The sequence below is a fragment of the Bradyrhizobium daqingense genome (genome assembly GCF_021044685.1).
In the GTDB taxonomy this organism is placed as follows: domain Bacteria; phylum Pseudomonadota; class Alphaproteobacteria; order Rhizobiales; family Xanthobacteraceae; genus Bradyrhizobium; species Bradyrhizobium daqingense.
This window is the reverse complement of the sequence record NZ_CP088014.1, coordinates 1,022,912-1,079,175: the sequence shown is the minus strand read 5'-3', so window position 1 is coordinate 1,079,175 and position 56,264 is coordinate 1,022,912. Positions and strand designations below refer to the sequence as shown.

Genomic DNA, 56,264 nt, shown 5'->3' with positions numbered 1-56,264 from the left:
CCGCGACGCTTCACGCGTGAGCCGGCGTAATACAACCTCCGGTTCCCATCACAAGCGACTTCCTTCCGAGCGGGAAAGTCAGCTAAGCTCCGGTCAGGGACCGGAGCCGTGCAGGGCGCGCAACGCAATTCGCTAAAATTGTTGCAGTGGATGATGGCGGCATCCCTGGCGCTTCCGATTGCGCTGTTCGCTATCGCCTCCGCGATCTCCTACACCTCGACCAAGGATACCGCCGACCGCGAGATCGAGCGAACGCTGGACGTCGCGCATGAGCATGCGCTCAAGGTGTTCGAGACCATCGACCGCAGCCTTGCCGAGCTGGGCGAGGTCGTGCGCGGCCTTCCCGACGACACCATCCGCGCGCGCGAGTCGGCATTGCACCGCCGCCTGAAGCGGCTGGCCGATTCGCTGCCGCAGCTCAAATCGGCCTGGATCTTCGATGCGGATGGGAAGGCGCTGGTCAACAGCCTCGCCTCGCCGCCGCCGGCGCTCGGCTTTGCGGACCGCGACTATTTCTACGCCCATGTCGACCAGAGCATCGGCACCCACATCGGCACGGCCCTGACGCCGCGCCCGCCCTATCAGGGCGCCCGCTTCTTCGGGATGAGCCGCCGCCGCGAGTCCGACGACGGCAATTTCATCGGCGTGATCCAGGCCTCGGTCCTGCCGGAATATTTCGAGAGCTTCTATGCCAGGATCGGCTCCGATCCCGGCAGCTTCTTCGCGATGGGGCGCACGGATGGCGCCGTGCTCGCGCATTTCCCGCGGCTCGACCGCGACTTCCGGCTCGATCCGGGCGGCCCGGTCGGCCAGAAGATCGCGTCGAGCCCCGAGCATGGCCTGATCACCGTGGCCTGGCCGTCGGACGGAATCGAGCGCCGCATCGGCTACCGGCGCATCGCCGAATATCCCATCTATGTCAGCGCCGGGTTCGAGACCTCCGCGATCCAGGCACGATGGTTCGCGACCATCGGCCAGCATCTGGTGTTCGGCATTCCCGCCACCGCGCTGTTGTTCCTGCTGCTCGCCTTCGCATTCCGCCGCACCCAGCATCTTCAGGCCGAGGCTGCCGCACGGCGCGAAGCCGAGGATGCGCTCAAGCACAGCCAGCGCCTGGAGGCGCTCGGGCAGCTCACCGGCGGCGTCGCGCACGACTTCAACAATCTGCTCACCGTGATCCGCGCCTCGGTCGACCTGCTCAACCGGCCGCAACTGACGGAGGAGCGGCGGCAGCGCTACATCACCGCCATCGCGGATTCGGTCGCGCGCGCGGCCAAGCTGACCTCCCAGCTGCTCGCCTTTGCGCGGCGCCAGACCCTGAAGCCGGAGGTGTTCGACGTCGGCCAGCGAGTGCAGTCGCTCCACGACATGCTTGCGACGCTGCTCGGCCCCGCCATCGAGATCGCGATGCGGCTGCCGGCGGAGCCCTGTCTCGTCAATGCCGATGCCGGCCAGTTCGAGACGGCGCTGATCAACATGGCGACCAATGCGCGCGATGCCATGCAGGGCAAGGGCAGGATCACCTTCGCGGTCGAGGCTACGACGGCCATTCCGGCCACGGCGGCTCCTGCCACCGGCAACCATGGCTTCGTCCGCATCACGGTCAGCGATACCGGAATAGGCATTCCGGCCGCGCGCCTCGGGCGCATCTTCGAGCCGTTCTTCACCACCAAGCAGGTCGGTCACGGCACCGGTCTCGGCCTGTCCCAGGTGTTCGGCTTCGCCCGGCAATCCGGCGGCGAGGTGACGGTGACGAGCGAGGTCGGGCACGGCAGCACCTTCTCGCTCTATCTGCCGCGCGTACCGCCGGACCTCTTGCCCCAGCGGCACGCGCCGAACACCGCACCGGCGGTGGCCGGCAGCGGCATGTCGGTGCTGGTGGTCGAGGACAATATCGAGCTCGCCAATTTTGCCGCCGACGGCCTCACCGAACTCGGCTACAGCATCACCCTGGTCGACAATGCCACCGATGCGCTCGCCGAGCTCGTGGTGGACGCGGATCGTTTCGACGTCGTGTTCTCGGACGTGGTGATGCCGGGCATGACCGGACTCGATCTGGCAAAGGCGATCCGCGAGCGCGGCATCGGCGTGCCAGTCGTGCTGACCACGGGTTACAGCCAGGCCCTGTCACAGGAGGGCGCGGCCGGCTTCGATCTCGTGCAGAAACCCTATTCGATCGAGGAATTGTCGCGAGTCCTGCACCGGGCCGCGCGGCTGCGGCGGGTGCGCGACGGCGCCGCCGAGTGACTGCGCCTGGAACCAAAGGGAACCGTTTGATTTCCTTTGCGTTGTCCGGCTATGGACAAGCCGGCCACCAAGCGCAAACAGGGCAAGAAGCCGCCCATTAGCGAGATCAAGGGCGAGAACGGCGATGAAGTGGAACCGCCGCCGCCGGCGCTCGTCGAACCCGATCCCGAACTGTCGCCCGAGGAAGCCGAGCAGGTCCGCAAGGATTATCTGCTGACGCGGTTCTGGATCAGCGCGCGCGGCTTCTGGGGACGCCATGGCGATCGCCTGGCCTGGCCGTTCTCGGTCGGCCTCGGCGTGCTGATCGTCCTCACCGTCGGCTTCCAATACGGCATCAATATCTGGAATCGCGCGATCTTCGACGCCATCGAGAAGCGCGATGCGGCCAGCGTCTTCCATCTCACGGCGGTGTTCTTCCCGCTCGCGATCGGCAGCATCGTGCTCGCCGTGGCGCAGGTGTTCGCGCGCATGAGCATCCAGCGGCGCTGGCGCGCCTGGCTGACGAGCAGCGTGCTGACGCGCTGGCTCGCCAACGGGCGCTACTACCAGCTCAATCTCGTCGGCGGCGACCACAAGAATCCGGAATACCGGATCGCCGAGGATTTGCGCATCGCGACCGATTCACCGGTCGATTTCCTCGCCGGCGTGACCTCTGCGCTGCTGTCGGCCGTGACCTTCATCGTCGTGCTCTGGACCATCGGCGGCGCGCTCACCGTCACGCTCGGCGGTTCGAGCATCACCATTCCCGGCTTCCTGGTGATCGCCGCGATCGTCTACGCCGCGATCGCATCCGGCTCGATCGTCGTGATCGGCCGCCGCTTCGTGCAGGTGTCCGAGGCCAAGAACCAGGCCGAGGCCGATTTCCGCTACACGCTGACGCGCGTGCGCGAAAACGGCGAGAGCATCGCGCTCCTCGGCGGCGAAGAAGAAGAGCGCGGCGGCATCGACCGCAATTTCACTGGCGTGCTCAAGCAATGGGCACGACTCGCGGGCCAACACATGCGCACCACGCTGGTCTCGCAGGGCTCCAGCCTCGTGGCGCCCGTGGTGCCTCTCCTGCTCTGCGCGCCAAAATTCCTCGAGGGCAGCATGACGCTGGGCCAGGTGATGCAGGCAGCCTCTGCCTTCACCATCGTGCAGAGTGCATTCGGCTGGCTGGTGGACAATTATCCGCGGCTCGCCGACTGGAACGCCTGCGCGCGCCGCATCGCCTCGCTGATGATGTCGCTCGATGGCCTCGAACGCGCAGAACAGGGTGACGGCCTCGGCCGCATCAAGCGCGGCGAGACCAGCAACGATGCCATGCTGGAATTGAACGATCTCTCGGTCACGCTCGACGATGGCACAGCCGTGGTCGGCGAGACCGAAGTGGTGATCGAACCGGGCGAGCGGCTCCTGGTCGCCGGCGAATCCGGCACCGGCAAGAGCACGCTCGTGCGCGCCATCGCGGGGCTCTGGCCCTGGGGCGGCGGCAGCGTGAATTTCCATCCCGACCGTCGGCTGTTCATGCTGCCGCAACGGCCTTACGTGCCCTCGGGATCCCTGCGCCGTGCGGTGGCGTATCCGGGCGCGGCCGAGGACTGGACGATTGAGGAGATCAGCGAGGCCCTGCACGAGGTCGGCCTCGATCATCTCAAGGAGAAGATCGAAGAGGAAGCGCCGTGGGACCAGACGCTATCTGGCGGCGAGAAGCAGCGCCTCGCCTTCGCCCGGCTGCTGCTGCACAAACCCGACATCGTCGTGCTCGACGAGGCCACCTCCGCGCTCGACGAGAAGAGCCAGGACAAGATGATGAAGACGGTCACCGATGCACTGCCCAAGGCGACCATCGTCAGCGTCGCGCATCGCGCCGAGCTGGAGGCCTTTCACAGCCGCAAGATCGTGCTGGAGCGCCGCAAGGGCGGCGCCAAGCTCGTCAGCGACATCGACCTGATCCCACGCAAGGGCAGGCGCAAGCTGCTCGGGCGATTCCTGCGCCAGCGCAAGGCGCCGAAAAAGGCGGCGTAGCACTCTCTCTGTCGTCCCGGACACGCGCGCCACAAGCGCGCGCGCAAATGCGGGACCATAACCCCCAGGGTGAACTTTTGCGAAGACTCGGAGTGGGCATCTCGCGCCTCACTTCCCCCCTTTGGTTATGGGTCCCGGGCTCGCTTCGCGCCCCGGAACGACACCGAAATTGTGGCTCTCATCAAAACCGGCTATGCATGCGCCGCCTGCAATGAGGACTGCCTGCTTGACGCCCGACAACGCTCCTTCGTCCGCGCCGTTCGGCGCGTTTGCGCCGAATGCCGCGCAGGCCGCGATCATCAGCCTCGCGACACGATCGGGGCTGAAGCGCGGCGCGTTCCGTCCCTGGATGTCGCGGCTGGTCAATTTGCTGCGCAGCGGCCCGGTCGACGTGCAATACCAGGGTGCCTCGTTTCGTCTCTATCACCAGGGTAGCGCCACCGAGCGCGGCGCGCTGTTCAATCCCGACTACAATCTCGACGAACTCGACTTCCTGCGCCAGCACACCCCGATGGGCGGCACATTCGTCGATGTCGGCGCCAATGTCGGCACCTTCGCGCTGGTGATGGCGCGGCAGGTCGGCGCCAACGGCAAGGTCGTCGCGATCGAACCGCATCCCCTGACATTTGCACGGCTGGCGTTCAATCACGCCGCCTCGCATGCGACGCAGGTACACCTGGTGCAGGCTGCTGCGGGCGACAACGACGGCGAGCTGATGATCGAGACCGGCGGCGGTAATCTCGGCGCCACGCATGTCGTCACCGGCCCCGCCAGCACCGACGCGATCAAGGTGCCGTCGCTGCGCCTGACGCGCATTCTCGACGAGGCAGGCGTCACACAGGTCGATTCGCTCAAGATCGACGTCGAGGGTTTTGAGGACCGCGTGCTGATCGGTTTCTTCCGCGACGCGCCACCATCGCTGTGGCCGCGCGCGGTCGTCATCGAGCACCTGTCACAAAACGAATGGCAGCAGGACTGTATTGCCGACATGGTCGCGCGCGGCTTTGCCATCCTGCGCAAGACACGGAGCAATACGTTCCTGTCGCGCTGACAGGAGCGAACAACGGAGGTAGCGATGATCGACCATCTGGGCTTCTCGGTCTCTGACTATGAGCGCGCCAAGGCGTTCTACAGCAAGGCGCTGGCGCCGCTCGGCTACGTCCTGATCATGGAAGTGACGGCGGAGCAGACCGGGCACGCCGCGGCTGCAGGCTTTGGCGCCGACGGCAAGCCGGATTTCTGGATCGGCGGCGAAGGTGCGATGAACAAGCCTGTGCACATCGCCATTCGCGCCGAAGACCGCGCCACGGTGGACGCGTTCTACAAGGCGGCGATCGCGGCGGGTGGGCGCGACAACGGCCCGCCCGGCATCCGCCCGCATTACCATGCGAACTATTACGGCGCGTTCGTGCTCGATCCCGATGGCCACAACATCGAGGCCGTCTGTCATACACCGGGATAAGCCGGATTCCGCCGCGGCAAGGAGGAACATCGGCTCGGCAGCATCGTTGTTGTCCTTCGGACAACAGATCGCGAAAGTGCCGATGCCGATCGAGCCACCCGAGATTCCGCCGGCGACACCGGGGACTCCCACCGAGCCCCCGCCGGGAATTCCGCCTGGCAACCCGCAGCCTGACATCGCCCCGCCAGTGCGCGAGCCCGACGCGCCGGCGCCGCCGGACGAATTGCCGCCACACGTCCCCGAAGAGATTCCACGACGCGGACCAAACGGACCGCTCACGCCTAATCCTGCGACGGATGCACGTCGCGGCATCACACATGAGGCGAGCGAACACATGTGAGGCGATTGCAACCTGCGTCTGAATGCGCAATGAACGTCGTCATAGTGAGGTGATTTGCGTGCAGAAATAAATCGGGCCGCGACCTCTTCGCCCGCCACAATGCGGCCTAACGCGTAGCTGTTCATCCCAACACTTCGTCAAAGAACCTTCCGGGGAAGTTCACCATCATGACCAACCTTCGTCTCGTGCTGCTTGCAACGACGGCTCTGACCGCGATGCAATTCGCAAGCTCCGCATCGCATGCGCAAAGTGCGCCGCCGCTCGTTGTCGCCCAGGCCCAGCCAGAGGCTGACCAAAAAGCGAAGCAGCCGCCGAAGGGACCAGCGGCAGCTCCGCCCGCGGCACCGGCACGCCCCGCCGCACCTCCACCCGCTGCGCCTCCGCCGGCTGCCGCGCCGCCGCGCCCGGCTGCGCCGCCGCCACCCCCGCCCGCAGCTCGTCCGGCTCCGCCGCCACCGCCGCCTCCACCTGCGGCCCGTCCGGCTCCGCCGCCGCCGCCACCTCCGCCGGCTGCTGCTCCGAAGCAGCCTGCGCCACCCCCGGCCGCGGCCCCGCAGCAGCATTCTCCACCCGCCGCACGCCCGGCTCCCACACCTCCGCCACCGCCTCCCGCCGCGGCTCCGCAGCAGCGCACGCCTCCCACGCCGCCCCCTGCCGCGCACCCGACCCCGACGCCACCTCCGCCTCCGCCGCCTCCCGCAGCGGGTCCTGCAGGACGGCCGACGCCTGCGCCGACGGCGACACCCCCTGCTCCGACAGCCGCGCCACCGGCCCGTCCAGGTGCACCTGCGCCGGCGACCACGCCTGCACCCGCAACGTCTCCCGCACCGACCGCGACCCCGGCTCCCGGCAGCACGCCCCCCGCGCCACCGCCGGGTCGTCCGGGCGCACCTCCGCCCGGCGTGCGTCCCGGCACGCCTCCGGCTGCGGGATCGCCGACGCCGGCTCCCGGCGCACCGCCCGCTCCGACGGCCACCCCGGCGCCCGGCAGCACCCCGACTCCGCCAGCCGGACGTCCCGGCGCAGCACCGGCACCGGGCGTAGCCCCGACGGCGACGCCGACCCCCGGCCAGCAGGGCGGCACGCCACCGGCGGGTGCACCCGCAGCCGGAGCTCCGGCCACGGCTCCGCAGGCCGGCGCCCCGCCCCGCCCGCCGGCACCTCCCGCTGGCGTCGCAGCGCCCTCGGTAGTCCCCGGTTCAGCGGCGGCAGCTCCGCCACCAGACAGGGCACAATACAGGCCGCCGACCGTCGCGCCGGCCTTCCGGGCCGCGCCGACGATCGCAACGCCTCTGCCGCCACCGCCGCGTCCGCAGCAGCGTGACCTGACGCCGCTCGCAGTCGGCGCAGGCGTAGTGGCCGGTGCCGTGATCGGCGCGACCATCGCCGACCTCCACAGCCAGCGACGCGAGACCATCGAAGGCGGCCGCACCATCTACACCGAGCCGGACCGCATCATCGTCCGCGATCCGGGCGGGCAGGCCTATGTCCGCGGCAACGATCTCTACCGCTTCCGCTACGGCGCCCGCGACATCCGCACCGACACCGTTGGCGGCGAAACCCGCACGGTCGTGATTCGTCCAGACGGCAGCGAGATCATCACCGTCGTCGGCACCGATGGCCGGCTGATGCGGCGCATCCGCAGGGATCCCCGCGGGCGTGAAGTTATCATCATCGACAACAGCTACCGCGATCCGCGCGCGGTCGGCGGCTTCTATGTCGACGTCCCGCCGCCGGTGGTCAGCATCCCCTACGATCGCTACATCGTCGACGCCCAGGACGCGTCGCCGCAGGTGATCTACGAGACGATGCGCGCCCCGCCGGTGCAGCGGATCGATCGGCGCTACTCGCTCGACGAGATCCGCTACAGCCCCAATGTTCGCATGCAGATGCCGAGCATCGACGTCAACACGATCAACTTCGAAACGGGATCGTGGACCATTCCGCCGGATCAGGCGGCGCGGCTTCAGGTGATCGCCGACGGTATCAACCAGGCGATTCAGGCCAACCCGCAGGAGGTGTTCCTGATCGAGGGTCACACCGATGCGGTCGGCAACGAGGTCGACAATCTGTCATTGTCCGATCGCCGCGCGCAGGCCGCAGCTGAATTGCTGACCCAGCAGTTCAACGTGCCCGCGGAGAACCTGACCTCGCAGGGCTATGGCGAGCAGTACCTGAAGGAGCAGACTCAAGGACCGAGCCTGTTCAACCGGCGCGTCACCGTCCGTCGCATCACGCCGCTGCTCAACGGCGACCAGGCCAGCGCGGCACCGCCTCCGCCGCGCCAGTAAAACCCTTCGCAAAAGGAAATGGCCGGGAGCAATCCCGGCCATTTTTTGTTTGGTGTCTCGCCATTACTGCGCGGCGGCAAGTCCGAGCGCATCGGCGATGACGCGAAACACTTCGGTATTGTCCATCGACCCCTGCACGCGCTCGCTGCCCGGTCCGGTCGCGGTCAGGATGACGTCCTCGCCGGAATGCACGCTGGCGCCAATCATCGCCGACAGATTGCCCGGCCGCAGCACCGCGCCCGGCACATCCTTGTACTTGTCGTTGGCCTTGAAGGTTCCGTCGTCGCCGGCCTTGACGGTCGGCTCATTGGGATTGTCGAGCTTCGGACGAAACGTCTCGTAGTGATCCGGCAGGCTGGCCGAGAAGATGGCGAGCCGCCGGCTGACATCGACCCGTGACGGATAGCCTTCCGCATCCGCCGCCGGGTAGTTGGGAAATCCGGCCTTGTCGTACACGCCGACGCGCTCGCGCAAGGGAACGTTGGGCGCCGTGCCCATGTCATCATTCACCGTGCCGACGAGACTGTTGGGATGATTGTGGTCCGCCGCCACGAGGATGAGGGTATCTTCACCACGCGCCCGCGCCCATTCACGCGTCTGGCGCACCGCGTTGTCGAGCATGATCGTGTCGTAGACGGCGCGCTCCATGTCGAGCAAATGCGCATATTTGTCGATCATGCCGGACTCGACCATCAGGAAGAAGCCGTTCTCGTTCTTCGCGAGAATGCTCAGCGCGGCCTGCACCTGCTCGGTCAAATCGGGCTGCTCGGGGAATTTCTTGACGCCGCCGCCCTTGAGGAATTTGCGATCCAGCACGCCGTCCATGTTGCCGGTGGCGAACAGGCCGAGCAGCTTGCTGGTCTCCGGCTTTGCGGCAGACACGCTGAGCTCACCCGCAGTGGTCGCCACCTGATAGCCGGCGTCACGAAACTTCGCGACGTAGTCGGTCTCGTCCTTGCGCTTCGAGCCGGCGGCCGACTTCGGCAGAAAGTTCGCGCTGCCTCCGCCCATCAGCACATCCGGCTTCGCCGCGAACAACTGCTCGACGATCTCGTCATAGGCGGCGCGCCGGCGGGTGTGCGCGACCATCGCGGCGGGCGTCGCGTCTTCGACCTCGGTATTGGTGACGATGCCGATCGCCATGCCGAGCCGGCGCTTGGCAAGGCTCGTGATGGTTTCGACCTTGGGATCGTCGAACGCGCTCAAAGAGCGATCCGCGTAGACGCCGAGGGCGTTGACGGCGCTCTTGTGCCCGGTCGCATAGGCGCTCGCGGAGTTCGCGGAATCCGTGATGATCGAGTCCGAGCCGGCGGTTGCCACCAGCGCCATATGAGGCATGTCGTCGATCGCGAGCTTGCCGCGGCTCTTGCCCTCCGCGATGCCCTTGGACAGGATTCGCGCGGCGATCCGATGCGCCGGCGACATGCCGTCGCCGATGAACAGAATGACGTTCTTCGCCTTGCGCGGGCCGGTGTCGTAGACGGTCCATGTGACACTGCGCTGGCGCGTGCCGTCGCTCACCTCCACGGCGACGCTGCCGGGCTTGGTCAGCGTGACATCGCGCAGGATCAGGGCCGACTGATCCTTGCCGTCCTCGCGCTCGATGAAGGTCCCGGAACGGCCGAACGCGCCGGCATAATCCGCGCCGTTGACCGTCACCTTCAGCTTGGCGGGATCGACCAGCCCGGGGAGCTCGACCTTGAAGTCGAATTGGGCGCCGGCCAGGATCTCGGCGCGATCAATCGGATAGATCGTCTGTGCCGACAGAGACGATGTCCAACAGAGGACGACGAGAGAGGCGAGGGCCGAATTCTTGATCATGGGCGGTGCTCCGCAATCCAGTTCCGATAGGAACAGAAAGCGTAGCGATCGAGAATGACACCGTCATCACATATGGCGCGAGACAAATGGGCAACGGGTCGAAGGCCGGGGGCGATACCGGCCCTCTCAACTGCATCACGTGGTCAGCGCCTCTGGCGACAGGCAGGCCTCGCAAACGGCGGCAACATGCCGGTGATCGGTGCCGCAACAGCCGCCGAGAATCCGCATGCCGGGGAAGGCGCGCCTGAGCGAAAGGTATCGGCGGCCGAGATCGACGGGATCACCACTGTCGAGCGTCTCCGACTCATCCAGCTCGGCATGGCTTTTGGTCGACGCATTGGCTCTGACGCCATGAATGCGCTGGACCCACGCCTCGCCCCCCGCGAGCGCGCTCTCGAAATGGGTCGGGTGCGCGCAGTTGATCAGGAAATATTCGCAAGCCCGCTCCGTCACTTTGTCGACAGTTTCAATCGCTTCGCGCAGGGACTCCCCCCTGACCAGGCGACCATCCGTCTCGACGGTGAAGGAGATAGCAACGGGAATGTCCTGCCGCCTGGCCGCGCGCACGACGCCGACGGCTTCGTTGATGCTGTTCAGCGTGAACGCGGTCACCATGTCGGCGCCTGCCTCGGCGAAGGCCGCGATCTGGGCCGAGTGGTAGGCTTCCGCCTCCGCCGCGTCCATGTTGCCGGCCTTGTAGCCGTCGCCGCGCGGGCCGATCGCGCCGTTGATCACGCAAGGTGAGCCGGGTGCCTCCCATTCGCCGCGCAATTCCTCCAGAAATCGGATGGAGCGCATGTTGACGGCCTTGAGCCCGGCCGCATCGTAGCCGAGCTTGGCAGCCCAATCAGGGTTGGCGCGCCAGGTCGGGCTGTCGAGCACGAAGCCGAGTCCATGCTGCCGCGCGATGTGGAGATAGGCTTCGTAGTAACGTTTCAGATGCGCGCGACCATCCGCGCTGTCGAGCAGCACGAAAGCCGCGAAATGAGGCAGCTCCAGCCCTTCGTGAAAGATCAGGGTGGTTTCCATGCCGCCATCGGTCAGAAAGATCCCACCGCGGTGCTGCGGCAGGTCGCATCTGTATCTTGCCATTGATCGCTCCATCATTTGCACGGCCGCTCTCATCGTGAGTCGCGTCATGCCGGCCCTCGGTCTCGGGCCGTTGGTGGCGCACAATGTCGCGCTGCTCGCGCAGGCTATCCGCCGCGCGAGACTATCGATCCCGGCAATTCGGTTCCTAGCCCGATCGGGCTGCAATCAACCCTTGTCGCTTTCGAGCTGAAAGATCTGCGAGCCTTCGCTGCCCGAGAGCAGGCCGGTGTCGCTGTAGAGCTTCAGCTTGGTGCGGGTGTCGGCGATGTCGAGGTTGCGCATGGTGAGCTGGCCGATGCGGTCGGCCGGCGTGAACGCGGCATCCTCGACCTTCTCCATGCTGAGCCGCTCCGGCGCATAGGTCAGGTTGGGACTTTCCGTGTTCAGGATCGAATAGTCGTTGCCGCGGCGCAGCTCCAGCGTGACTTCGCCGGTGACGGCACGCGCGACCCAGCGCTGCGCAGTCTCGCGCAGCATCAGGGCCTGCGAGTCGAACCAGCGGCCCTGATAGAGCAGGCGGCCGAGGCGCATGCCGCTGATGCGGTACTGCTCGATGGTGTCCTCGTTATGGATGCCGGTGACGAGGCGCTCATAGGCGATGTGCAGCAGCGCCATGCCGGGCGCTTCATAGATGCCGCGGCTCTTGGCCTCGATGATGCGGTTCTCGATCTGGTCGCTCATGCCGAGGCCGTGGCGGCCGCCGATCGCATTCGCCTCGAGGAACAGCGCGACGGGATCAGAGAAGGTCTGGCCGTTGAGCGCGACCGGCTGGCCCTCCTCGAAACGCACCACGACCTTCTCGGCCTTGACGTTGCAGTCGTCGCGCCAGAACGGCACGCCCATGATCGGGTTGACGATCTTGATGCCGCTGTCGAGGCTCTCGAGATCCTTGGCCTCATGCGTCGCGCCGAGCAGATTGCTGTCGGTCGAATACGCCTTCTCGGCGCTCATCTTGTAGGCAAAGCCCTGCGCGGTCATGAACGCCGACATCTCGGCCCGGCCGCCGAGCTCGTCGATGAACTGCTGGTCGAGCCAGGGCTTGTAAATCTTCAGGCCGGGATTGGTGAGCAGGCCGTAGCGGTAGAAGCGCTCGATGTCGTTGCCCTTGAAGGTCGAGCCGTCGCCCCAGATGTTGACGCCGTCTTCCTTCATTGCGGCGACCAGCATCGTGCCGGTGACGGCGCGGCCGAGCGGAGTGGTGTTGAAATAAGTGATGCCGCCGGTCGAGATGTGGAAGGCGCCAGATTGGATCGCGGCAATGCCCTCGTGGACGAGCTGCGTGCGGCAATCGACCAGCCGCGCCTTCTCGGCGCCGAACTCCGTCGCCTTGCGCGGGATCTCGTTGTAGTCGGCTTCATCCGGCTGGCCGAGATTGGCGGTGTAGGCGTAGCAGCGCGCGCCCTTCTGCTTCATCCAGAGCAGCGCCGCTGAGGTGTCGAGGCCGCCGGAAAAAGCGATACCGACTTTCTCACCCTTGGGCAGGCTTTTCAGGATCGTGGTCATGGCGCTTCCAATCGGGTCTCAAGGGCTGGTCTAGGGGCGGGTTTGACCGCGCGAATATCAAATTTCGCAGGACTCGGCACCCATTTAATGGGCTCAAACCGAGGTCTCGGGGGCGGGCTTGCGGCCGAACAGGCGCTGGCGGAGCCGGTAGCCGGGCATGGCCAGACGGGTCAGGGCTGCATCGACCGCCTCGTCCGAAAACCGCGTCCGCGGCCAGCGGTAGATCAGGGCAAAGGCGAACCAGATCACGACGAAGCTGACGAGGCCGGCAATCGCCACATCAGTGAAGAAATGTCCGCCGAAGGCCATGCGCAGGCCGCTGGTGAGGGCGCCGAACACCACGGCGCCGGCATAAGCGAGCGGCCGCCATGCCGGCGGAGCCAGCGCGGCCGGCGCCAGCGTCCAGAACGCAGTCGCGCCCTCGCCCGAGAAGAACGAGCAGTTGCGCGCGCAGTCCCCGCGCGGGTCCCACCAGGGCACGAACTGCTGCTCGCCGGCAAACTGCGTCACCACCACCGGACGCGGACGTCCCCAATAGGTCTTGAAGGTCAGGTTGGTGAGGATGCCGGCCGACATGATGATCGTGACCAGCAGGAACACCATGGCACGACCCGACACCAGCAGCGGCCGGTCCGGGCGGATCAACTTGACCACGAGCGCGACCAGCGACGGCAACACGAATGCCCAGGCGATCCACATCGCCGCATCCCGCGCGAAACTGGCCCAGCCGTTCAGCTTGAGCGGAAAGGTGTTGGTCGCGGGATCGAAGAACAGCGCGGCGAGCTTGAGATCGAGCTCGGGATAAAGGCCGAAAACGACGCCGATCAAAAGCCACAGCGTCAGGGCGATGAAGAGTCCAGTGCGGTTCATGGCGCGCGGTTTAGCGGAGCGGAGCGCAGATGAAAACCCTCACCGCGCATCCGGCCGGGACTGCGACGGCAATGGCGGCGGCGGTCTCCGCGCGGGTGGCGGCTCGCGCCAGGCACCGGCGTTGCGGCCGGCGATCAGCCAGTAGACCACGCCGGCGGCGATGCCCGCGCCCGTCATGATCTCCAGATGCCGCCGCACGATGCCCTCGAACTGGAACGTGTCGGGGTGGAAGGGCACGAGACCGAGATAGCAGGCGAGCCCGACGAGGCCGCCGCCGACGGCATAAGCGAGCACGCTGCGGATGTAGAGCGCCTCGGTGATCGCGACGATCACCGCCGCCGGCACCAAGGCAAAGCCCGAGACGAAGATGAAACCGAAGCCGAGCAGGATCTCGATCGTGCCCTGATCGACGGGCCCCGCACCGAGATCGGCGAACTCCGGAAACAGTAGCGCGACCACGACGATCATGCCGCCGACGAAGCAGGCGGCGAGGAAGCCGATGAAGATGACGACGAGGCGGCCGATCAGGAACATCACGCCATCCTCATCGTCATTGCGAGCGCAGCGAAGCAATCCAGAGATGCGTCAGCGGAGGCAGTCTGGATTGCTTCGTCGCTACGCTCCTCGCAATGACGAGGATGCGAGAGCGTGGGCATAACAGACTAATCCGTCATCGCCATGGCGCGCAGCGCCTGGCGCTCGCGGGCGGAGAGCTTCTCGGTCTCCGACTTGAGCTGGCCGCAGGCGGCGAGGATGTCGCGGCCGCGCGGGGTGCGCACCGGCGAGGAATAGCCGGCATTGAAGATGTATTCGGAGAATTTCTCGATCTGGTCCCAGTCCGAGCATTCATAGGCGGTGCCGGGCCAGGGATTGAACGGGATCAGATTGATCTTGGCCGGAATGCCCTTGAGCATCTTCACCAGCAGCTTCGCGTCATCGAGCGAATCGTTGACGCCCTTGAGCATCACATATTCGAAGGTGATGCGGCGCGCATTCGAGGCGCCGGGATAGTCGCGGCAGGCCTGCAGCAGCTCCTTGATCGGATATTTGCGGTTGAGCGGCACCAGCTCGTTGCGCAGCTCGTCGCGCACCGCATGCAGCGAGATCGCGAGCATGACGCCGATCTCCTCGCCCGCACGCACGATGTTGGGCACCACGCCCGAGGTCGAGAGCGTGATGCGGCGGCGGGAGATGCCGATGCCCTCGTTGTCGCCGACGATCAGCAGCGCATCGCGCACCGCGTCGAAATTGTAGAGCGGCTCGCCCATGCCCATCATCACGATGTTGGTGACGCGGCGCGTGCCATCCTCGCGATCGGCCCAATCATTGAGGCGATCCCGCGCGACCATCACCTGTCCCACGATCTCGCCGGCGGTGAGATTGCGCACCAGGCGCTGCGTGCCGGTGTGGCAGAACGAACAGTTCAGCGTGCAGCCGACTTGCGAGGAGACGCAGAGCGTGCCGCGATCGGTCTCGGGGATGTAGACGCACTCGACTTCATGGGCGCGCTCGACATTGTCGCCGCTCGGCAGACGCAGCAGCCATTTGCGGGTGCCGTCGTTGGAAATCTGCTCGGCCACGACCTCGGGACGGTCGACGGTGAAGTACTGCGCGAGCTCGGCCCGAATGCCCTTCGAGATCGAGGTCATGTCGTCGAAACTCTGGACGCCGCGGAAATAGAGCCAGTGCCACAGCTGCTGCACGCGCATCTTGCGCTGCGCCGGCGCCACCCCGATCTCGCCGAGACGGTCGGCAAGCTCGGTGCGCGACAGGCCGATCAACGACGGCCTGGCCGGCGGCACATAGGTTTCGAGTGGAGTCTTCTCCACCAATGTTGCGTTGTGCGGCTCGGCAGTCGGTTGCATTGAATGGACCTGGGATTACTGCTGTTTGAATTCGTCATGCCCGGGCTTGACCCGGGCATCCACGTCTTTCGTCAATCGTGGTTGCGCGTGGATGGCCAGGTCAAGCCCGGCCATGACGGCCGAAATTGTGGAACCGGCCCTATATAGCAATCGGGACCGCCGATTGCGACCGTAGCCGTGGCTTAGTCTTACCGCCGGCAGCCTTACCGCCTGCAGTCCTGCGCGATCCGGTCGAGCGCCTGGGCTAGGCCCTTCAGCGAGAAGGTGTCGGTCGTCTCGGTGCCCTTGGCCGAGACGCCCTTGACCACGAGATCGGCGGACTTGCGCATGGCCTCGACCATCCGCTCCTCCTCGGCCGCGTTCTTGATCCACAGGCCGTCGCCCTGCGTATACATTGCGAAAGCAGCGCCGCCGACCTCGGCCGTGGATTCCGAGCCCGGTTTCAGCGCGTAGCCGATCATGACCGAGACTTCGTTGTTGACCTTCTCCGCCGGCCGGGTCGACACGAAGGCATAGGCGGGGTCACGCGGCCGGTTCGGCGGGTTTGTCTTGGAGGACGAGGGCTTGGCCAGGGCGAAGCAGACCTTCTTGCCGTTGGGCGTCGCCGAATAGGCGCCCCAGGTGCCGAATTGGCCGATCAAAGTCGGCTCCGCGCCACCCGCAACCGCAGGAGGCGGGGTCGCTGGTTTGCTCTCGGGCTTTGCAGTCGTCTTCGCCGTCGTGGGGGCCGCCGCCGGGGCAGCCGATTTCGGCGCAGCCTCTTTAGGTGCAGCTTTCGGCGCCGGTTGCGCCGTCTGCGCCCGCGCGGAGTCGGTGACCCCACCGGCCATCACGCCAGTCATCAAAGCTAAAATCAGCACCCGCCACATGGCTGGAGTGGTTCCCTCAATATTGTGACTGGAAGATGGCCCGGCCGTGCTTTGTCCCCCGGCAGGGATAGCCGGGAAAGTCCAATTTGGGAAGGCAGTTAGCAGGATGACAACAGCTAGCTTTTGCCCCGCGCGGCGCGCTGCTCGGCCCATTGCGCCTCGCTCCAGCCGAGTAGGTCCTCGGCGCCGGAACTGCGCAAATGTGCGCCACCGTCGATCACCACCATCTCGCCATTGATGTAGCCGGCGCGGTCCGAGACCAGGAAGCTGGCGAGGTCGGCAAGCTCGCCGTGTTCGCCGACGCGGCCCAGCGGATTGCGCGCGGCCCAGCTGTCGTCACGGCCCTCGGGACGGAGCTGGCCCGACGCCCCGGCGGTCGGGAACGGGCCCGGCGCGATCGCGACGGTGCGGATGCCTTTCGGCCCCCATTCCACCGCCAGGCTCTTGGTCATCGCCAGCACCGCCGACTTCGCCATCGCCGACGGCACGGTGAAGGCGCGGCCGGTGATGGTCGAGGTCGAGAGGATCGAGAGCACGACGCCGCCATGCTTGCCCTCGATCCAGCGCTTGCCGGCGGCCAGCGTGCAATACATCGCGCCATGCAGCGTCGGCGCGAGGATCGCGTCCGCGGCGCGGAACGACAGGTGCTCGCTCTGCGCGATGAAGGTCGCGGCGGCATTGTTGACGAGAATATCGAGCGGCGCTTCGCGCCAGATCGCGTCCATCATGCTATCGACGGCGGCGCCGTCGCGAATGTCGCAGGCGATGGTCGTGACCTTGCCGCCGGTCTCTTCGCGCATCTGCGCGGCCGCCGTCTCGAGCCGGTCGCGCTTGCGGCCGCAGATGACCAGCTCCGCGCCGAGCGCGAGGAAACGACGTCCCATCGCAGCGCCAAGGCCCGAGCCGCCGCCGGTCACGAGGATACGCTTGTTCTCGAGCAGGCCTGTTTCAAACATCGTTTGAATCCTCGTCGTTCCACACTCCCGTCATTGCGAGCGCAGCGAAGCAATTCAATTTATTTCCGCGGCACGGGTTCTGGATTGCTTCGCTGCGCTCGCAATGACGTGAGGATAGAACTGCTCATCGCTTTGAGCAAAGAAACCGGATTGTCGGGCCGACCTAAATCCGGCAAAACCGGACCAGCTATAATTCCACTCGAAACGCCTCAAGGTGCCGCCATGAAAGCCATCCTCTGCTCGCAATATTGCCAGCCCGACGATCTCGTTCTGGCTGACGTGCCGGATCCGGTGGCGGGCCCCGGCGAAGCCGTGATCGCGATCAAGGCGGCGGCGCTGAACTTCTTCGACATCCTGATGATCCAGGGCAAGTACCAGATCAAGCCGCCGTTCCCGTTCTCGCCGGCCGCCGAGGTCGCCGGCGTGATCGAGAGCATCGGCGCGGGCGTCACCGACCTGAAGGTCGGTGATCGCGTGGTGGCGTCATGCGGCCACAACGGCGCGCGCGAGAAGATCGCGCTGCCGGCGGCATCGATCGTGAAGATTCCGGACAATCTCGATTACGACCGCGCGGCCGGCATCATCATCATCTACGGCACGGCGCTGCATGCGCTGGAGGATCGCGCCAGCCCGAAGCCGGGCGAGACGCTCGCGGTGCTGGGCGCGGCCGGAGGCACCGGCCTTGCGGCCTGCGAGCTCGGCAAGCTGATGCGGTTGAAGGTGATCGCCTGCGCCTCCTCCGACGAGAAGCTCGAATTCGCCAAGGCGCACGGCGCCGAGCTGACGCTGAACTACGCCAAGGAAGATCTGAAGGAGGGTTTGCGCAAGCTCACCGGCGGCAAGGGTGTCGACATCATTTTCGATCCGGTGGGAGGTGCTTATGCCGAGCAGGCGCTGCGTTCGATCGCCTGGGAAGGACGCTTCCTCGTGATCGGCTTTGCCGCCGGCGACATTCCGAAGATGCCGCTGAACCTCGCGCTGCTGAAGGGCTGCGACATCCGCGGCGTGTTCTGGGGCGCCTGGACGCGGCAGAATCCGGAGAAGAACCGCGCCAATCTCGAGAAGCTCGTGAAGTGGACCGCGCAAGGCAAAATCTCATCGCATGTCGATCGCACCTTCCCGCTGGCTCAGACCGCCGACGCCTTGAAGGTGCTGGCCGGACGTCAGGCGATGGGCAAGGTGATCCTGCATCCGTGAGGATGGGGCAGCCGCAGGCAGCCGCTTCAACACACTCAACCGTCATCGCCCGGCTTCGACCGGGCGATCCAGTACTCCAGGAACTGCAGTGATTGGACCGAGAGGCCGCGGCGTACTGGATTCCCCGCCTTCGTGGGGAATGACAGCGCGCTTGTGGTAAGCCCTTCTAGGTTTTGGCTTCTCCGTCCGCCTCATCCAGCCCGCGCTTCAGCGCGGCACGGGCGGCATCGCGATGCTCGGTCGTGATGTGGCCGGCGACCATGCGGATCGCGGTGGCGAGCACGGCGGCATCATCGGCGAAGCCGAGCATCGGCATCACGTCGGCGACGAAGTCGAACGGCAGGACGAAATAGGCGATCGCGCCGAGCAGCGAAGCCTGAACGTGGCGCGGCGTCTGGCGATCGAAGGCGCAGTAATAGGCGGCGAGCAGGTCTTCCGCGAACGGCAATTGCGCAGCGACGCGCTTCAGCTTGCGCCAGAAGCGGCGGCGAACGCCTTCACGGTCCTCTGCGAGCCGATCGGCCGGCTCGAAACCGACGCTGTGTTCGGCAGCCATCCTCAAGAACTCCCCGTTCAGCCGGAACGGCGCTTTGCCGCTTCACCTGCTGATCACAAGATGGGGATCAGGCCGGGTGCCGCAAGACGCCAAGCTGACGTCATCCGGCGATCGCGTTCATCGCCTTGGCGAGCTCGATGTCGAGCGCGGTGACGCCGCCGGCGTCATGGGTCGACAGCACGACCTCGACCGTCTTGTAGACGTTGCGCCATTCGGGATGGTGATCCATCTTCTCGGCGATCAGCGCCGTGCGGGTCATGAAGCCGAAGGCCTGGTTGAAATCCTTGAAAACGAAGGTCTTCCCGATGGCGTCACGGCCGGGAATCTCGCCCCATCCGGGTATGGCGCCCAGCGCCTGCTTGCGCGCCTCCGCTGTCAGCCGCTCTGCCATCATTGCCTCCGTCTTCAGGGGAACTTTACCCTAACACCGTCTGGGTGCCTGGGTTCATACGGGATTTGCCCCATCGCTAACCATGACGCAGATGTAACCCCGCCGGACAAGAAATTTGCTACAATTGCCGGCGTAAATCGCCGGCCAAGATGAAACTGAGCCCTAAGCGCCTGTTTGGGAGATCGATGACCGGGGGATCGAACCTGGCCGAAACGCCCTCTCCGCCTTCGCCGCGCTCCGCGGCGCGGAAGACGGCGCTCGTGACTCTCGCGCTGGTGCTTGCCATCGTCGGGGCGCTTGTCGGCGGCTACTATTTCGCGATGCGACCGGTGACGCTGAAGATCGCGGTCGGTCCCGCCAACAGCGATGACGTCAAGGTGGTGCAGGCGCTGACGCAGGGTTTCGCGCAGCACAAGAGCTATGTGCGGCTGCGCCCGATCCAGACCGATGGCGCCACCGCCAGCGCCAATGCGCTTGCGGAGGGCAAGGTCGACCTCGCGATCGTGCGCGGCGACCTCGACGTGCCCAAGAACGCACAGGCGGTCGCAACGCTGCGCAAGAACGTCGTGGCGCTGTGGTCCGTCCAGGCCAAGGGCAAGAAGAAGGGCGCGAAGATCACCAAGATCTCGCAGCTCGGCGGCCATCGCATCGGCGTCGTGGGCCGCACCCAGGCCAACGTCAATTTGCTCAAGGTGATCCTCCACCAATATGGCGTCGACCCCGCCAAGGTCGAGATCGTGCAGTTCCCGGTCAACGAGGTTGCCGAGGCGATCAAGGCGCAGAAGACCGACGTCTACCTCGCGGCCGGTCCCGTCAACAGCAAGATCACGGCGGACGCGATCACAGCGTCGGTCAAGGAGGGGGGCACACCGACCTTCCTCGCCATCGATTCCGCCGACGCGATCGCGCAGAACCATCCGGTCTATGAAGCGGCCGAGATCCCCGCAGGCACTTACGGCGGCTCGCCCGATCGACCCGAGGACGAGGTCAAAACCATCAGTTTCGCGCACCACATCGTGGCGCGCAAAGGCGTGTCCGACACCACCATCGCGGCGTTCACCCGCCAGCTCTTCTCGGTGCGGCAGCAATTGGTGACGGAATTCCCACTGGCAGCGAAGATCGAAACGCCCGACACCGACAAGGATGCGGTTATTCCCGTGCATCCCGGCGCCGCCGCCTTCGTCGATGGCGAGGAGAAGACCTTCCTCGACAAATACAGCGATTACATCTGGTGGAGCCTGATGGCGCTCTCGGCCATGGGCTCGGTCGGCGCCTGGTTCGCCGGCTATCTGAAGAAGGACGAGCGCGACAACAACAACCACCAGCGCGAACGCCTGCTCGACATGATCGCCGCGGCTCGCAAATGCGAGACCACCGAAGAGCTCGACCAGATGCAGACCGAGGCCGACGAGATCCTGCGCGACACCCTGCGCTGCTTCGATCACGGCGCGATCGAGGAAGCCGCGCTCACCGCCTTCAACATCGCGCTCGACCAATTCCATGCCGCCGTCGCCGACCGCAAAGCGGTGCTGTTCAGCCTGCCGCCGAACCTGCAACGCGCAGGCGCGCAGTTCAGGGCCGCCGGCAACGCCTGACGGCTTGCAGGCGTAATCGCTGCGTCACATTGTCTCAATATAGCGTCTGGCTTGCCGCCTCAACGGCCATGCCAAGCGATACGAGACGGTCCCTCATGAACATCAAATTCTCCCGCCGCCGCTTCCTCACCAGCAGTGCCGGCGCGCTCGGCACGATCGCGATGCCCTCTCTCTCGCGCGCCGCGGACCGGCCAGTTGTCACCCACGGCGTGCAATCGGGCGACGTCACCGCCAGCGGCGGCGTGGTGTGGGCGCGCACCGACCGGCCGGCGCAGATGCTGGTCGAGGTCGCGACGACTGATACGTTCAGGAATGCCCGCGCATTGCCGCCGATCGCGGCGCTGCCCGAGAGCGACTTCACCGCGAAGATGCTGGTTGAACATCTGCCCGCCGGCCAGGACATCTTTTACCGCGTTCGCTTCCGCGATCTCGCGCACAGCGCGGTCGAAGGCGAAGCGGTGACCGGCCGCTTCCGCACGGCACCGGCCGATCGCCGCGACATCAGCTTCGTCTGGGGCGGCGACGTCGCCGGCCAGGGCTGGGGCATCAACCCCGATGACGGCGGCATGGTCACCTTCGCCACGATGCGCAAGCATCGTCCGGATTTCTTCCTGCATTCCGGCGACACCATCTATGCCGACGGTCCGATCCAGTCCGAGGTGAGGCTTGCCGACGGCAAGACCTGGAAGAACCTCACCATTCCCGAGAAGGCCAAGGTCGCGGAGACGCTGGACGAGTACCGCGCCGCGCACAAATACAATCTGACCGACGACAACCTCCGCGCCTTCAATGCCGAGGTGCCGATCTTCGTGCAGTGGGACGACCACGAGGTGACCAACAATTGGTCGCTCTCCAAGGAGCTGCCGGCGGCCTACAAGGAGCGCAACATCGCGCTGCTCGCTGCGCGAGGGGCCCGCGCTTTCCACGAGATGTACCCGATGCGCGAGAGCATCAACGAGCCCGGCCGGGTCTATCGCCATATCCCCTATGGCCCGCATCTCGACGTGTTCGTGCTCGACGAGCGCAGCTACCGCGGCGCGAACGGCCCCAATCTGGAGGCGGAATACGGCCCGGCCAGTTACTTCCTCGGACCCGACCAGATCGCCTGGCTGAAGCGCGGTCTGCTCAACTCGCGCGCGACCTGGAAGGTGCTCGCCTCCGACATGCCGCTCAGCCTCGTCGTCCCGGACACGTCGAAGGACGGCTCGGAAGCATTCGCGCAAGGCGACGGCCCGGTGCGCGGCCGCGAGTTCGAGATCGCGGACATCCTGCGCTTCATCAAGATGGCGCCGATCAGCAATACCGTGTGGCTGACGGCGGACGTGCACTACGCCGCCGCGCACTACTACGATCCCAACAAGGCGCAGTTCCAGGAGTTCGAGCCGTTCTGGGAGTTCGTCTCGGGGCCACTGCACGCGGGCACCTTCGGCCCGAATGCGCTCGACAACACGTTCGGCCCGGAGGTGCGCTTCATCAAGGCACCGGGCAAGGACAGCCAGAACCTGCCACCGTCGGCCGGCATGCAGTTTTTCGGCCACGTCAAGATCGACGGCGCCTCCGGGCAGATGACGGTGACCCTGCGCGACCGCGCCGACGTCGCATTGTGGTCGACCACGCTCGACCCGAAATTGGCCTGACGCTCAGGCGCGGTGCGCTCGCAGCAGGGCTTCCAGCGCCTCGCTCGAGCACGGCTTTTGCAGTCGCGGCCGCGCCGCGAATTCGGGCGGAATCCCGGTCTCGGCGCCATAGCCGGTGACGAAGACGAACGGAATGTTCAGCGCGACCAGTCGCTCGGCGACCGCAAAGCTCTTCTCGCGGATCAGCTCAACGTCAAGCAGCGCGAAATGGGGGGCACGCTTCTCGATTGCGTCCAGCGCCTGCGTCACCGACCCGGCGGTGCGCACATGTGTCGCGCCAAAGCCAAGCAGACGGTCCTCGAAATCGATTGCAATGATTGGATCGTCCTCCACGACCAGGACGTCGGCAGGACAGGGCGAGTCGTCGGGAAGTGCGGGTGCCATGGTCGCATCCTGAAGCGAGAGATTTTCTGATCAGGACAGCCACGACACGACGCCTGCGCCCAGCGCGTCGGAGGGTTCCCGGAACGAAACCCACCACATCACAGTTCTTCAGTCTGTTCAGTTGTGCACACAGGAAACGGGCGGAACTCGGTATTGTGGGAGGCGGACAGGGGTTTCACGATGGATGCGCGTATCGGCAGTACGAACGAGGTCGAGAGCCGACCGGCCAACAATCTGTTACGGCGCCTGCGCGCGGCAGACTACGCACTGCTCGCATCGCACGTCTCCTTCGAGGACTGCGCGGCCGGCCAGCTGCTGTACAATCCCGGCGACGACGTCCAGGTCGTCCACTTCCCCTGTGGCCCCTCGCTCGCGACTTTTCTCGTCCCCAACGAGGACGGCCGCGATGTCGAGACCATTCTGGTCGGCCGTGAAGGCGCGGTGGGTGGCATCGTCAGCGAGGGATTTTTGCCGGCCTATACCCGCATCTGCGTGAAGTTCGGCGGGCCGTTTGCGCGCATTCACGTCGGCAAGCTGGAAGCAGCCAAGGCGCGCTCGCCGTCGTTGCGCAACATCTTCGCCCGCTATGCCGACTGCATGCTGGCGCAGATCTTCCAGTCGACCGCCTGCAACGCCATCCACTCGATCGAACAGCGCACGGCCAAATGGATCCTGGCCGCGATGGAGCGGACCGGCGACGAGCACAGCGTGCCGCTGACACATGAGCAGCTTGCAACGCTGCTCGGGGTGGGCCGCAGCTATGCGAGCCGCGTGCTGCAGTCGTTCAAGGCCGAAGGCGTGCTCGACACCCGGCGCGGCTCGATCCTGGTCCGTAGCCGCGATGGCCTGCGCATGCGCGCCTGCCTCTGCAACGACGCCGTGAAGATGCATTTCGAGGAGGTGCTGCGCGGGGTCTATCCCACTGAGGAGCGGGAGGCGGGATAGCGGGCCGTCCACTCGTCCGCCGTGAAGAGGAGGCGGGCGCACTATCCCGCGCAGCCCCAACCTGCGCTACTATGCCCGCATGGGCGGGGCTTTCCTTCACACCATCTTCGACATCGCGGCGTGGCTGGTGGCGGCCGCTGCCGTCTATTGGCTGTCGCGGCGCCGCCTGGCGTTTCCGGCGCAAGCCTTCGAAATGCCCTACATCGCCGCGTTGGTGTTCGGCGCAGGCCTCGGCGCCTATGGGTTCGGCTCAGCCAATCTATGGCTGTCGGGCCAGAGCGGCATTGCACGGTCGGTTGAGGGCGCGCTCGCGGGCGGCATCGTGGCGATCGAGCTCTACAAATGGTCGGCGGGTATAACCGTACGAACCGGTGCCCGCTTTGCACTACCGCTGGCGCTCGGCATCGCGATCGGCCGGCTCGGCTGCTACTTCGCGGGCCTCGACGACTTCACCTACGGTACGCCGACCACGCTGCCCTGGGCCCATGATTTCGGCGATGGCGTCCTTCGTCATCCCGTGCAGCTCTACGAGAGCGCGGCCATGGCCCTGTTCGCGACCTTCTATGTCGCGACGGTCTTGAACCGGAACGGATTTGTGGTCACCAATGGTTTCTACCTCGTCCTTGTCTATTATGGAGCGCAGCGCTTCCTGTGGGAATTCCTCAAGCCCTATGGCACGCTGATCGGCCCGTTCACGCTGTTTCACCTGCTGTCGCTGTCCATCCTGCTCTACGCCGTCGTCATACTGGCGACGGCGCCCAAAGCGAGATCCCTGCATGAACGCGCCGCTGCGTAAGTCGCGTCCCTATATCTTCTGGGGGCAGACCCAGTCTCTCTGCGAGAACTGCCTGACGCTGGTGCCGACCAAGATCCAGATTCTCGGTAACGAGGTCTGGTACGAAAAGCGCTGCAAGCAGCACGGCGTGCAGTCGACGCTGGTGTCGACGGACGCCGCCTATTGGCGCCTGTGCAAGGATTTCATCAAGCCCGGCGACCGCCCGCTGCAATTCCAGCAACGCACGGAATTCGGCTGCCCCTATGATTGCGGCCTCTGCGCCGACCACGAGCAGCACTCCTGCCTGGCGCTGATCGAGATCACCGAGCACTGCAATCTCACCTGCCCGGTCTGCTTCGCCGAATCCTCGCCCGCCCGAACCCGCTTCACACCGCTCGCGAAGGTCGAGCGTATGCTGGACGCGCTGGTCGCCAGCGAAGGCGAGCCCGACCTCGTGCAGATCTCAGGCGGCGAGCCGACGCTGCACCCGGATTTCTTCGAGATATTGGACGCCGTGCGCGCACGGCCGATACGTCACGTCATGATCAACACCAACGGCCTGCGCATCGCCCGCGAGAAGGATTTCGTGGCGCGGCTCGCCGAGAACAGGCGCGGGCTGGAGGTCTATCTGCAGTTCGATTCGCTGCAGCGCGACGCCCTGATCAATCTGCGCGGCGCGGATTTGCGCAAGATCCGCCAGCAGGCGCTGGAGAATCTCGAGCATTTTGGCGTGTCGACCACGCTGGTGGCGACCATCAAGCGCGGCGTCAACGATGCCGAGATCGGCGACATCGTCCGCCATGCATTGACATGGAAATGCGTGCGCGGCGTCACGCTGCAGCCGGTGCAGGACGCCGGCCGCAACGAGAATTTCGACAAGAACACCGACCGCATCATGCTATCGGAGATCCGTCAGCGCGTCGTCGAGACCGGCGTGTTCGGCGACAAGGACATGATCCCGCTGCCCTGCAATCCCGAGAGCATCTCGATCGGCTACGGCCTGCGCAACGGCGAGAAGGTGCTGCCGCTGACCTCGCTGATACCGCAGGAGCAGCTGGTGGCGGTGATGCCCAACACGATCAGCCCGGAAAAATATCCGGTGCTGCGGGAAAAATTCGTCGATCTGTTCTCGCTGTCGTCGGGGCCATTGAACACCAGCGAACGGGTCTGCGAATTGCTGTGCTGCCTGCCGAGCTTTCAGGTGCCGGACGGGCTCTCGTACGAGAATGTCTTCCGCGTCACCATCGTGCAATTCCTCGACCGCTTCAATTTCTGCGTCGGCAACGTCAAGCGCAGCTGCATCCATTTCGTGACGGAGCAGGGCGCGATCATTCCGTTCGACACCTACAATCTGTTCTACCGCAACGGCAAGATCGACGGCATCCGCGCGGCGCTGACCGCGCAGGCGAGCGAAGGAGTCCTGCAGGGATGAGCATCAGCGACACACCGCCGCCGGCGCCCCCGGTACCGCCGCCCTCGCCGCCGATGCAAAAGCGGCACGGCTGCCTGACGGCACTCATGGTGGTTTTTGGGATCATCATGCTGCTGCCCGGCTTCTGTGCGCTGCTTTTCGGCGGAATGTCGGTGGTCGACGGTGGGCAGATCCCATCCGACATCGCGTCGCTGATTTTTCTGGGGCTGGTCATCGGCATCGGCGGGGTCGCCCTGATCTGGGCGGCGATCAGGGGGCGGAAGGCTCCTCCCCATCCCCGGACCGGGCCGTAAGCACCGGAGATTCCCGGACAAAATTCAGTCAACCAACCGCCAAAGAACACATTGTTTTTTGGCGGTTTTTGCATATATTGCGCCGCAACGCGCAGGGTGCCCGGTCGATATGGCCGGGCTTCCCTTTTGGGCGGCGAGCGCCCGTTTCCAGTCTTCCAGCGTTGTTTCGAGAAGAGGTCCCGGTCCGACCGGCGAGATCGCGCTTAACCCATTGTTCGAACGCAAAGAAGCCCACTCATGAACCTCCGTAACGTCGCCATCATCGCCCACGTCGACCACGGCAAGACGACCCTGGTCGACAAGCTCCTCCAGCAGTCCGGCACGTTCCGCGAGAACCAGAAGGTGACCGATCGCGCCATGGACTCCAACGATCTGGAGCGCGAGCGCGGCATCACCATCCTGGCCAAGGCGGCCTCGGTGCAGTGGAAGGACATCCGCATCAACATCGTCGACACCCCCGGCCACGCCGATTTCGGCGGCGAGGTCGAGCGCATCCTGAACATGGTGGACGGCGCCCTGGTGCTGGTCGATGCCGCCGAAGGCCCGCTGCCGCAGACGAAATTCGTGGTTTCCAAGGCGCTCAAGGTCGGCCTCAAGCCGATCGTCGTCATCAACAAGGTCGACCGGCCCGACGCGCGCCCGACCGAAGTCATCAACGAGGTCTTCGACCTGTTCGCGGCGCTGGATGCCAGCGAGGAGCAGCTCGACTTCCCGATCCTCTACGGGTCGGCCAAGCAGGGTTGGATGGCGGATAGCCCGGAGGGCCCGCAGGACAAGGGCATGGAGCCGCTGTTCGACCTGATCGTGCGCCACGTCGCGGCGCCGAAGGTCGAGGAAGGCCCGTTCCGCATGATCGGCACCATCCTCGAGGCCAACCCCTATCTCGGCCGCATCATCACCGGCCGCATCTCCTCCGGCACGCTGAAGCCGAACCAGCAGGTCAAGGTGCTCAACGCCGACGGCAAGCAGGTCGAGTCTGGACGCATCACCAAGATCCTGGCGTTCCGCGGCCTCGAGCGCACCCCGCTCGATGAAGCCGAAGCCGGCGACATCGTCGCGATCGCGGGCCTCACCAAGGGCACCGTCGCCGACACCTTCTGCGATCCGACCGTCGAGGTACCGCTGCCGGCACAGCCGATCGACCCGCCGACCGTGTCGATGTCGTTCATCGTCAACAACTCCCCGCTCGCCGGCACCGAAGGCGACAAGGTGACGAGCCGCATGATCCGCGATCGTCTCTTGCGCGAAGCCGAGGGCAATGTCGCGCTGCGCGTCGTCGAAGCCGCCGACAAGGACGCGATGGAAGTCTCGGGCCGCGGCGAATTGCAGCTCGCGATCCTGATCGAGACCATGCGCCGCGAGGGCTTCGAGCTCTCGGTCTCGCGCCCGCGCGTCGTCTATCAGAAGGACGAAGCGACCGGCGCCACCATGGAGCCGATCGAGGAAGTCGTCATCGACGTCGACGAGGAGCATTCCGGCGTCGTCGTGCAGAAGATGAGCGAGCGCAAGTCCGAGCTGATCGAAATGAAGCCGTCCGGCGGCAACCGTCAGCGCCTGGTGTTCTACGCGCCGACCCGCGGCCTGATCGGCTACCAGGGCGAACTGCTCACCGACACCCGCGGCACCGCGATCATGAACCGCCTGTTCCACGGCTATGCCCCGTACAAGGGCGAAATCCAGGGCCGCCGCAACGGCGTCCTGATCTCCAACGACCAGGGCGAAGCGGTGGCCTACGCCATGTTCAAACTGGAGGATCGCGGCCCGATGATGATCGAGCCGGGCTGGAAGGTCTATCGCGGCATGATCGTCGGCGAGCACACCCGCGATAACGATCTCGAAATCAACGTCCTCAAGGGCAAGCAGCTCACCAACATCCGCACGACCTCGAAGGACGAAGCCGTGCGCCTGACCCCGCCGATCCGCATGACGCTGGAAAAGGCGCTGGCCTATATCGAGGACGACGAGCTCGTCGAGGTCACCCCGAAGTCGATCCGCCTGCGCAAGAAGCACCTCGACCCGAACGAGCGCAAGCGCGCGGAAAAGGCCAAGGAAGCGGTGGCGTAAGAGCGCCATTCCAGCTGTCATTCCCCGCGAAAGCGGGGAATCCAGTACGCCGCGGCCGTTCGATTCGATCACGGCTTTCTCTGGAATACTGGATCACCCGCTTTCGCGGGTGATGACAGCTCGTTTGTGGTGGCCGCCCAGCCAACGTGCTAGAGCCAATCGATGCCTACCCTTCCCGCCTCCGTCGACATCGCGATCATCGGCGCCGGTGCCGCCGGGCTCGGCGCCGCGAACGCGCTGGCGGGGTCCGGCCGATCCGCGATTGTGCTGGAGGCGCGCAACCGGCTCGGCGGCCGCGCCTGGACCGTGCAGGCCTCGCCTGAGGTGACCTTCGACGTCGGCTGCGGCTGGCTGCATTCGGCGGACCAGAACTCCTTCGTCGCGATCGCACGTCAGCTCGGTTTCGAGCTCAACACGAATCTGCCGCCGTGGCGCGAGCGGGCCTTCGGCAATGCGTTTCCGCAGGCCGAGCGCGACGATTTCATGCGCGCGATGGACGCGTTCTACGAGCGCCTCTGGCAGGCCGCGCTGAAGGGCAAGGACGAACCTGCGAGCCTGAGCCTCGAGCCCGGCAATCGCTGGAATCCGATGATCGATGCGATCTCAACCTACATCAACGGCTGCGAACTGAAGGACATGTCGACGCTGGACTGGGACGCCTATGAGGACAGCGACCTCAACTGGCGCGTCCGGCGCGGCTATGGCGCGCTGATTGCCGCCTATGGCGCCGCTTGCCCGGTGGCGCTGAGCTGCAACGTCACGCTGATCGATCATTCCGGCAAGCGCCTGCGCATCGAGACCTCGCAGGGCACGCTCACCGCGGACAAGGCGATCGTCACCGTCCCGACCAATCTGATCGCCGATGAGGCGATCCGCTTTTCACCGCCCTTGCCGGCCAAGGTCGATGCCGCCTCCGGCCTGCCGCTCGGTGTCGACGACAAGGTGACGCTCGCGCTCAGCGATGCCGAGGCCTTCCCGAAGGAAGCAAACCTGCGCGGCGCCACCATGCGCACCGACATGGGCACCTATCATATCCGCCCGTTCGGCCAGCCCTGCATCGAAGGCTTCTTCGGCGGCAGCTTTGCCCGCGCGCTGGAAGACGGCGGCGAAGGCGCCATCGCCGCGCAGAGCATCGACGAGATCGCTGGCTTTCTCGGCAACGATATCAGGCGAAAGCTGACGCCGCTGTACGAATCGCGCTGGGCGCATGATCCGTTCGCGCGCGGCTCCTATTCGCACGCGCTGCCGGGGCACGCGGGGGACCGTGCGGCGCTGGCCGCGCCGGTGGATGGACGGCTGTTCTTCGCGGGTGAGGCGACGTCGCCGAGCTTCTTCTCTACCGCACACGGCGCGCGCGACAGCGGGGAGCGGGCGGCGAAGGAAGTGCTGGCGGCGATCGGCAGGCAATAACCGCAAGCTCCGTCATTGCGAGCGGAGCGAAGCAATCCAGAATCTCTCCGCAGGGGCGATCTGGATTGCTTCGTCGCTTCGCTCCTCGCAATGACGAGAATACTACTCGATCACCCGCGCCCGCAAATCGGCATCGGGCACGAAACACGCATCGTACTTCCCAAAAATGCGATAGCGATTGCGCGCGACGAGGCTGTACACGGCGTCCCGCATCGGCTTCGGCACGGCGAACAAGACGCGGACCCAGCCCCAGCGCGGGAGTTGAGACAGTACCGTCAGCGCGGCGTCCGATTTCATGAACATCTCGCCGCCATGGACCACAGCGTTGGTGTCGGGGTCATCGGGGTCGATGCCGAATGTGCGTGCGAGCCGCGCTCCGTAATCCGACTGAATCGGCGTGAAACGAAACCGCCCCGCCTTATCGCGCTTGGCAACGAAACGCACCCAGCGCGAACAGAAGATGCAGACGCCATCGAACAGTATCACGTCATCTTCGGGCCACGTGCTCATCAGCGATTATCCAGCATCAGAAGCGCCACCAGCATCAGCACGATGGCCGGCCCTGTTTTCACCAGTGCACCAAGCGGTTCAATCCAGAGATCGGGGGTGAGGATCGCAGCACCGAACATATACCCAAGCGAAGCCAGAATGCCCGCAACGAGTCCGAACGCGGCGGTCCGGCGGAAAGCGATCAATCCGCCGATGCTCATATCCAACAAACTGGTGCCAACGGTGATGGGGTCGACCAGCGCAGGCGGAAAATTGTGCGCGGTCAGGATGCCGGCGGCGGCGCGGTAGGACACGAACAATGCGATGAAGCCGGAGACCAGCCAGAAGGCGACAAGGCTTGCGAAGATCAGCGGCTTGGCCAGGAACAGCCGCGCGAACCATTTGTCCTGGATGGCGGCGGGATGACGCCCGATCGTCTCGGTCAACAACTTCGGCACGATGCCGGTCGCTGCGATCCACGCCGAGGGATTACCGTGCACGCCACGTCGCAGCTCGGCAATGGCGGTGGAACGCATCGGCGGTATCCAACCGAGGTGGCAAGCCAAATCACCGATTCTCGCGCCGAGATCGAGCAGGAAGGACGGCATCGCGAGGCGCCGCCAGCCCTCGGTGCCCAACGCAAGGCGAAACTGCTTGACGACGCCGGCCATGGTAACCGGCTCCGAGAGCATCAGGTCCCAGCTCACGGCTTTCACCGCGACGTCCGCTGTATCGCGCGCGGCGAGCCAGGCGATGGTGGCCGAGATATCCCCGACCGCGACCGGCTGGAACGGCGTTGCCATCTCCGCCGCCGGCAGATCGATCGGGAGAGCGGCCAGCGCGCGCAGCATGGCGCTGCCGCCATAGGCCGATGGCGCGACCACGAGGCCGGGCCGCAGGATGGCGTGGGGAATGCCGGAGGCCGCGATCAGACGCTCGGCCTCGCGCTTGGTCGTGGCGAAGGCGGTGCGGTCGGCCTCTGCAATTCCCGGGATGGAGATGTGCACCAGGCGGATGGCACGACCGCTATCGCCGATCGCCTCCACGAGACGCGCGACGAAATCGCGATGCACGGCATTGGTGTCGCTGCCGGGGCCATCCTGGAGCACGCCGAGGCAGTTCACCACGACGTCGACGGCGTGCTCGCTGAGAAGACGCGCCAGCGCGGCCGCATCGAGGGTGAGGATCGGCAGCTCTATGTCCAGCGCGCTCATCTGCTGCGCCGGCGACAGGCTGCGCGCAACACCGACGACGCGAAAACCACGCGCGCGTAGGTCACAGGTAACGAAACGGCCGATCAGGCCGGAGGCGCCGAAGACCAATATGGTTCGTTCACTCATCTCACGTCTCAAAACGGTTTTGCAATCATCAGCCAGAGGATCAGCATGGTCGCCCCGAACCCGGGGAAGCCGAATGCGAACCAGCGGCGGAATAGGTCGAAATAGCGCTGCGGAAGCGCGACGCCCTGCCCGGCCGCCTTGCGGGCGAGGTCGCGCATCTCGATCTGCATGAAGACGACGGGGATCCAGAACAGGCCTGCGACGGCATAGAGCGCGAGCGACGCCAGCAGCCAGCGCTCGGTGATCGGCGTCGCCGACAGCATCATCAGCAGGCCGCCACTGACCGGCTGGAGGATCACGGCCGACAATGTGAAAATTGCATCCGCAATCACGACGACCGAAGCGGTACGGGCGATGAACTCGGCATCGTTCGTGCGATGCGCCATCAGCATGAAGAAGGCGATGCCGCTCCCGGTGCCGAGGATGACGATGGCGCCGAGCACATGCAGAAACTTGACCAGAAAGTAGAGCGTCATGGCTTCTTGGTCGCCATTGGCTTCGGCGGGTTCAGCGCGCGTGCGAGGTCGCTACTTGCGGCGTTGACGCCGGCCTCGGTCTCGATCATCCAATGCCCCTCGTTGCCGACGGATGGCAGGATATTGAAGTCGACCTTGCCGCCGGTGCCGCGAAATGCCTCCACCAGTTTTGTAGAGAATGCCGGCGCGAAGTAACTGTCATTAGCCGCAACAAGCCATGTGACGGGAATGCGCGCGACCTTGCCGAGTTCGGCTGCGGCACCGAGGAGCGTGTGCGGCGCGCAGATCTTGTTCGGCTCGTCATTGGCATGACCACCACGCCCCGGCGCGAATGCAATGATGGCGGAGATCGCCTTCGGATCGGCATTGGCGAGCGCCAGCGCACCCCAGCCGCCGGCGGAATGGCCGATTATGATGGCGGCATCCTTGCGGATGAAATCCTGCTTCCGCAGATAGTCCAGCGCGAGCCAGATCTGATCGGCCGTCGCACGGGCCGATCGTGCGTAATCCGCCTCGCTGCAGCTGCCTTGGTCCTCGACATAGCGGCCACCGGTCGCGCCGTGGCCGAGCCGCTCCGGCACCAGCACGGCAAAGCCGCGCGCGACGAGATGCGCCGTGAGCGCTCGGTATTCCGGCTGCGGCATTTGCGCGCGACGCAAGCCATTCTGCGTCGACGCGTGCGCGATGACCGCGAGCCGAAACGGGCCGGCACCTAAGGGGCGAAACAGCAGGGCATGCGCGGCAAGGCGCGTATCCGGTGACGGCACGTGCCACGCCTGCCGGCGCAACGGCTCGCCCTCCGCGCCCGATGGCCCAAACGTGACCTGAGCGCACAAAGGCGACGAAACCAGCGCCAGCAAAGAAAGAAGCGCAGAGACGATGAGGAGCCGCATGTATTGCCAGGGGAGGCGGACCGAACTGCGATGGCCACACTACTAGGAACGAATCAGTCCGGGCAGACTTTCTGCGCTGCCATTGCCGTTCATTCGTTTCCGCAATGAGTTTTGCACCGACGCATGGCGAGCCGATGCCATCCAACCCTGCGGCTTGTCCTCTTTCGGTACAACATGGGTAAAAACTGATGCAGAAAATCCACACGTTAACCGATAATTAACGATAGGTCTTGCCGCCGGCGCGGCGACTTGGTTTGATCGCGTCCATGAGCACAACCCTGATCGAGGTCCGGCCGGCCAAAGCTGCAGATGCAACTGCGGTGGCATCGACCCATGACGAAGCCTGGCGCTCGGCCTATCAGGGCATCATTCCCGGCGGCGAGCTGGAAAAGCTGATCAACCGCCGCGGTCCGCAGTGGTGGGACAGCGCGATCCGCAAGGGCAGCCGCGTCAGCGTGCTGGTGTTCGGCGACAAGATTGCGGGGTATGCCAATTACGGCCGCAACCGCGCCCGCAGCCTGCATTTCGACGGCGAGATCTACGAGCTTTATCTGCGCCCGGAATTCCAGGGCCTCGGCTTCGGCCGCCGGCTGTTTGCCGCCGCCCGCCGCGACTTGATGCAGAGCGGGCTGAAGAGCATGGTGGTGTGGGCGCTCTCGGACAACGATCCGGCCACCGAGTTCTACCGCGCTTTGGGCGGCCGCATGGTGGCGCGCTCGTCCGAGCGGTTCGGGCCGAAGGCGCTCGACAAGGTTGCCTTCGCTTGGACCAACTAATAATTTGGACCAATTGAGCTGCTGAAACCCGAATCGGCAGCGTTTTCCATCCGTCGATACCGCCCGCCTCTGCGCCGGTGATCGCTGGATTCATTATTTCACAAAAACGCGATGGATCAGCGGGCCAAGCCCGCGTATGACAGCGCCAAAATCGCTGCCGGGCGCGATTTATCCTCGGCAACAACGGAGCTTTGAATGCGTATCGATGCTATCTCGATCGGGAAGAACGTCCCCCACGACGTCAACGTCGTCATCGAAGTCCCCGTGGGCGGCGAACCGATCAAGTACGAGATGGACAAGGAGGCCGGCACGCTCGTCGTCGACCGCTTCCTGTACACGCCGATGCGTTACCCCGGGAACTATGGCTTCATCCCGCACACGCTGTCGGATGACGGCGACCCCTGCGACGTCCTGATCATCAACACCCGCGCCATCATCCCTGGCGCCGTCATGAGCGTGCGCCCGGTCGGTGTGCTGTTCATGGAGGACGAAGCCGGCGGTGACGAGAAAATCCTGGCGGTGCCGTCATCGAAGCTGACGCAGCGCTATGACAAGGTGAAGAGCTATTCCGACCTGCCTGACATCACGCTGCAGCAGATCCAGCACTTCTTCGAGCATTACAAGGATCTCGAGAAGGGCAAATGGGTGAAGATCCTGCGCTGGGGCGGCCCGGACGATGCGCACAAGCTGATCCTCGAAGGCATCGAGCGCGAGAAGAAGAAGAAGGGGTGAGCTTTGCGTGTCCCCGACGCGATGCGGCACGAGTGACGCGTCGCAGAGCCGGGACCCAAGGGTGCCACTTGCTGGGCCCCGGCTGTGCAGCGCACCGCTAAAGAAGCGCTGCGCTGCGTCCGGGGCACGAGAGTTCAACTACACCGCCGGCTTCGGCAGTCCGGCAATCGCACACGCCGCACGCAGCGTGTTCACCAACAAACACGCAACCGTCATCTGACCGACGCCGCCCGGCACCGGCGTGATCGCGCCGGCAACGCCAAGCGCTTCCTGATAGGCGACGTCACCGACGAGGCGCGTCTTGCCGTCGTCCTTGGGAATGCGGTTGATGCCGACGTCGATCACGGTCGCGCCCGGCTTCAGCCAGTCGCCGCGCACCATCTCCGGCTTGCCGACCGCGGCATAGACGAGGTCTGCGCGCTTCACGAGCCCGGCCAGATCGCGCGAGCGCGAATGCGCGATCGTGACAGTGGCGTTCTCGTTCAGCAGCAATTGCACCAGCGGACGGCCGACGAGGTTGGAGCGGCCGATCACGATGGCATTCATGCCCTCGAGCGAAGCGTGCACACTCTTGGTCAGGATGATGCAGCCGAGCGGCGTGCAGGGCGACAGCGCCTCGAAACCGCCGGCAAGCCGGCCGGCATTGTTCGGATGCAGGCCGTCGACGTCCTTGGCCGGATCGATGGCGTTGATCACGGCCTCGGTGTTCAGCCCCTTTGGCAGCGGCAGTTGCACGAGTATGCCGTGCACCGCCGGATCGCGGTTGAGCTTTGCGACCAGCGCCAGCAGGTCCCCTTGCGAGACGTCGGCCGGCAGCTTGTGCTCGAACGAAGCCATCCCCGCCGCCTGCGTCTGGGTGTGCTTTGAGCGGACATAGACCTCGCTGGCGGGATCGTTCCCGACCAGGACCACCGCAAGGCCCGGCACCAGATCGTGCTCACGCTTGACGCGGGCGACCTCATCGGCGACGCGGCCACGAAGCTCCGCGGCGATGACTTTTCCATCGATGATCTCTGCGGTCATGTCAGTTCCCCTGGTCTGTCGATTTCGCGGAGGCGAGCTGGCGCAAGGTCGCGCCGAGCCGAGCCGGATCGCCCTCGACCGCGATCCGCTTCAGCCGCGAGGTCGCCCCGGACAAAAACCTGATGCTGGCCTTGGGCACACCCAGCGATTTCGCGAGCAGGCCCACAACAGCCTTGTTGGCCGCGCCGCCATCGGCAATGGCCCGCACCCGCACCTTGAGCACGCTGCGGCCGTCGGAGAGCTGCTCGATGCCGTCGATCTCGTCGCGTCCGCCGCGCGGCGTCACCCGCAGCGCGATGCTGATTCCCAAGGCCGAGTAGCGCCAAGGCTCTTTACAGGAAGGCTCCTTACACGAAGGCTCCTTGTTAGCAACCAAGGCGCTCCCGCCCGCTCAGATCACGTTCGGGTAGACGTAATACAGGATCACCCGCTCGATGAACATGATGAGCAGGATCAGGATGATCGGCGAGATGTCGAGGCCGCCGAGACTGGGCAGGAAATTGCGGATCGGCGCCAACAGGGGCTCGGTGATCCGATACAGGAACTCCGCCACCGCCGAGACGAACTGGTTGCGGGTGTTGACCACGTTGAAGGCGATCAGCCAGGACAGGATCGCGGAGGCGATCAGCAGCCAGACGTAGAGATCGAGCACGATGATGACGATGTCGAGAACGGCACGCATGGCTTTGCAGACTCTGCCTTTTGAAACTCTGGCTGCGGTCGGGATTGACGCCCGTTGCTAGATATCGGTTCCCCCCGACCCAAACAAGGGAAGTCGGCGCCCGGATGGCTAAAACCGGGTTACACCCGTCCTTGACTTGACCTTGGCGGGGACTTAAATGGCGCCCGGTTGTCGGCCGCATTCACCAGAGCGGCCAGCAAAGGGGCCATAGCTCAGCTGGGAGAGCGCGTCGTTCGCAATGACGAGGTCGGCGGTTCGATCCCGCCTGGCTCCACCAGCCTTCGCAGGCTACGCCTGCTTCGGCTAGGCAAGCCCTCATGTAGCGAAGGCTGTCACGCCATAGCCCGAAGGGCGACGGCGGACTTCTCCTCGCCGCCCCCCTACCTCCCCGTAAACCGCGGCGGCCGCTTCTCCATGAAGCTCGCGACGCCCTCGCGGAAATCGCTGCCAGCCAGCGCCACCATCATCTCGCGATTCGCCTCGATCGTCGCCTCGGCCAGGGTCTGGAACGGGACCTCGTAGAGCTGCCGCTTGATCACGGCCATCGCGCTCGGCGAGACCATATCTGCAAGATCGCGCGCATAGGCATAGGTCTCCTCGCGCAACTTTTCCGGCGAGCAGAGCCGGTTCACCAGCCCGATCCGCAACGCCTCCTCGCTCGACACGCGCCGGGCCGAGAGCAGCAGATCCATCGCATTGGCATGGCCGACGATGCGCGGCAGCATCCAGCTGATGCCGTGCTCGGCGATCAGGCCGCGCCGCGCGAAGGCGGTGGTGAACACCGTGTTGTCGGCTGCAAAGCGCAGATCGCAGTAGAGCGCGTGGACCAGGCCAATGCCCGCGGTCGCACCGTTGAGCATGGCGATGACCGGCTTCTTGATCGAAGGATAATAGCCGTAGCGCGTCTGCCAATCCGGCCGGCGGTTCATGTCGAAGGGTGGCAGGTTCGCGGCGCGCCTGACGTCGTCAGGATCGAGGCCTTTCAGCGCATCCATGTCGGCGCCGGCGCAGAACGCGCGGCCCGCGCCGGTGAGCACGATGACGCGGACGTCGTCGTCGGTATTTGACGCTTCCATCGCATGGCGCACGTCGCGCTCCATGACCGGCGTCCACGCATTCATGCGGTCCGGGCGATTGAGCGTGATGGTCGCGATCCTGTCGCTCACCTCGTAGAGAATGTGTTCGTAGGCCATGGCGCTCTCCCTGTATTTGCCGGCGCAGTTTCGCGTGCGCGCGTTGGCAGGGAGCGTAGCATATCCAGGAGAGACGCAAGGGCTTGCGCGGAGGCGCGATCATTCAGCGGCTTGCGCCAGTACCGGGCGGCGCGCCAGCCAGCCGTCGATGAAATGATCGAGCCACGCACGCTCTGCGACGTCGTAGACGGCACGATCGGCGAAATGATGATGCCGCTGCCGCGCACCGGGCGCGCTGAAGCCATCATAGCCGCGCGTGGTCCAGCAATGCATCATCGCGTAGGTCACGTCGGGGTGAAACTGCACACCGAAGGCATTGCCGGTGCGGAATGCCTGCACCGGAAAATCATCGCCTTCCGCAAGCAGCTCCGTGCCGACCGGCAGCTCAAATCCCTCGCGATGCCAGTGATAGACCTGCGCCGGCCAATGCGGACAGAGCGCGTGGCCCGCTGCGGTCGGCCTGATCGGGTAATAGCCGATCTGGGTCAACGCCTCCGCATGCGGCGCGACGCGAGCACCAAGCTGCATCGCGAGCATCTGGGCACCGAGGCAGATGCCGAGAAACGGACGCTGTTCGCGGAGCGGAATTTCGATCCAGTCGATCTCGCGGCGGATGTAATCGTCAGGATCATTGGCGCTCATCGGACCGCCGAAGAACACGGCGCCGGCATGCTGGTCGAGCGTCTCGGGCAAGGGATCGCCGAAGCGCGGACGGCGGATGTCGAGGCGATGGCCGAGTGCGCGCAGCGCATTGCCGACCCGGCCGGGCGTCGAGGATTCCTGATGCAGGACGATCAGAACCGGCAACCGGGCTTCGGAGGCGGCCGCGCCCGGCGTCCTTCTTGGGAAGGGCACCAATTCTGCGCTACCAAACCTGTCCGTCCGGAACGACATGGCCTCTGCGAGTGCTATCGGTTCAGACCATCAGCATAGCTAAGCGATGGTTAACATCGTGTGAGTTCGCGCACACAAGCCGGACGAAGCAAGCTCCGGGCCATTACGGAGGCGTGGCGATTATCTAGTGCCGACGCCGCTGGAACCGGCTGGTGGCAGCCAGGATGAAGCCGCGCGGGAAGAAACGCAGTGCGAACGGCACGATCTTGATGCCCAGACCAGGCAGCACTGCCCGTTTGTTCGCCATCAGGCCACGATACGCCTCCTGCGCAACGTCGGCGGCAGAGACCTTGAGAGCGGCCGTATCATGTTGAGAGCCGACGCCGGCGCGGGCCTGGAATTCGGTGGGCACTGGACCCGGACAAAGCACCGTGACGCGGACGCCGCGCGGCGCGAGCTCTGCCCGCAACGCTTCGGTGAAGGAGATCACATAGGCCTTGGACGCGTAGTAGACGGCCATGCCCGGGCCGGGCAGGAATCCCGCGACCGATCCGACATTGAGAAGGCCGCCCTTGTTCCTGATGAGCTGATCGGCAAAGCGCAGCGACAGATCCGTCAGCGTCCGCACGTTGACGTCGACGATGCCGAGCTGCTCTGCACGATCACGCTCGATCGCATCGCCGAACACGCCGAAGCCGGCATTGTTGACGAGATGATCGAGCTCGACCCCTTCGGCGGCAAGCGCCGCCGCGATCGTCTCGCCGGCATCCGCTTGCTCGAGATCGCAAACGATCACGATCGGCTTCTTGCCGCCCTTGGCGGCGAGCTCGGAGGCGAGCGCTTCCAACCGGTCTGCCCGTCTCGCGGTCAATGCGAGGCGATGTCCATTGGCGGCAAACACGCGCGCCAGCTCCACGCCGATGCCTGCCGAGGCACCAGTAATCAGCGTCACCCGCTCAGTCACGATCGAAGTCTCTTGCGTTCAAGTTTTTGCCCTGCAATGGCGGAACGAGAGCATAGGCCGCGCGCGGCATGCAAGCTGTGCCACCAGCATGGCCGCCTGAGCAGAACGACAGGACGTGCTGGAAAACCGTTGATTTGCAGGCGCAATTCGACGCAGGCGACGAACAAATTAAAGTTTCGTCATGTACCCGCGCAAGCCGCTATTGAGCGACATGAGAGCCGTCAGCCACCGACGGCACTGTCCTTCACCGGGCCGCCGGCACGCTCGGCGACCGCGTGCTTCAGCTCGATTCGGTCACGCTGGGATATCCCGAGCAGGTCGGATGCGCGCCAGACGACGTTGTCCTCGAACTCGCTGACCTGCCCATCGGCATAGACCAGCTCCCACATCATCTGCACGATGCGCTTGCGGCCGTCCTCGTCGAGCGAGCGCATGATGACGCTGGTGAAGTGATAGAGATCGACCGCCTCGCCCTCGACCTGGGTGGCGTCGGCGATCAGCCGGTCCGCGGTGCCCCGATCGAGCCCAAAGTGGCTTTCAATCAAGCCGTGCAGCTTGCGCTGCTCGGTCGCGGTCGGCTGGCCATCCAGCGAGATTACGTGAACCAGCAGCGCCGTGGCCGCCAGCCGATAGTCGCTGTCGCCAAATGCGCGGTCCTGGTCTTGGGGAGCAACAATGTCGGCGATGAATTGACGCAGGCCGTCGAGCATAAGATCCTACCGAAATCGATGACGTCGCGGGGTGCGACGTGACCAGCATTATATGAGCGGGAAACTCAACCGGCGCAACGTGCGTCAGTTCCGCGCGCCGCATTACGTTTCGGCAATATGGGCTATCTCTTTCACCGTCATGGCCGGGCTTGTCCCGGCCATCCATGCGTCACCACCAACTAAAGACGTGGATGCCCGGGTCAAGCCCGGGCATGACGACGGAGAGTTGGCGCGCATCCGCCTCTACAACGTCATTGCCCCTCACGGTATCTCGTACACCACCATCTTGTCGGCGATGCCGCGCAAGGCGGCCTGCTTCTGGATCGGCTTGATCGCGCGCTGCTCGAGCACTTCGGCGACCGCGGGCGCATCGAGCACCGGGCCGGTGATATGGATCTCCTGCGCAGTGGACAGGCTCTGCACGCGAGCGGCGATGTTGACGGTCTGGCCGAAATAATCCTGCCGCTCGTTCAGCATCACCGCGAGGCACGGGCCTTCGTGAATGCCGATCTTGACGATGAGATCGGCGGTGCCGCGCTTCTTGTTGAGCTCGTCCATCGCTGCGCGCATCCGCAGGCCTGCGACGATGGCGTGCTCGGGACGGACGAAGGTCGCCATCACGGCATCACCGATGGTCTTCACCACCGCGCCCTTCTCGGAAGAGATGATCTCGAGCAGGGCATGAAAATGCGCGCGCACGAGATCGAAGGCGGCGAGATCGCCGACGCGCTCGTACAGCGCGGTCGAGCCCTTGAGATCGGTAAACAGGAAGGTCAGCGAGGTGATCTGGAGCCGCTGGTCGAGACTGAGATTGTCGGCCTTGAACACGTCGCGAAAGGTCTGGTTCGACAGCATCCGCTTGGCGGTGAGGAACGGCTTGCGCTTGCCGATCAGATGATGGAGCGCCTCCGCCGCGATGAAAACCGACGGCAGCACGCGCACGCCGGCCTGGTTCTCCAGTGACAGCCTGAGCGGGCCCGGCCGCATGGTCGTGGTCCCGGTCGGGGCCTGCACCTTGTTGTACATGATGGCGAGCTGCTGGCGATCCCTGGTCGGCTCGCCCTGGACGTCGATGAAATGGGCGGCATGCGTCACCGGCTCGAAGATGATGACGAAGTCGCTCGGCAACTGCAGCGACATAGTGGCTTTCTCGCCCGCCGGCAGCTCCATCGTATCCAGCGTCACCTCGTTCGCCAGCATCGCGAACGAATCCTTGTTGAAGTCGACGCCGGAGCTCCAGAACACCTGCTTGAAATATTCCCACACCGGAAGCGTGTCGGGATCATGCGCCGCGATGCGCCGGACACGCGGGTTCACGGTGAAGGAAACCTCGACCTGATCGTCGACGGAAGCTTTGTAACCGCAGGCGCAGAGCGCGCAGTGATAGTCGTCGGGCTTGAGCGCCTTCAGCGTCGAATGCGCGCCCAGCACGCCCCCGCAGCCCGGGCACAGCACGTTCCAGCCGAGATCGAACAAGCCGAGCCGCGCCGCATGCAGGAAGGCGGAGATCGCGTGCTCTTCGTCGACGCCATGCTGCTGGGAGAAATCGAGGACGTTGACGCGGTTGAGCTCGTGATCCTCGCCGTTCTCGATGAGATGCGCAATTGCATCGACCACCTTCACGTCGGCGGTCTGCTGCAGAACGGATAATTGGGCCTGGATGTCGCTCATGACGAGACTCTATCTGAGATGGATCACGCTGCCGGCCAGGCAATCGCCCGTCACCGACGCGTGATGCGGAACATGGGTGAGTGGTCCGGCTGGGTCGTGACGACACCGAGCGGGATCACGGGATTGCTCGGATCGGCGAGCTCGACACGGAACGCGCCGATCAGCCGGGCCAGCGCCAGCACGGATTCGGCCTGCGCAAACGGCGCGCCGATGCAGACGCGCGGGCCCGCGCCGAACGGCAGATAGGCGAAGCGATCGGGCGCCTCGTTCGACAGGAAGCGCTTTGGAATGAACGCGTTCGGCTGATCCCACAGCTTCTCGTGCCGGTGCAAGAGCCAGGGTGCGATCATGATGATGTCGCCCTTGGCGATCTCGACGCCAGCCGCATTGTCCTTGTCGCGCGCGGCACGCGCCACCAGGAAAGCGGGCGGATAGAGCCGCATCGTCTCCTCGATCACCGCGCGGGCGAATTTCTGGCGATCGATATCGGTCATGCTGTCGAGATGCTCGCCGCGCGTCTCGGAGGCAACCTCTTCCTGCGTCTCCGGATCGAGAGCAAGCAGATAGAGCGCCCAGAACAGCGCCGTTGCCGTGGTCTCGTGACCCGCAAGGATCATGGTCGCGACCTCGTCGACGAGCTGCTCGTCAGAGAAGCCCATGCCCGTTTCGGGGTCGCGCGCCGCGTCCATGAGATCGAACAGATCGCGCGGCGGCGCGCCGTCCTTTTTGCCCATTGCACGCCGCTCGGCGATCAGCATCGCGACGAACTCGGTCCAGCGCTTGCGGAAGCGGGCGCGGGCAAAATCCATCGGGCTCGGCCAGGACACCGGCAGCAGCATGTCGAGAAAGTATGGCCGTCCCAGCCGGGCGGCATATTCCATGATGAAGTTGCGCAAGGTCGCGCCGTGGCGCTCCATGCCGAAGGAGAACATCGTGCGCCCGGCGATCTCCAGCGTCATGCGCTGCATGACCTCGCGCAGGTCGATGTCTTCACCAGCGCGCGCATCCAGCTTTGCGATGGTCTCGTCGAGCACCGCCGTCATGTGCGGGACGAGATTCGCAGTGGCGCGCGGCGTGAAGGCCGGCGCGAGCGTGCGGCGCTGAAACGTCCAGGAATGACCTTCGGCGATCAGGAGACCGTCGCCGAGCACGGGGCGCAGCACGCGGATGCCGGCCGGCGTGCGCGTATAGTTCTCGTAATTGCTGAGCAGGACGTGCCGGATCGCATCCGGCTGGTTCAGGATGAAGCTGTTGCGGAAGAAGAAGCGGCCCTTGATGACGTCTTCTTCATAGGCGCGCTGCCCCCAGGTTGCGATCATGTTCCGTCGGATCACGGCAACCCGGGCGAAGAACGACATCTCGTCCGGGGCGCGCGGGGGAGCCGGGGGGATGATGGGCCGACGCACGCTGGCGATGTTCATGGCTCCCTCCCGAGAGAAGTGTCGTAAGCAAACAGCTAGTAAGTCAGCTCGGCAATCGCAATCCTGTTCTCGGCGGCGGGCCAGGCGCGTGCCACAATCCGTTCTTCGCCGAATTGAGCCACGATGTTACGTCCGACCTCGCCCGCTGCAAGCCGCAATGTGGCTGCCGCATCGGTGGGCACGCCCGGCTTGACGTCGGCCGGCTCCTTGCCGTCGAACAGCACCACGTCCCGCGGCAGGCCGAAATAGCCACGCGGCCGCGACATGATGACGACGGCGCCAGCATCCTTGTCGGCCGGCCCAAGCGGACGCGCAGGCCTTAAATGCACGACGTCGGAGGAACGCGGGAAAGGCGAGCGATAAATGTGCGTCGTCGGCGCGCCGGGCGAAGCCAGGACGAATTCGAGCGACCATGCAGGATCGACCTGCGCCGGCCCCCAGCGGCCGTCCGCGCCTGTCTTGGAGCTGTGCAGCGCCTCGCCCTCACGCTCGCCGGTATCAGGGTCGACCCGGAAGATATCGACGGTTGCGCCGGCGACGGGACGATTGGTCGGCACGCCGCCCGGCGTGCCCGAGACCAAACCGCTCAGCTTGACGCTGACCTCCGGCGTGATCGCGATGCGCGCGGGTTCGCGGCCGGCGATGAACTTGTAGATCTCCCGGAACGCGCGCGGATGAAACGCCACCTCGCGATGGTCGAGCGCGCCGAGCACGAGGTTGATGGCACCCTTCAGCTCCGGCCCTTCATTCGTGACACCGGTCGGCGTGCCGGGCTTGCCGATGAAGCGGCCATCAGCTTGCGCGTATTTGTCCATGCCGTCGCTGCGCAGGGTGAGGAAGGCGACGCCCGGCGTCACCTCGCTCTCGCCCTCGTTCAGGCCGCGCAGGAATGTGCCGCGGCCATTGAATTCGTTGTTGGGCTGATCGTCGGTTGCGAACAGGCCGTGATTGGGCGTGCCGCACAGTACGGCGTGGCTGACATCGCCGGCGCCGCCATTCTTGATAACGTTGCGGATGGCATAGCCGCCGCGCGAGCTGCCGACCAGCGCCACGCGAGGCGCTCCAGTCCGGCGCTTCAGCTCGGCGATGGCGGCAGCGAGCTCGCGGCGCTGGTCCTCGGTCGAGGAGCGGTTTGCCTGCTCGACCTTGTCGTCACTGCGCGCCAAGGGGTCGGTGAAGTTGATCGCCATCATGCGATCGCGCGCGATGCCGTTGAATTCCATCCGCCACAAGGTCGTCATCCAGAGCGCGTCGTAATCGCCGTTGCCGTGGACGAACAGGATCGGCGGCACTTCGGTGCTAGGCACGGCGGCAGGTGCCGTTTGAGCGATCGCACCGGCCGGCAAGCTCGCAACCGCGAAAGGCAGGCTGCCCACGCCTTGCAGGATCGTCCGTCGCGACAGCCTCATATGTTCCTCCCCGGCAAAGCAGTCTTTGCACCGCTTATACCGGTCTAACCACTGGACAGCGAAGGACTTTCGCAGGCATCACTGATCCGACCGGAATCGCTGAAGCCAGTTCTGACACCCGATTTGGAAGGGGATATGACCGAGCCGACGAACCGCCAGACATTTGCCGGAGACGGCATCACGGCCCCGCTGCGGTACACCTTGTTCCGGCGCATCTGGCTCGCCAGCCTGCTCTCCAATCTCGGCCTCCTGATCCAGGGCGTGGGCGCGGCCTGGGCAATGACACAGATGGCAGCCTCCGCCGACAAGGTGGCGCTGGTGCAGACCGCACTGATGCTGCCGATCATGCTGATCTCGATGCCGGCCGGCGCCATCGCCGACATGTATGACCGCCGCATCGTCACCCTGATCTCGCTGGCAATCGCGCTGATCGGCGCGAGCGCGCTCACCGTGCTGGCCGGCTTCAACATGATTAGCCCCGAATTGCTGCTCGTCTTCTGCTTCGTGGTCGGCAGCGGCAATGCGCTGTTCGGCCCGGCCTGGCAGTCCTCGGTCAGCGAACAGGTGCCGCCCGAGGCACTGGCGTCCGCGGTGGCGCTGAACGGCATCAGCTACAACATCGCACGCAGCTTCGGTCCCGCGGTCGGCGGCGTTATCGTCGCTTCGCTTGGTGCGGTCGCGGCGTTCGCCTGCAATGCGATTCTGTATATCCCGCTGCTGGTGGTTTTGCTGCTCTGGCGCCGCAACACCGAACCCTCGCGTCTGCCGCGCGAGAAGCTCAACCGCGCCATGGTCTCCGGCTTCCGCTACATCACCAATTCGCCGCCGATCAAGATCGTGCTGCTGCGCACGCTGGTCATGGGCTTGATCGGCGGCGCCGTCATGGCGCTGATGCCCCTGGTCGCGCGCGACCTCTTGCACGGCGGCGCGCAGACCTACGGCATCATGCTAGGCGCCTTCGGTATGGGCGCAGTCATCGGCGCGCTCAACATCCATGAATTGCGCAAGCGCATGCGCGGCGAAGCCGCGATCCGTGCCTGCACCATCTCGTTGGCGTTTGCGATGGCCGCGCTCGCCTTGAGCACGGAGCCGGTGCTGACGGCGACCGCGCTGGTGCTGGCCGGTGCGGTCTGGATGGCAGCCATCGCGCTGTTCAACATCGGCGTGCAGCTCTCGGCGCCGCGCTGGGTCGCCGGCCGCTCGCTGGCGGCGTTCCAGGCCTCGATCTCGGGCGGCATCGCGATCGGCGCCTGGGGCTGGGGCCATCTCACCGACCATGTCGGCGTCGAGGTCGCGCTGCTTGCGGCAGCCTGCCTGATGCTGATCTCGCCGGTGCTCGGCATCTGGCTGACGATGCCGCGCGTCGGCGCACGCAACGAGGATGCGGAGGTGCTGGCCGATCCCGAGGTGAAGCTGTCGCTGACAGGCCGCAGCGGACCGCTGGTGGTCGAGATCGAATACCGGGTCGCCCAGGAGAACGCGCGCGCCTTCCACAACGTGATGCAGGACGTGCAGCTCTCGCGACAGCGCAACGGCGCCTATGGCTGGTCGATCGCGCGCGACATCGCCGATCCCGAATTGTGGACCGAACGCTATCACTGCCCGACCTGGTTCGATTACCTGCGCCAGCGCAACCGCTCGACCCAATCCGAACGCGCGCTGCATCAGGAAGCCATCGCCTTCCACATCGGCCCCGAGCCGGTGCGGATCCGCCGCATGCTGGAGCGTCCATTCGGCTCGGTGCGCTGGAAGGACGATACGCCGGACCGCGCCAACAGCGAGGTGCTGCCGGTGGTCGCGACCGCAGCGGGGAGCAGCACGTAGGTTCGTGTCTGATCGTAGCCCGCATGAGCGCAGCGACATGCGGGGGTCAGGCGTCCCGGATATCGCTGCGCTCATCCGGGCTACGAAATGACTACTGCCCGTGATCCGTCAGCACCTTGTCGCAACCCTTGCTCAGCCGGGTGCGGTTCTGCTTGAGGCAGGCGAGCACGGCGCCATCGCCATTGTTCATCACGGCGCGGCAGAAGCGAGAGACATCGCGCGCGCACGCGTCATGGCCGGGCTGCTGTTGCGCCGATGCAGCGGATGCGCACAGCAGAAAAGGAATAATGAAAAAAGCTCTGGTCATCGCGGAATTGCCTCTTACCCGGAACGAGTTGCGGGCGAAGCTAGTGCGATGATCCCAAGGCCGCAACGGCTTTGTTGACTGATGTTGCTGCCGCCCCGTGGCCCCGGCCTTGAAGCCAGGGCGTCGCGAGGGGAGCTGACCGACGCAACGATCGTCTCGGTTACTGTTGGCCCTGAACGTCAGCGACCTTGCGCGACGCGCCCTTGGCGAGAGTCTTGTCCATCACCGCGCGGCAGCCGGCGCTCAGATCCGAACGATGCTTGATCATGCACGCGGTGATCTTCGGGACGTTGGGGATTTCCGCCGAGCAGAGACGGAAGGCGTCGCCGGTGCACATCTGCTGCGCCTCCGCCGAGAAGGCGAAGCTCGAACCCGTCGAGACGATCGAGATGATGGCAGCAAAACCCAGGGCAAGGCCGGTGTCGCGGATCTTGCGCGTCAGAGACTTGGAAAAAGACTTGGTCATTTGAAGCTCCCATTGGCACCGCCGCTGGGCGGGCCCGTTGTTGATGGGAACTACGATGCTCCGCCAAAACCGTTTCCACTGTGATGATGGTCACGACCGGCTCAGCCTCTGTGACCTCGGTCACTTTGGCGCACCTCGCTGAAATTCCTGCGCAACCGCTGTCGCGTTGGTGTCACGTTAACTGTTCCTTCGCATTAATGGCTCGTCGCGCGGGAAATTCCGCCGGTTTGGTTGCGTAATTGGAAAGAATAGCGATGCGTAATGCGTTGGGCCTGATGCTGGCCAGTGTAGTTGCGGCGGTCGTGATCGCCGCCGGGGGTTGGTTTTATTATTCCTCGCGCGCCGATCAGGGCGCCCCCAAGACAGTTGCCGCCCGTGCTGCCGATCCGTTGCCGGCACCGGCGAAGCTCGCCGCCAAGGACGACGTCCAGACCACCGCGACGATCGCAGCCAAGCCGGCGCCGGCAGCTCCAGCACCTGCGCCAGCCCCCGTCATGCCGGTGCAGCAGAAGCAGGTCTGCGCCAATCCGAACGCGCTCGGCGTGTCCCGCGTGGTCGAGATCGACACCACCGGCGGTCCCGGCTTCGGCTTCGAGCACTTCAAGCAGTTCGACTTCCTCACCGAGAAGGAGGTCGTGCTGACCTTCGACGACGGTCCATGGCCGGTCAACACGCCCGCGGTGCTGAAGGCGCTCGCGGATGAATGCACCAAGGGCCTGTTCTTCTCGGTCGGCAAGCACGCGACTTATCATCCCGAGATCCTGAAGCAGGTGCTCGCCCAGGGCCACACCGTCGGCACGCACACCTGGTCGCATGTCAACCTGAACAGCAAGAAGATGACGGAGCAGCAGGTCAAGGACGAGGTCGAGAAGGGTTTCAGCGCGGTGAGGTTCGCGCTCGGCACCAACCCGGCGCCGTTCTTCCGCTTCCCGCAGCTTCAGCACAATCCCGCGATGGTGGCCTATTTCGGCACCCGCAACGTCGCGATGTTCTCGACCGAGATCGACTCCTTCGACTTCAGGAAGGGTGCGACGCCGGAGAAGATCGTCGAGACCGTGATGACCAGGCTCGACAAGCTCGGCAAAGGCATCATCCTGATGCACGACTTCCAGAAGAACACCGGCATCGCCATGCCGACGCTGCTCGCGCGGCTGAAGGCCGGCGGCTACAAGGTCGTGCAGATGAAGGCCAAGACGAGCTTGCAGACGCTCCCGGAATATGACGAGGCGCTGATGAAGGACATGAAGGTGCCGACCGCCGGCACGAACGCCCGTCCGATCGCAAGCGTGGTGCAGACGGTCTCGCAGTAAACCGCGATCACGCTTCAATATTCGCATGGCCGGGCTTTCGCCCGGCCATGCGCTTTGGACAAGCAGCTTACCAATAGATGCCGTGCCGGTGCAGCTCGCTGATGATGCGGCGCTCGGTCCAGCTGCGCGTGTGCTTCGGCTTGTTCGACTTTGAAGTGGTCCTGGTGCCAGGCTTGGTCGTCGCGACTGGCGCTGAAGTCCCCCGCAACCATCGACAACCGTTCGGCACGAGGTTGTCACCGATGTCTCGGGTACGACCCGTTACGTATGTCTTCGGGCTGGAGAATCGAGGCGATGGTGCCGCAAGAGGGATTCGAACCCCCGACCCCGTCATTACGAATGACGTGCTCTACCGACTGAGCTATTGCGGCGAACCCTGCCGGAGCTTGGCGCGATGCCGGCTCCGATACGCGCGCCCCTGATATCGGGCATGGCCCGAATTGGCAAGGACAAGCGGCGTTCGAAATGCGCCTCACGCGCCCCAGCGGGACCAGAATCCGCGCCAGCCGCCGGCCTGAGCCTTAGGCGTGCCGATTTGTTCCGTAAATTCATCGCTCGGGCCCTCGTCATCGATCCCGGGATCGTCCGGCGCGCGGACGATCGGGATCACGGCGGGGATCGGGGCCGGTCCGGGCTTGCCGAGATCGGCACGGCTTCGGAACACCGGCGTGGCCGGCGGAGACGATTCGGCCGGCGCCGATGCCTGATCGGCCGGCTCGGCGGGCGTGACCGCCGGCTCTTCTGTGGCAGCTTCGTTGGCAGCTTCGGGGGCTTCCTTGGCGGCCTCTTTGGCCTGTGGGGGCGAATTGTCCTGAGCGGCCGGAGCTGGGGCCGGAGCCGCCACCGGCGGTTCCATCGGAGCTTCGCTGGCGGCCGCCGTCACTCGCTTCGGCGGCGGGGCCGCCAGCATGGCTTCCTCGAAGGCGGAGGATTCGATCGTGGTGCTCCTGTCCGAGGGCAGGCTTGCGACCGGGGTCTGCCATTGGAAGGCGTCGAGGCGGCCGGTGACCGGGGAGACCGGACGCCAGCGGTCGCTGACATAGCCGTCCGCAGTCCAGGCGGGATCGTGGCGGGCGCGCACCGCACGCAAGGTCCAGGCGCGGGCACGGCCGCCGTCGCCATGCTCGGTGCGCTCGATCTCGGCCATCAGCAGCGCGACGCGCTGCGTCGGGTCCTTGAGATATGGCGCGAGCACCTCGCGCGCACGGGCGAACTCGGAGGCATCGATCGCGGCCCGCGCGACCGCGAGCTGGCCCTCGACATGACCGGGCTTGTCGGCCGGTGTCTTGGCCGCGAGCGTCTCGACCCGCTGCAGGCGGTGCCACGCGGTATCGCCGAGCTTCACGTGGGCATAGGCATCGGCGAGATCGGGATGCGGGTTGGCGAGCCAGGCGGCCTCGACCAGCTTCATGGCGCGGCGCACCTGATGCGCCTCGCTCTCGAATTTCGCGGCGAGCACCGCGGCCGGCACCAGGGTCGGTGCGAGCTTGACCGCCTCCATCGCGCTCTCGCGCGCGACGTCGCGGTCCATAGTTTCCAATTCCAGCGCACGCGCGGCGAGCAGGACGCCGCGTTGGCGGCGATAGGTCGGCTTGTCGATCTGCCCCGCAGACAGATTGGAATCGAGGATCGCGAGCGCACCGCTCCAGTCGCCGCGCGCGCAGCGGAAGCCGAGCACCGCATGCGAAGCCCAGGTCGAGGACGGCGACAGCTTGATCGCTTCTTCGGCGATCATCACGGCGCCGACCGCATCGTCGGCGCGCTGCGCCTCGATGAACAGGCCGCGCAGGCCGAGCAGGCGCGTGTCCTCGCGCTCGGCCATGGCGCGGAAGACGCGCTGCGCTTCGTCGCGATTACCGTCGAGCTGCGCGGACTGCGCATGCAGCAGCAACGCGAGCGGATCGTTCGGCGCATGCCGCCGCGCCGCCGCCGCGTGCCGACGGGCAAGCGCGGTGTCGCCGTGACCGATCGCGAGCAGGCCGTGGGTGATGGCGTGACGGCCGCGCGCATGGCGCTTCTCGTGACGACGGCGGCGCAAACGTCCCGGCGTGCGCCAGATCATTGTCACGATGCTCCAGAGCAGCACGGTCGCGGCGGCGAAGATGCCGAGCCCGAGCACGAAACCGGAAAACGTCGTGGTGGCGCGCAAGCCGCCCCAGGTCAGAACCAGCTCACCGTGCTGGTCGGCAACCCAGGCGCCGCCGGCCGCCGCCAGCGCGATCAAAATGAGAAAGAGCACGATGCGAAGCATGACAGTCCCTATACGCGCTGATTGTTGCGCGAACCTTATTGAGCGGGCTTGACTGAATCGGACTTGGCTGAATCGGATTTGGCGAGATTCGCCATGGCATCGTCGGCGAATTTGCGGGATGCGGCGAGCGCGGCGTCGCGGGCGTCTGCCTTGTCGAGCCAGGCCTGCGCCGCGGCGCGATCGGTCTCCGGCAGCGACTTCAGCTCGCGACGCGCCTCGACGAAATCGTTGCGCAGCGCCGCCGCCGTGACGCGCGCCACGATCGCACCGCGGTCATTGCCGACGCCGTCAGTGCGCTCGATGCGGACGAGCTTCGACGCGCCCGCCTGGAGACGCTCGACGATACCGGTGCCACCGGTCTGAGGTTCCGGTGGCGGCGACAGCTTCGGCACGATGGTGAGCAGCTCGCGGCTCAGTGCGACCGGCGTCGGAATGCCCGATGATGCAAAATTATCGAGCGGCTTCAGCGTTTCGGGCTTGGCCGCCAGCGTGCGCGCCGCCGCCAATTGCTGCTGATAGGGATCGCCATGGCGAACCGCGACGTCGAGCAGAGCGGCGGCCACCACGTGGCGCAGCGGCCTGTCGTCCATTGCCTTGACCTCGGCAATCTTCTCGCCCTGCTGCGCGATCTCGGCCCGTTCGGTCCTGCTGGCGCGTTCGAGCTGCGCGATGCGGTCGTTGAGCGCGGAAAGGTCGGGCGCGGGAGCGCCTGGCGCGGACTTCACGTCGTTCAATGCGCTCGCTGTCTTATCGGATTGCGCGCGGAGATTGGCGAGGTCGCTGCGCAGGCTGCCGACGGTTTTCTCCAGCGCATCGATTCGCGCCACCGTCGCCGGATCGGCGACGGGCTTGCCCGCCTTGGCTTCGACTGCGCTGACACGCCCGCTGAGCGCGTCGACCGTCGCGCTCGTGACTTGCGGTGCGACAGGCGGCGCCTCTACCGCGGGCCAGCCCAGCATCCAGCCGACCGCGATCACGACGGCCGCGGCCGCAGCGCCGGAGAACGGCGCGATCACCCAAGGCGAAATCGGCGGCGACCCGGCGGCAGCCGCGATGGCGGCTTCCGCCTCATTGCGCTCCGGCCCGGCGTCGGCGTGCTCGGTCTGAAGCTCTTCGGGCTGAACCTCTTCGGACTTGGCCTGCTCGGATTGGGGTTGCGCGGTCTCGGCGTGCTCCGGCGTCGGCTGAGCTGCGGGCTCGCCCGCCGCCTCCCGCGGCTGGGTCGAGACTTCGGTCGCCTCGAGGTCGATGGTGGGCGGGGTGCGCTTGGCACGACCGGCGTCGGGGGCCAATCCTGCGTCTTCAGGCTTGTCGTCGGCCATCGTGACGGTTCCTCACACTTCCATACCTGCACGGATCCCAAGGTAATCCGATTGCGCCGGATTCGGCTCGACCTCTTACGCCAAACGGGTGCGCAAAGCACGCTCCAAGGCGTCGAACAGGGCATTTTCATCCGGCGTGGCGGCCGCCAGAACCTGCGACGCACCGGCCTCGCGCAGCACGCCAGCGACCGTCTCGGACAGGCAGCATTGCGGTATCGCCAGCGCCGAGATTTCGACACCTTCGTCCCGCGCCGCGTCCAGGAACGCCCGTGCGCTACGCCGGGAGTAGTGCAGCACCGCCTCGATGCCGTGGGCAGCGAAGCCATCGCACACCTCGCGCGGCAGCACCTTGACGGGCGCCATGCGATAGGTGGTCTGCGTGACCACGTTGAATCCTTCGGCGCCGAGCTCACCGCCGAGATCGCGCGACAGATCCGCGCCCGCCAGGTAAAGCAGCGTGCTGTTTTTCTTCAGCACCTTGTCGCGTGCACCCTGCACCACCTTGTCGCGCAGCGCCGCCGCATCGCCGCCGGCGACGGTCACGTCGGCAAAGCCGGCCTCACGCGCTGCGGCGGCCGTGTGCTCGCCGACCGCAAACAGCGGCAGGTTCGATAGGCCAATATCTTGCAATTGCGGTGCGATGCCGCGAATCGCGTTGGCCGATGTGACGATGATGCCGTCATAGCGCGCCTCGCTCTCGGCTCGAAAAGCGACCGGCTCGAACTTCAGCACCGGCGCGAGCAACACCTCATGCCCCCGCGCGCGCAAATTCTCCACCGTCGCCTCATTGTCGGGATGCGGCCGTGTGACAAGAATGGACATCGCTGCGGTTCCCGAACCATGGGCGGCGCATGGACGAGGACCACCGCGCGTGGCGATTGCGCAAGCCATCCCCGGAATGCTACCGGACGTACCAGAACTCGGCTTTCCGGATGAGCGCAAGGGCGCAAATTGGATAACAATTCGCCAATGCTGGTATTGGGCATCGAAACCACCTGCGACGAAACCGCCGCGGCCGTGATCGAGCGCGCACCCGACGGCAGCGGCAGGATCCTGTCCAACATCGTCCGGTCGCAGGTCGAAGAGCACGCCCGCTTCGGCGGCGTGGTGCCGGAGATCGCGGCCCGCGCCCATGTCGATCTGCTCGATGGCATCATCGACCGCGCGATGCGTGAGGCGGGCATCGGCTACGCCCAGCTGGGCGGTGTCGCTGCGGCCGCAGGGCCGGGGTTGATCGGCGGCGTCATCGTCGGACTGACCACCGCCAAAGCGATCGCGATGGTGCACGACACCCCGCTGGTCGCGGTGAATCATCTGGAGGCGCATGCGCTGACGCCGCGTCTCACCGACGGCATCGAATTCCCCTATTGCCTCTTCCTTGCCTCGGGCGGACACACCCAGATCGTGGCCGTGACCGGCGTAGGCCAATATGTGCGGCTCGGCACCACGGTCGACGACGCGATCGGCGAGGCCTTCGACAAGGTCGCCAAGATGCTGGGCCTGCCCTATCCCGGCGGTCCGCAGGTCGAGCGTGCTGCCGCAAGCGGCGACGCCGCACGCTTCGCCTTCCCTCGGCCGATGCAGGGCCGTCCAGATGCCAATTTCTCGCTGTCGGGCTTGAAGACGGCAGTGCGCACCGAAGCGAGCCGGATCGCCGAGCTCACGCCGCAGGACGTCAGCGATCTCTGCGCCAGCTTCCAGGCCGCCGTGCTGGACTCGACGGCGGACCGTCTCAGCGTCGGCCTGAAACTTTTCCGCGAGCAGTTCGGCGCGCCGCGCGCGCTCGTGGCCGCCGGCGGCGTAGCCGCCAATCAGGCGATCCGCGGCGCCCTGCACGAGGTCGCGCGGCAGGCCGGGACCGAGCTGATCATGCCGCCGCCGGCGCTGTGCACCGACAACGGCGCGATGATCGCCTGGGCCGGCGCCGAGCGTCTCGCGCTCGGCATGACCGACACGATGGACGCGCAGCCGCGCGCGCGCTGGCTGCTCGATGCCAACGCGACGGCACCGGCGGGCTACGGCAAGACGCGGGCGGGATATTAGCCATGACCCCGTTCCAGTCCGTCGCGGTGATCGGAGCGGGCGCCTGGGGCACGGCGCTGGCCACCGTGGCGGCGCGGGCAGGACGGAACGTGACGCTGTGGGCACGCAATGCCGAGCATGCGGCGCGGATTGCCGCAACGCGCGACAATCCACGGCTGCCCCGCGTGCCGATCGCTCCGGAGATCGTCGTGACGAGCGATCTGGCCCTCGCTGCGCGCGCCGACATGCTGTTGATCGCAACGCCAGCGCAACACCTGCGTGGCGCGGTCAACCTGCTGGCTTCGCACATGGCAAAGCCGGTGCCGGTCGTCGCCTGCGCCAAGGGCATCGAGCACGGCACCCATAAATTCATGACCGACGTGATCGCCGAAGCGGCGCCGCATGCGCTGCCCGCGATCCTGTCGGGCCCGAGTTTTGCCGACGACGTCGCGCGCGGCCTGCCGACCGCGGTGACGCTGGCCGCGAAGGACGAGGCACTGGCAAGCAATCTGGTGCAGTCGCTGGGCTCGGCGACATTCAGACCGTATCACACGACCGACATCCGCGGCGTCGAGATCGGCGGCGCCGCCAAGAACGTGCTGGCGATCGCGGTCGGCATCGCGGTCGGACGCAAGCTCGGCGCCTCCGCGCAGGCTGCGCTGACCACGCGCGGATTTGCCGAGCTGACGCGTCTCGGCCGCGCCCTCGGCGCACGCGGCGAGACGCTCACGGGCCTGTCCGGCCTCGGCGATCTCATTTTGACTTGCTCGAGCCCGCAATCGCGCAATTTCGCGCTCGGCCTCGCGCTCGGCCGCGGCGAGCAGCCACCTGCGGGCAAGCTCGCAGAAGGCGAGTCCACCGCACCGGTGCTGATCGAACTCGCGGCTTCGCAAAACATCGAGATGCCGGTATCGAACGCGGTCGCGTCGATCCTGAGCGGCCGCAGCACGATCGACACTGCGATCTCGGCACTGATGACGCGCCCCTTCAAAGCGGAGGAATGACGTCTTTCCGTCATGCCCGCGCTTGTCGCGGGCATCCACGTCTTGATATTGAACTGATAGCAAAGACGTGGATGGCCGGGACAAGCCCGGCCATGACGAATGGATAGGGCGTGCGATGAACTACTGGCTGGTGAAATCCGAACCGTCGGTGTGGTCCTGGGACCAGCAGGTCGCGAAGGGCGCCAAGGGCGAGGCCTGGACCGGCGTGCGCAATTACACCGCGCGCCAGAATCTCGTCGCCATGAAGAAGGGCGACAAGGCGTTCTTCTATCATTCCAACGAGGGCAAGGAGATCGTCGGCATCACGGAGATCATCAAGGAGGCCTATCCGGATCCGACCGACAAAACCGAGAAATTCGTCTGCGTCGACATCAAGGCCGACAAGCCCTTGAAGACGCCGGTGACTATGGCTGCCATCAAGGCCGAGACCAAGCTCAAAGACATGGCGCTGGTGAAATATTCGCGGCTGTCGGTGCAGCCGGTGACGGCGGAGGAGTGGAAGCTCGTCTGCAAGATGGGTGGGATGTAATTGCCGCTGGAGCCCGGATGAGCGCAGCGACATCCGGGAGCAATGGTCACGCATGTCGCTTCGCTCGTGCGGGCTATGACATCCGGCTCTGCGGCTCCGGTAGCGCAAACACCTCACACGGTACGGCGATGCCGCGCAATGAGTGCGATCCAAGTGCAATCAGAGGCATGTCGGTTTCGGCGGCGAGCACGCCAGACACGAGGACAGTCTTGCCGAGCGGCTTGCACAATCCCTCGAGACGGCTCGCCAGATTGACCGCGGGACCGATCGCCGTGAAGTCGAGCCGGTTGGCGGCGCCGATATTGCCCCACAGCATCTCGCCGAGATGAAGCGCGGCGCCGAACGCGAGTGGCGGCAAGCCCTGGCCGCGGCGCTCTTTGTTGAGAAAGGCCATCCCGGCTTCGGCCGCACCTGCAGCACGCAGGGCAGCCTCGCAGGCATGGCGCGGTGGCGCCTCGGTCACGGGAAAGATCGCGAGTACGCCGTCGCCGATGAATTTCAGCACCTCGCCGCCAAAGGCGTGAACCGCGCCGGCGATACGGTCGAACCAGCCGTCGAGCGCGGCGATGACTTCGGCCGGCGGACTGGTTTCCGACAGGAGCGTGAAGTTGCGC

At 65.6% G+C, this 56,264-nt stretch carries 53 protein-coding genes and 2 tRNA genes (1 of these 55 cut by a window edge); 23 read left to right on the top strand and 32 right to left on the bottom strand.

What is annotated here, in order from left to right:
• Positions 1-108: 108 nt before the first annotated feature.
• From LPJ38_RS04960 to LPJ38_RS04935, 6 genes are all read left to right on the top strand, one after another.
• Positions 109-2,247: a hybrid sensor histidine kinase/response regulator gene (locus LPJ38_RS04960; protein ID WP_145630286.1), complete on the top strand. Its 2,139-nt coding sequence runs from the start codon at positions 109-111 to the stop codon at positions 2,245-2,247.
• Positions 2,248-2,298: 51 nt separating this feature from the next.
• Positions 2,299-4,254, top strand: coding sequence for an ABC transporter ATP-binding protein/permease (locus tag LPJ38_RS04955; RefSeq protein ID WP_145630287.1), 1,956 nt, complete (start codon positions 2,299-2,301; stop codon positions 4,252-4,254).
• Between the two features lie 226 nt (positions 4,255-4,480).
• Complete coding sequence (locus tag LPJ38_RS04950) at positions 4,481-5,305, top strand: FkbM family methyltransferase (RefSeq protein WP_167520329.1); 825 nt, start codon at positions 4,481-4,483, stop codon at positions 5,303-5,305.
• Positions 5,306-5,329: 24 nt separating this feature from the next.
• Positions 5,330-5,716: a VOC family protein gene (locus tag LPJ38_RS04945; RefSeq protein ID WP_145630289.1), complete on the top strand. Its 387-nt coding sequence runs from the start codon at positions 5,330-5,332 to the stop codon at positions 5,714-5,716.
• An 82-nt stretch (positions 5,717-5,798) separates the two neighbouring features.
• The gene (locus LPJ38_RS04940) at positions 5,799-6,056 is read left to right on the top strand and encodes a hypothetical protein (RefSeq protein ID WP_145630290.1); all 258 of its coding nucleotides are present in this window, start codon (positions 5,799-5,801) and stop codon (positions 6,054-6,056) included.
• Positions 6,057-6,223: 167 nt separating this feature from the next.
• A complete protein-coding gene (locus LPJ38_RS04935) occupies positions 6,224-8,347 on the top strand; it encodes an OmpA family protein (protein WP_145630291.1) in 2,124 nt (707 codons plus the stop codon).
• 63 nt (positions 8,348-8,410) lie between these two features.
• Here LPJ38_RS04935 and LPJ38_RS04930 read toward each other — a convergent pair whose 3' ends face one another.
• From LPJ38_RS04930 to LPJ38_RS04895, 8 genes are all read right to left on the bottom strand, one after another.
• Positions 8,411-10,168, bottom strand: a complete 1,758-nt coding sequence (locus LPJ38_RS04930; protein ID WP_145630292.1) for an alkaline phosphatase — start codon at positions 10,166-10,168, stop codon at positions 8,411-8,413.
• A gap of 135 nt (positions 10,169-10,303) precedes the next feature.
• Positions 10,304-11,260 (bottom strand): homocysteine S-methyltransferase family protein, encoded by a 957-nt coding sequence (locus LPJ38_RS04925; protein ID WP_145630293.1) that lies wholly within the window; start codon positions 11,258-11,260, stop codon positions 10,304-10,306.
• A gap of 165 nt (positions 11,261-11,425) precedes the next feature.
• Entirely contained in the window at positions 11,426-12,763 is a 1,338-nt protein-coding gene (argG, locus tag LPJ38_RS04920) for an argininosuccinate synthase (protein ID WP_145630294.1), read from the bottom strand.
• A 93-nt stretch (positions 12,764-12,856) separates the two neighbouring features.
• Positions 12,857-13,633, bottom strand: coding sequence for a phosphatase PAP2 family protein (locus tag LPJ38_RS04915; RefSeq protein WP_145630295.1), 777 nt, complete (start codon positions 13,631-13,633; stop codon positions 12,857-12,859).
• A 39-nt stretch (positions 13,634-13,672) separates the two neighbouring features.
• Positions 13,673-14,167, bottom strand: a complete 495-nt coding sequence (locus tag LPJ38_RS04910) for a hypothetical protein (protein ID WP_145630296.1) — start codon at positions 14,165-14,167, stop codon at positions 13,673-13,675.
• A 128-nt stretch (positions 14,168-14,295) separates the two neighbouring features.
• On the bottom strand, positions 14,296-15,498 hold the full coding sequence (gene rlmN / locus LPJ38_RS04905; RefSeq protein WP_145630297.1) for a dual-specificity RNA methyltransferase RlmN: 1,203 nt from the start codon (positions 15,496-15,498) through the stop codon (positions 14,296-14,298).
• Between the two features lie 203 nt (positions 15,499-15,701).
• Positions 15,702-16,367, bottom strand: coding sequence for an invasion associated locus B family protein (locus LPJ38_RS04900; protein ID WP_145630298.1), 666 nt, complete (start codon positions 16,365-16,367; stop codon positions 15,702-15,704).
• A gap of 116 nt (positions 16,368-16,483) precedes the next feature.
• Complete coding sequence (locus LPJ38_RS04895) at positions 16,484-17,323, bottom strand: SDR family oxidoreductase (RefSeq protein WP_145630299.1); 840 nt, start codon at positions 17,321-17,323, stop codon at positions 16,484-16,486.
• Positions 17,324-17,545: 222 nt separating this feature from the next.
• On the opposite strand from LPJ38_RS04895, the gene LPJ38_RS04890 reads away from it, so the two are divergent.
• Positions 17,546-18,520, top strand: coding sequence for an NADPH:quinone oxidoreductase family protein (locus LPJ38_RS04890; RefSeq protein WP_145630300.1), 975 nt, complete (start codon positions 17,546-17,548; stop codon positions 18,518-18,520).
• 166 nt (positions 18,521-18,686) lie between these two features.
• On the opposite strand, the gene LPJ38_RS04885 is transcribed toward LPJ38_RS04890, so the two are convergent.
• Both LPJ38_RS04885 and LPJ38_RS04880 read right to left on the bottom strand, forming a co-directional pair.
• Positions 18,687-19,076, bottom strand: a complete 390-nt coding sequence (locus LPJ38_RS04885; RefSeq protein ID WP_145630301.1) for a YkvA family protein — start codon at positions 19,074-19,076, stop codon at positions 18,687-18,689.
• Positions 19,077-19,176: 100 nt separating this feature from the next.
• The gene (locus LPJ38_RS04880) at positions 19,177-19,467 is read right to left on the bottom strand and encodes a 4a-hydroxytetrahydrobiopterin dehydratase (protein WP_145630302.1); all 291 of its coding nucleotides are present in this window, start codon (positions 19,465-19,467) and stop codon (positions 19,177-19,179) included.
• 149 nt (positions 19,468-19,616) lie between these two features.
• Here LPJ38_RS04880 and LPJ38_RS04875 point away from each other — a divergent pair, with 149 nt between their 5' ends.
• A complete protein-coding gene (locus LPJ38_RS04875; RefSeq protein WP_145630303.1) occupies positions 19,617-21,062 on the top strand; it encodes a TAXI family TRAP transporter solute-binding subunit in 1,446 nt (481 codons plus the stop codon).
• A gap of 95 nt (positions 21,063-21,157) precedes the next feature.
• Complete coding sequence (locus LPJ38_RS04870) at positions 21,158-22,699, top strand: alkaline phosphatase D family protein (protein ID WP_167520330.1); 1,542 nt, start codon at positions 21,158-21,160, stop codon at positions 22,697-22,699.
• Positions 22,700-22,702: 3 nt separating this feature from the next.
• On the opposite strand, the gene LPJ38_RS04865 is transcribed toward LPJ38_RS04870, so the two are convergent.
• On the bottom strand, positions 22,703-23,083 hold the full coding sequence (locus LPJ38_RS04865) for a response regulator (RefSeq protein ID WP_145630305.1): 381 nt from the start codon (positions 23,081-23,083) through the stop codon (positions 22,703-22,705).
• 180 nt (positions 23,084-23,263) lie between these two features.
• Between LPJ38_RS04865 and LPJ38_RS04860 the strand changes: the two genes are divergently transcribed.
• From LPJ38_RS04860 to LPJ38_RS04835, 6 genes are all read left to right on the top strand, one after another.
• A complete protein-coding gene (locus LPJ38_RS04860) occupies positions 23,264-24,028 on the top strand; it encodes a Crp/Fnr family transcriptional regulator (protein WP_167520331.1) in 765 nt (254 codons plus the stop codon).
• 79 nt (positions 24,029-24,107) lie between these two features.
• The gene (locus LPJ38_RS04855) at positions 24,108-24,824 is read left to right on the top strand and encodes a prolipoprotein diacylglyceryl transferase (protein ID WP_145630307.1); all 717 of its coding nucleotides are present in this window, start codon (positions 24,108-24,110) and stop codon (positions 24,822-24,824) included.
• A complete protein-coding gene (locus LPJ38_RS04850; RefSeq protein ID WP_145630308.1) occupies positions 24,805-26,235 on the top strand; it encodes a radical SAM protein in 1,431 nt (476 codons plus the stop codon). Before LPJ38_RS04855 ends, LPJ38_RS04850 begins: the two co-directional genes overlap by 20 nt.
• Positions 26,232-26,528 (top strand): hypothetical protein, encoded by a 297-nt coding sequence (locus tag LPJ38_RS04845; RefSeq protein ID WP_145630309.1) that lies wholly within the window; start codon positions 26,232-26,234, stop codon positions 26,526-26,528. The genes LPJ38_RS04850 and LPJ38_RS04845 overlap by 4 nt, the downstream gene beginning before the upstream one ends.
• A 237-nt stretch (positions 26,529-26,765) precedes the next feature.
• The gene (gene typA / locus LPJ38_RS04840; RefSeq protein ID WP_145630310.1) at positions 26,766-28,592 is read left to right on the top strand and encodes a translational GTPase TypA; all 1,827 of its coding nucleotides are present in this window, start codon (positions 26,766-26,768) and stop codon (positions 28,590-28,592) included.
• A gap of 162 nt (positions 28,593-28,754) precedes the next feature.
• Positions 28,755-30,002 (top strand): flavin monoamine oxidase family protein, encoded by a 1,248-nt coding sequence (locus LPJ38_RS04835; RefSeq protein WP_145630311.1) that lies wholly within the window; start codon positions 28,755-28,757, stop codon positions 30,000-30,002.
• 102 nt (positions 30,003-30,104) lie between these two features.
• On the opposite strand, the gene LPJ38_RS04830 is transcribed toward LPJ38_RS04835, so the two are convergent.
• The 4 genes from LPJ38_RS04830 to LPJ38_RS04815 are packed head-to-tail and all read right to left on the bottom strand — an operon-like array spanning position 30,105 to position 33,200.
• Positions 30,105-30,512 (bottom strand): thiol-disulfide oxidoreductase DCC family protein, encoded by a 408-nt coding sequence (locus LPJ38_RS04830; RefSeq protein WP_145630312.1) that lies wholly within the window; start codon positions 30,510-30,512, stop codon positions 30,105-30,107.
• Entirely contained in the window at positions 30,512-31,831 is a 1,320-nt protein-coding gene (locus tag LPJ38_RS04825; RefSeq protein WP_145630313.1) for an SDR family oxidoreductase, read from the bottom strand. The genes LPJ38_RS04830 and LPJ38_RS04825 overlap by 1 nt, the downstream gene beginning before the upstream one ends.
• An 8-nt stretch (positions 31,832-31,839) precedes the next feature.
• Complete coding sequence (locus LPJ38_RS04820; RefSeq protein WP_145630314.1) at positions 31,840-32,307, bottom strand: DUF2269 family protein; 468 nt, start codon at positions 32,305-32,307, stop codon at positions 31,840-31,842.
• Entirely contained in the window at positions 32,304-33,200 is an 897-nt protein-coding gene (locus LPJ38_RS04815) for an alpha/beta hydrolase family protein (RefSeq protein WP_145630315.1), read from the bottom strand. Before LPJ38_RS04815 ends, LPJ38_RS04820 begins: the two co-directional genes overlap by 4 nt.
• A gap of 266 nt (positions 33,201-33,466) precedes the next feature.
• On the opposite strand from LPJ38_RS04815, the gene LPJ38_RS04810 reads away from it, so the two are divergent.
• Entirely contained in the window at positions 33,467-33,976 is a 510-nt protein-coding gene (locus tag LPJ38_RS04810; RefSeq protein WP_061851425.1) for a GNAT family N-acetyltransferase, read from the top strand.
• A gap of 195 nt (positions 33,977-34,171) precedes the next feature.
• Positions 34,172-34,708 carry an inorganic diphosphatase gene (ppa, locus tag LPJ38_RS04805; RefSeq protein ID WP_145630316.1) on the top strand — a complete coding sequence of 179 codons (537 nt, stop codon included), beginning with the start codon at positions 34,172-34,174 and terminating at the stop codon, positions 34,706-34,708.
• 138 nt (positions 34,709-34,846) lie between these two features.
• Here the strand turns inward: ppa and folD are convergent, their stop codons facing one another.
• The 3 genes from folD to LPJ38_RS04790 are packed head-to-tail and all read right to left on the bottom strand — an operon-like array spanning position 34,847 to position 36,413.
• Entirely contained in the window at positions 34,847-35,731 is an 885-nt protein-coding gene (gene folD, locus LPJ38_RS04800; RefSeq protein WP_145630317.1) for a bifunctional methylenetetrahydrofolate dehydrogenase/methenyltetrahydrofolate cyclohydrolase FolD, read from the bottom strand.
• 1 nt (position 35,732) lies between these two features.
• Positions 35,733-36,107 (bottom strand): DUF167 domain-containing protein, encoded by a 375-nt coding sequence (locus LPJ38_RS04795; RefSeq protein ID WP_145630318.1) that lies wholly within the window; start codon positions 36,105-36,107, stop codon positions 35,733-35,735.
• A gap of 15 nt (positions 36,108-36,122) precedes the next feature.
• Positions 36,123-36,413 carry a YggT family protein gene (locus tag LPJ38_RS04790; RefSeq protein WP_145630319.1) on the bottom strand — a complete coding sequence of 97 codons (291 nt, stop codon included), beginning with the start codon at positions 36,411-36,413 and terminating at the stop codon, positions 36,123-36,125.
• Between the two features lie 201 nt (positions 36,414-36,614).
• On the opposite strand from LPJ38_RS04790, the gene LPJ38_RS04785 reads away from it, so the two are divergent.
• A tRNA-Ala gene (locus LPJ38_RS04785) sits at positions 36,615-36,690 on the top strand.
• A gap of 103 nt (positions 36,691-36,793) precedes the next feature.
• Here the strand turns inward: LPJ38_RS04785 and LPJ38_RS04780 are convergent.
• From LPJ38_RS04780 to LPJ38_RS04750, 7 genes are all read right to left on the bottom strand, one after another.
• A complete protein-coding gene (locus tag LPJ38_RS04780) occupies positions 36,794-37,606 on the bottom strand; it encodes an enoyl-CoA hydratase (protein WP_145630320.1) in 813 nt (270 codons plus the stop codon).
• 99 nt (positions 37,607-37,705) lie between these two features.
• Complete coding sequence (locus LPJ38_RS04775; RefSeq protein ID WP_145630321.1) at positions 37,706-38,500, bottom strand: glutamine amidotransferase; 795 nt, start codon at positions 38,498-38,500, stop codon at positions 37,706-37,708.
• 124 nt (positions 38,501-38,624) lie between these two features.
• Positions 38,625-39,404 (bottom strand): SDR family NAD(P)-dependent oxidoreductase, encoded by a 780-nt coding sequence (locus LPJ38_RS04770; protein ID WP_145630322.1) that lies wholly within the window; start codon positions 39,402-39,404, stop codon positions 38,625-38,627.
• Between the two features lie 221 nt (positions 39,405-39,625).
• Positions 39,626-40,114 (bottom strand): tellurite resistance TerB family protein, encoded by a 489-nt coding sequence (locus tag LPJ38_RS04765; RefSeq protein ID WP_145630323.1) that lies wholly within the window; start codon positions 40,112-40,114, stop codon positions 39,626-39,628.
• A 261-nt stretch (positions 40,115-40,375) separates the two neighbouring features.
• Positions 40,376-41,785 carry an adenylate/guanylate cyclase domain-containing protein gene (locus tag LPJ38_RS04760; RefSeq protein ID WP_145630324.1) on the bottom strand — a complete coding sequence of 470 codons (1,410 nt, stop codon included), beginning with the start codon at positions 41,783-41,785 and terminating at the stop codon, positions 40,376-40,378.
• 50 nt (positions 41,786-41,835) lie between these two features.
• Positions 41,836-43,206, bottom strand: coding sequence for a cytochrome P450 (locus LPJ38_RS04755; protein ID WP_145630325.1), 1,371 nt, complete (start codon positions 43,204-43,206; stop codon positions 41,836-41,838).
• 35 nt (positions 43,207-43,241) lie between these two features.
• On the bottom strand, positions 43,242-44,615 hold the full coding sequence (locus tag LPJ38_RS04750; RefSeq protein ID WP_145630326.1) for a hydrolase: 1,374 nt from the start codon (positions 44,613-44,615) through the stop codon (positions 43,242-43,244).
• A 135-nt stretch (positions 44,616-44,750) separates the two neighbouring features.
• Here LPJ38_RS04750 and LPJ38_RS04745 point away from each other — a divergent pair, with 135 nt between their 5' ends.
• Entirely contained in the window at positions 44,751-46,439 is a 1,689-nt protein-coding gene (locus LPJ38_RS04745) for an MFS transporter (protein WP_145630327.1), read from the top strand.
• A gap of 91 nt (positions 46,440-46,530) precedes the next feature.
• Here the strand turns inward: LPJ38_RS04745 and LPJ38_RS04740 are convergent, their stop codons facing one another.
• Positions 46,531-46,746: a cysteine rich repeat-containing protein gene (locus LPJ38_RS04740; RefSeq protein ID WP_145630328.1), complete on the bottom strand. Its 216-nt coding sequence runs from the start codon at positions 46,744-46,746 to the stop codon at positions 46,531-46,533.
• A 160-nt stretch (positions 46,747-46,906) separates the two neighbouring features.
• Positions 46,907-47,212, bottom strand: coding sequence for a hypothetical protein (locus tag LPJ38_RS04735; protein ID WP_145630329.1), 306 nt, complete (start codon positions 47,210-47,212; stop codon positions 46,907-46,909).
• A gap of 254 nt (positions 47,213-47,466) precedes the next feature.
• Here LPJ38_RS04735 and LPJ38_RS04730 point away from each other — a divergent pair, with 254 nt between their 5' ends.
• Positions 47,467-48,522 carry a polysaccharide deacetylase family protein gene (locus LPJ38_RS04730; protein WP_145630330.1) on the top strand — a complete coding sequence of 352 codons (1,056 nt, stop codon included), beginning with the start codon at positions 47,467-47,469 and terminating at the stop codon, positions 48,520-48,522.
• Between the two features lie 295 nt (positions 48,523-48,817).
• Here the strand turns inward: LPJ38_RS04730 and LPJ38_RS04725 are convergent.
• The 4 genes from LPJ38_RS04725 to LPJ38_RS04710 form a co-directional block, all read right to left on the bottom strand.
• Positions 48,818-48,893: transfer RNA gene (locus tag LPJ38_RS04725), tRNA-Thr, on the bottom strand.
• A 101-nt stretch (positions 48,894-48,994) separates the two neighbouring features.
• On the bottom strand, positions 48,995-50,773 hold the full coding sequence (locus LPJ38_RS04720) for a heme biosynthesis protein HemY (protein ID WP_145630331.1): 1,779 nt from the start codon (positions 50,771-50,773) through the stop codon (positions 48,995-48,997).
• Positions 50,774-50,808: 35 nt separating this feature from the next.
• Positions 50,809-52,095 (bottom strand): COG4223 family protein, encoded by a 1,287-nt coding sequence (locus tag LPJ38_RS04715; protein WP_145630332.1) that lies wholly within the window; start codon positions 52,093-52,095, stop codon positions 50,809-50,811.
• A gap of 75 nt (positions 52,096-52,170) precedes the next feature.
• Entirely contained in the window at positions 52,171-52,917 is a 747-nt protein-coding gene (locus tag LPJ38_RS04710) for a uroporphyrinogen-III synthase (RefSeq protein ID WP_145630333.1), read from the bottom strand.
• 147 nt (positions 52,918-53,064) lie between these two features.
• Between LPJ38_RS04710 and tsaD the strand changes: the two genes are divergently transcribed.
• From tsaD to LPJ38_RS04695, 3 genes are all read left to right on the top strand, one after another.
• Positions 53,065-54,138, top strand: a complete 1,074-nt coding sequence (gene tsaD / locus LPJ38_RS04705) for a tRNA (adenosine(37)-N6)-threonylcarbamoyltransferase complex transferase subunit TsaD (RefSeq protein ID WP_145630334.1) — start codon at positions 53,065-53,067, stop codon at positions 54,136-54,138.
• Between the two features lie 2 nt (positions 54,139-54,140).
• Positions 54,141-55,121: an NAD(P)H-dependent glycerol-3-phosphate dehydrogenase gene (locus LPJ38_RS04700; RefSeq protein ID WP_145630335.1), complete on the top strand. Its 981-nt coding sequence runs from the start codon at positions 54,141-54,143 to the stop codon at positions 55,119-55,121.
• Positions 55,122-55,236: 115 nt separating this feature from the next.
• A complete protein-coding gene (locus LPJ38_RS04695) occupies positions 55,237-55,650 on the top strand; it encodes an EVE domain-containing protein (protein ID WP_145630336.1) in 414 nt (137 codons plus the stop codon).
• Between the two features lie 73 nt (positions 55,651-55,723).
• On the opposite strand, the gene LPJ38_RS04690 is transcribed toward LPJ38_RS04695, so the two are convergent.
• Positions 55,724-56,264, bottom strand: partial view of an adenylate/guanylate cyclase domain-containing protein gene (locus LPJ38_RS04690; RefSeq protein ID WP_167520332.1) — the final stretch only. The gene runs 554 nt beyond the window's last position; only the last 541 of its 1,095 coding nucleotides appear in the window; its start codon lies beyond the right edge, outside the window; its stop codon occupies positions 55,724-55,726.

Coding starts and splice junctions, on each gene's coding strand:
- LPJ38_RS04945 (WP_145630289.1), top strand. CDS start 5,330: ATGATCGACCATCTGGGCTTCTCGGTCTCTGACTATGAGCGCGCCAAG.
- LPJ38_RS04900 (WP_145630298.1), bottom strand. CDS start 16,367: ATGTGGCGGGTGCTGATTTTAGCTTTGATGACTGGCGTGATGGCCGGT.
- LPJ38_RS04700 (WP_145630335.1), top strand. CDS start 54,141: ATGACCCCGTTCCAGTCCGTCGCGGTGATCGGAGCGGGCGCCTGGGGC.
- LPJ38_RS04850 (WP_145630308.1), top strand. CDS start 24,805: ATGAACGCGCCGCTGCGTAAGTCGCGTCCCTATATCTTCTGGGGGCAG.
- LPJ38_RS04735 (WP_145630329.1), bottom strand. CDS start 47,212: ATGACCAAGTCTTTTTCCAAGTCTCTGACGCGCAAGATCCGCGACACC.
- LPJ38_RS04890 (WP_145630300.1), top strand. CDS start 17,546: ATGAAAGCCATCCTCTGCTCGCAATATTGCCAGCCCGACGATCTCGTT.
- LPJ38_RS04825 (WP_145630313.1), bottom strand. CDS start 31,831: ATGAGTGAACGAACCATATTGGTCTTCGGCGCCTCCGGCCTGATCGGC.
- tsaD (WP_145630334.1), top strand. CDS start 53,065: ATGCTGGTATTGGGCATCGAAACCACCTGCGACGAAACCGCCGCGGCC.
- LPJ38_RS04810 (WP_061851425.1), top strand. CDS start 33,467: ATGAGCACAACCCTGATCGAGGTCCGGCCGGCCAAAGCTGCAGATGCA.
- LPJ38_RS04955 (WP_145630287.1), top strand. CDS start 2,299: ATGGACAAGCCGGCCACCAAGCGCAAACAGGGCAAGAAGCCGCCCATT.
- LPJ38_RS04775 (WP_145630321.1), bottom strand. CDS start 38,500: ATGTCGTTCCGGACGGACAGGTTTGGTAGCGCAGAATTGGTGCCCTTC.
- LPJ38_RS04790 (WP_145630319.1), bottom strand. CDS start 36,413: ATGCGTGCCGTTCTCGACATCGTCATCATCGTGCTCGATCTCTACGTC.
- LPJ38_RS04780 (WP_145630320.1), bottom strand. CDS start 37,606: ATGGCCTACGAACACATTCTCTACGAGGTGAGCGACAGGATCGCGACC.
- LPJ38_RS04740 (WP_145630328.1), bottom strand. CDS start 46,746: ATGACCAGAGCTTTTTTCATTATTCCTTTTCTGCTGTGCGCATCCGCT.
- LPJ38_RS04925 (WP_145630293.1), bottom strand. CDS start 11,260: ATGGCAAGATACAGATGCGACCTGCCGCAGCACCGCGGTGGGATCTTT.
- typA (WP_145630310.1), top strand. CDS start 26,766: ATGAACCTCCGTAACGTCGCCATCATCGCCCACGTCGACCACGGCAAG.
- rlmN (WP_145630297.1), bottom strand. CDS start 15,498: ATGCAACCGACTGCCGAGCCGCACAACGCAACATTGGTGGAGAAGACT.
- LPJ38_RS04910 (WP_145630296.1), bottom strand. CDS start 14,167: ATGTTCCTGATCGGCCGCCTCGTCGTCATCTTCATCGGCTTCCTCGCC.
- LPJ38_RS04755 (WP_145630325.1), bottom strand. CDS start 43,206: ATGAACATCGCCAGCGTGCGTCGGCCCATCATCCCCCCGGCTCCCCCG.
- LPJ38_RS04830 (WP_145630312.1), bottom strand. CDS start 30,512: ATGAGCACGTGGCCCGAAGATGACGTGATACTGTTCGATGGCGTCTGC.
- LPJ38_RS04720 (WP_145630331.1), bottom strand. CDS start 50,773: ATGCTTCGCATCGTGCTCTTTCTCATTTTGATCGCGCTGGCGGCGGCC.
- ppa (WP_145630316.1), top strand. CDS start 34,172: ATGCGTATCGATGCTATCTCGATCGGGAAGAACGTCCCCCACGACGTC.
- LPJ38_RS04880 (WP_145630302.1), bottom strand. CDS start 19,467: ATGGCAGAGCGGCTGACAGCGGAGGCGCGCAAGCAGGCGCTGGGCGCC.
- LPJ38_RS04760 (WP_145630324.1), bottom strand. CDS start 41,785: ATGAGCGACATCCAGGCCCAATTATCCGTTCTGCAGCAGACCGCCGAC.
- LPJ38_RS04730 (WP_145630330.1), top strand. CDS start 47,467: ATGCGTAATGCGTTGGGCCTGATGCTGGCCAGTGTAGTTGCGGCGGTC.
- LPJ38_RS04865 (WP_145630305.1), bottom strand. CDS start 23,083: ATGGCACCCGCACTTCCCGACGACTCGCCCTGTCCTGCCGACGTCCTG.
- LPJ38_RS04695 (WP_145630336.1), top strand. CDS start 55,237: ATGAACTACTGGCTGGTGAAATCCGAACCGTCGGTGTGGTCCTGGGAC.
- LPJ38_RS04710 (WP_145630333.1), bottom strand. CDS start 52,917: ATGTCCATTCTTGTCACACGGCCGCATCCCGACAATGAGGCGACGGTG.
- LPJ38_RS04745 (WP_145630327.1), top strand. CDS start 44,751: ATGACCGAGCCGACGAACCGCCAGACATTTGCCGGAGACGGCATCACG.
- LPJ38_RS04750 (WP_145630326.1), bottom strand. CDS start 44,615: ATGAGGCTGTCGCGACGGACGATCCTGCAAGGCGTGGGCAGCCTGCCT.
- LPJ38_RS04915 (WP_145630295.1), bottom strand. CDS start 13,633: ATGAACCGCACTGGACTCTTCATCGCCCTGACGCTGTGGCTTTTGATC.
- LPJ38_RS04860 (WP_167520331.1), top strand. CDS start 23,264: ATGGATGCGCGTATCGGCAGTACGAACGAGGTCGAGAGCCGACCGGCC.
- LPJ38_RS04940 (WP_145630290.1), top strand. CDS start 5,799: ATGCCGATCGAGCCACCCGAGATTCCGCCGGCGACACCGGGGACTCCC.
- LPJ38_RS04855 (WP_145630307.1), top strand. CDS start 24,108: ATGGGCGGGGCTTTCCTTCACACCATCTTCGACATCGCGGCGTGGCTG.
- LPJ38_RS04835 (WP_145630311.1), top strand. CDS start 28,755: ATGCCTACCCTTCCCGCCTCCGTCGACATCGCGATCATCGGCGCCGGT.
- LPJ38_RS04715 (WP_145630332.1), bottom strand. CDS start 52,095: ATGGCCGACGACAAGCCTGAAGACGCAGGATTGGCCCCCGACGCCGGT.
- argG (WP_145630294.1), bottom strand. CDS start 12,763: ATGACCACGATCCTGAAAAGCCTGCCCAAGGGTGAGAAAGTCGGTATC.
- LPJ38_RS04845 (WP_145630309.1), top strand. CDS start 26,232: ATGAGCATCAGCGACACACCGCCGCCGGCGCCCCCGGTACCGCCGCCC.
- folD (WP_145630317.1), bottom strand. CDS start 35,731: ATGACCGCAGAGATCATCGATGGAAAAGTCATCGCCGCGGAGCTTCGT.
- LPJ38_RS04870 (WP_167520330.1), top strand. CDS start 21,158: ATGAACATCAAATTCTCCCGCCGCCGCTTCCTCACCAGCAGTGCCGGC.
- LPJ38_RS04935 (WP_145630291.1), top strand. CDS start 6,224: ATGACCAACCTTCGTCTCGTGCTGCTTGCAACGACGGCTCTGACCGCG.
- LPJ38_RS04815 (WP_145630315.1), bottom strand. CDS start 33,200: ATGCGGCTCCTCATCGTCTCTGCGCTTCTTTCTTTGCTGGCGCTGGTT.
- LPJ38_RS04885 (WP_145630301.1), bottom strand. CDS start 19,076: ATGGCTGCCGAACACAGCGTCGGTTTCGAGCCGGCCGATCGGCTCGCA.
- LPJ38_RS04930 (WP_145630292.1), bottom strand. CDS start 10,168: ATGATCAAGAATTCGGCCCTCGCCTCTCTCGTCGTCCTCTGTTGGACA.
- LPJ38_RS04820 (WP_145630314.1), bottom strand. CDS start 32,307: ATGACGCTCTACTTTCTGGTCAAGTTTCTGCATGTGCTCGGCGCCATC.
- LPJ38_RS04875 (WP_145630303.1), top strand. CDS start 19,617: ATGAAACTGAGCCCTAAGCGCCTGTTTGGGAGATCGATGACCGGGGGA.
- LPJ38_RS04765 (WP_145630323.1), bottom strand. CDS start 40,114: ATGCTCGACGGCCTGCGTCAATTCATCGCCGACATTGTTGCTCCCCAA.
- LPJ38_RS04895 (WP_145630299.1), bottom strand. CDS start 17,323: ATGTTTGAAACAGGCCTGCTCGAGAACAAGCGTATCCTCGTGACCGGC.